Source organism: Olsenella phocaeensis, from assembly GCF_900120385.1.
GTDB classification, from domain to species: Bacteria; Actinomycetota; Coriobacteriia; order Coriobacteriales; family Atopobiaceae; genus Olsenella_I; species Olsenella_I phocaeensis.
This window is the reverse complement of sequence record NZ_LT635494.1, coordinates 542,682-598,395: the sequence shown is the minus strand read 5'-3', so window position 1 is coordinate 598,395 and position 55,714 is coordinate 542,682. Positions and strand designations below refer to the sequence as shown.

The 55,714-nt window shown below is 65.1% G+C and carries 55 protein-coding genes, 4 pseudogenes and 1 riboswitch; of the genes and pseudogenes, 11 read left to right on the top strand and 48 right to left on the bottom strand.

The features are described 5' to 3' along the window. Positions 1–11: 11 nt before the first annotated feature. From BQ7388_RS02820 to BQ7388_RS02800, 5 genes are all read right to left on the bottom strand, one after another. On the bottom strand, positions 12–197 hold the full coding sequence (locus BQ7388_RS02820) for a type Z 30S ribosomal protein S14 (RefSeq protein ID WP_009278448.1): 186 nt from the start codon (positions 195–197) through the stop codon (positions 12–14). 59 nt (positions 198–256) lie between these two features. Next, positions 257–814 (bottom strand): 50S ribosomal protein L5, encoded by a 558-nt coding sequence (gene rplE / locus BQ7388_RS02815; protein WP_072499733.1) that lies wholly within the window; start codon positions 812–814, stop codon positions 257–259. Positions 815–1,416: 602 nt separating this feature from the next. Further along, entirely contained in the window at positions 1,417–1,836 is a 420-nt protein-coding gene (locus BQ7388_RS02810) for a peptide deformylase (protein ID WP_072500434.1), read from the bottom strand. Positions 1,837–2,005: 169 nt separating this feature from the next. Beyond that, entirely contained in the window at positions 2,006–3,205 is a 1,200-nt protein-coding gene (locus BQ7388_RS02805; RefSeq protein WP_234946789.1) for a CobW family GTP-binding protein, read from the bottom strand. A gap of 59 nt (positions 3,206–3,264) precedes the next feature. Then, on the bottom strand, positions 3,265–3,984 hold the full coding sequence (locus BQ7388_RS02800; RefSeq protein WP_159430778.1) for a metal-dependent hydrolase: 720 nt from the start codon (positions 3,982–3,984) through the stop codon (positions 3,265–3,267). A gap of 146 nt (positions 3,985–4,130) precedes the next feature. Further along, positions 4,131–4,216, top strand: a riboswitch (ZMP/ZTP riboswitch). A gap of 80 nt (positions 4,217–4,296) precedes the next feature. On the opposite strand from BQ7388_RS02800, the gene BQ7388_RS02795 reads away from it, so the two are divergent. Both BQ7388_RS02795 and BQ7388_RS02790 read left to right on the top strand, forming a co-directional pair. Further along, a complete protein-coding gene (locus BQ7388_RS02795) occupies positions 4,297–4,941 on the top strand; it encodes an IMP cyclohydrolase (protein WP_072499731.1) in 645 nt (214 codons plus the stop codon). A 102-nt stretch (positions 4,942–5,043) separates the two neighbouring features. Then, positions 5,044–6,222, top strand: coding sequence for a phosphoribosylaminoimidazolecarboxamide formyltransferase (locus BQ7388_RS02790; protein WP_072499730.1), 1,179 nt, complete (start codon positions 5,044–5,046; stop codon positions 6,220–6,222). A gap of 157 nt (positions 6,223–6,379) precedes the next feature. Here the strand turns inward: BQ7388_RS02790 and BQ7388_RS11815 are convergent, their stop codons facing one another. Further along, complete coding sequence (locus tag BQ7388_RS11815) at positions 6,380–6,595, bottom strand: hypothetical protein (RefSeq protein ID WP_200781480.1); 216 nt, start codon at positions 6,593–6,595, stop codon at positions 6,380–6,382. Positions 6,596–6,615: 20 nt separating this feature from the next. On the opposite strand from BQ7388_RS11815, the gene BQ7388_RS02785 reads away from it, so the two are divergent. Continuing rightward, positions 6,616–7,461 carry a phosphoribosylaminoimidazolecarboxamide formyltransferase gene (locus tag BQ7388_RS02785; protein ID WP_234946788.1) on the top strand — a complete coding sequence of 282 codons (846 nt, stop codon included), beginning with the start codon at positions 6,616–6,618 and terminating at the stop codon, positions 7,459–7,461. A 157-nt stretch (positions 7,462–7,618) separates the two neighbouring features. Here the strand turns inward: BQ7388_RS02785 and BQ7388_RS02780 are convergent, their stop codons facing one another. From BQ7388_RS02780 to BQ7388_RS02770, 3 genes are all read right to left on the bottom strand, one after another. Beyond that, positions 7,619–8,809, bottom strand: coding sequence for a DUF389 domain-containing protein (locus tag BQ7388_RS02780; protein WP_234946787.1), 1,191 nt, complete (start codon positions 8,807–8,809; stop codon positions 7,619–7,621). A 101-nt stretch (positions 8,810–8,910) separates the two neighbouring features. Further along, positions 8,911–9,096 carry a hypothetical protein gene (locus BQ7388_RS02775; RefSeq protein WP_072499729.1) on the bottom strand — a complete coding sequence of 62 codons (186 nt, stop codon included), beginning with the start codon at positions 9,094–9,096 and terminating at the stop codon, positions 8,911–8,913. After that, a complete protein-coding gene (locus BQ7388_RS02770) occupies positions 9,093–9,467 on the bottom strand; it encodes an ATP-binding cassette domain-containing protein (RefSeq protein WP_072499728.1) in 375 nt (124 codons plus the stop codon). Before BQ7388_RS02770 ends, BQ7388_RS02775 begins: the two co-directional genes overlap by 4 nt. 14 nt (positions 9,468–9,481) lie before the next feature. On the opposite strand from BQ7388_RS02770, the pseudogene BQ7388_RS12855 reads away from it, so the two are divergent. Beyond that, positions 9,482–9,706: pseudogene (locus BQ7388_RS12855) on the top strand (class I SAM-dependent methyltransferase); the annotation flags it as partial. Here the strand turns inward: BQ7388_RS12855 and feoB are convergent. The 3 genes from feoB to BQ7388_RS02750 form a co-directional block, all read right to left on the bottom strand. Beyond that, positions 9,690–11,684 (bottom strand): ferrous iron transport protein B, encoded by a 1,995-nt coding sequence (gene feoB / locus BQ7388_RS02760; protein WP_234946786.1) that lies wholly within the window; start codon positions 11,682–11,684, stop codon positions 9,690–9,692. The pseudogene BQ7388_RS12855 and the gene feoB sit on opposite strands and share 17 nt — an antisense overlap. Beyond that, positions 11,681–11,911 carry a FeoA family protein gene (locus BQ7388_RS02755; protein WP_234946785.1) on the bottom strand — a complete coding sequence of 77 codons (231 nt, stop codon included), beginning with the start codon at positions 11,909–11,911 and terminating at the stop codon, positions 11,681–11,683. The genes feoB and BQ7388_RS02755 overlap by 4 nt, the downstream gene beginning before the upstream one ends. Before the next feature lie 418 nt (positions 11,912–12,329). Then, on the bottom strand, positions 12,330–13,241 hold the full coding sequence (locus BQ7388_RS02750; RefSeq protein WP_072499726.1) for an EamA family transporter: 912 nt from the start codon (positions 13,239–13,241) through the stop codon (positions 12,330–12,332). 189 nt (positions 13,242–13,430) lie between these two features. On the opposite strand from BQ7388_RS02750, the gene BQ7388_RS02745 reads away from it, so the two are divergent. After that, complete coding sequence (locus tag BQ7388_RS02745; RefSeq protein ID WP_234946784.1) at positions 13,431–14,108, top strand: uracil-DNA glycosylase family protein; 678 nt, start codon at positions 13,431–13,433, stop codon at positions 14,106–14,108. Positions 14,109–14,139: 31 nt separating this feature from the next. Continuing rightward, the gene (locus BQ7388_RS02740; protein ID WP_083558226.1) at positions 14,140–14,622 is read left to right on the top strand and encodes a GFA family protein; all 483 of its coding nucleotides are present in this window, start codon (positions 14,140–14,142) and stop codon (positions 14,620–14,622) included. A gap of 77 nt (positions 14,623–14,699) precedes the next feature. Here the strand turns inward: BQ7388_RS02740 and BQ7388_RS02735 are convergent, their stop codons facing one another. The 10 genes from BQ7388_RS02735 to BQ7388_RS02690 all read right to left on the bottom strand — a co-directional run bounded on the left by BQ7388_RS02735 (position 14,700) and on the right by BQ7388_RS02690 (position 24,015). Further along, the gene (locus BQ7388_RS02735; RefSeq protein WP_072499725.1) at positions 14,700–15,410 is read right to left on the bottom strand and encodes an alpha/beta hydrolase-fold protein; all 711 of its coding nucleotides are present in this window, start codon (positions 15,408–15,410) and stop codon (positions 14,700–14,702) included. A 23-nt stretch (positions 15,411–15,433) separates the two neighbouring features. Next, complete coding sequence (locus BQ7388_RS02730; RefSeq protein ID WP_083558224.1) at positions 15,434–16,591, bottom strand: low temperature requirement protein A; 1,158 nt, start codon at positions 16,589–16,591, stop codon at positions 15,434–15,436. Between the two features lie 9 nt (positions 16,592–16,600). Continuing rightward, positions 16,601–17,128: a GNAT family N-acetyltransferase gene (locus BQ7388_RS02725; protein ID WP_072499724.1), complete on the bottom strand. Its 528-nt coding sequence runs from the start codon at positions 17,126–17,128 to the stop codon at positions 16,601–16,603. A gap of 259 nt (positions 17,129–17,387) precedes the next feature. Further along, complete coding sequence (locus BQ7388_RS02720; RefSeq protein ID WP_009278431.1) at positions 17,388–17,582, bottom strand: helix-turn-helix transcriptional regulator; 195 nt, start codon at positions 17,580–17,582, stop codon at positions 17,388–17,390. Next, positions 17,579–18,094, bottom strand: coding sequence for a hypothetical protein (locus BQ7388_RS02715; protein ID WP_072499723.1), 516 nt, complete (start codon positions 18,092–18,094; stop codon positions 17,579–17,581). Before BQ7388_RS02715 ends, BQ7388_RS02720 begins: the two co-directional genes overlap by 4 nt. Positions 18,095–18,235: 141 nt before the next feature. Next, positions 18,236–19,219 carry an ABC transporter ATP-binding protein gene (locus BQ7388_RS02710; RefSeq protein WP_072499722.1) on the bottom strand — a complete coding sequence of 328 codons (984 nt, stop codon included), beginning with the start codon at positions 19,217–19,219 and terminating at the stop codon, positions 18,236–18,238. Then, positions 19,212–20,318 carry an ABC transporter ATP-binding protein gene (locus BQ7388_RS02705; protein WP_072499721.1) on the bottom strand — a complete coding sequence of 369 codons (1,107 nt, stop codon included), beginning with the start codon at positions 20,316–20,318 and terminating at the stop codon, positions 19,212–19,214. The genes BQ7388_RS02710 and BQ7388_RS02705 overlap by 8 nt, the downstream gene beginning before the upstream one ends. Positions 20,319–20,327: 9 nt before the next feature. After that, the gene (locus BQ7388_RS02700; protein ID WP_129583136.1) at positions 20,328–21,275 is read right to left on the bottom strand and encodes an ABC transporter permease; all 948 of its coding nucleotides are present in this window, start codon (positions 21,273–21,275) and stop codon (positions 20,328–20,330) included. A 13-nt stretch (positions 21,276–21,288) separates the two neighbouring features. Further along, complete coding sequence (locus tag BQ7388_RS02695) at positions 21,289–22,209, bottom strand: ABC transporter permease (RefSeq protein ID WP_009278426.1); 921 nt, start codon at positions 22,207–22,209, stop codon at positions 21,289–21,291. 108 nt (positions 22,210–22,317) lie between these two features. Then, positions 22,318–24,015: an ABC transporter substrate-binding protein gene (locus tag BQ7388_RS02690; protein ID WP_072499720.1), complete on the bottom strand. Its 1,698-nt coding sequence runs from the start codon at positions 24,013–24,015 to the stop codon at positions 22,318–22,320. A gap of 304 nt (positions 24,016–24,319) precedes the next feature. Between BQ7388_RS02690 and BQ7388_RS02685 the strand changes: the two genes are divergently transcribed. The 3 genes from BQ7388_RS02685 (at position 24,320) to BQ7388_RS02675 (ending at position 28,380) form a co-directional block, all read left to right on the top strand. Beyond that, positions 24,320–25,642 carry an alpha-L-fucosidase gene (locus BQ7388_RS02685; RefSeq protein WP_072499719.1) on the top strand — a complete coding sequence of 441 codons (1,323 nt, stop codon included), beginning with the start codon at positions 24,320–24,322 and terminating at the stop codon, positions 25,640–25,642. 103 nt (positions 25,643–25,745) lie between these two features. Next, on the top strand, positions 25,746–27,488 hold the full coding sequence (locus BQ7388_RS02680) for a transglutaminase-like domain-containing protein (RefSeq protein WP_072499718.1): 1,743 nt from the start codon (positions 25,746–25,748) through the stop codon (positions 27,486–27,488). 142 nt (positions 27,489–27,630) lie between these two features. After that, positions 27,631–28,380: a class I SAM-dependent methyltransferase gene (locus BQ7388_RS02675; RefSeq protein WP_072499717.1), complete on the top strand. Its 750-nt coding sequence runs from the start codon at positions 27,631–27,633 to the stop codon at positions 28,378–28,380. A gap of 490 nt (positions 28,381–28,870) precedes the next feature. Here the strand turns inward: BQ7388_RS02675 and rplX are convergent, their stop codons facing one another. From rplX to rpsC (BQ7388_RS02645), 6 genes and pseudogenes are all read right to left on the bottom strand, one after another. Further along, complete coding sequence (gene rplX / locus BQ7388_RS02670) at positions 28,871–29,188, bottom strand: 50S ribosomal protein L24 (RefSeq protein WP_009278421.1); 318 nt, start codon at positions 29,186–29,188, stop codon at positions 28,871–28,873. Between the two features lie 14 nt (positions 29,189–29,202). Beyond that, positions 29,203–29,571, bottom strand: a complete 369-nt coding sequence (gene rplN, locus BQ7388_RS02665) for a 50S ribosomal protein L14 (RefSeq protein WP_009278420.1) — start codon at positions 29,569–29,571, stop codon at positions 29,203–29,205. An 84-nt stretch (positions 29,572–29,655) separates the two neighbouring features. Next, positions 29,656–29,922 (bottom strand): 30S ribosomal protein S17, encoded by a 267-nt coding sequence (gene rpsQ / locus BQ7388_RS02660; RefSeq protein ID WP_062531629.1) that lies wholly within the window; start codon positions 29,920–29,922, stop codon positions 29,656–29,658. Between the two features lie 19 nt (positions 29,923–29,941). After that, the gene (gene rpmC, locus BQ7388_RS02655) at positions 29,942–30,157 is read right to left on the bottom strand and encodes a 50S ribosomal protein L29 (RefSeq protein ID WP_009278418.1); all 216 of its coding nucleotides are present in this window, start codon (positions 30,155–30,157) and stop codon (positions 29,942–29,944) included. Next, the gene (gene rplP / locus BQ7388_RS02650; RefSeq protein ID WP_062531628.1) at positions 30,158–30,586 is read right to left on the bottom strand and encodes a 50S ribosomal protein L16; all 429 of its coding nucleotides are present in this window, start codon (positions 30,584–30,586) and stop codon (positions 30,158–30,160) included. It abuts the gene before it with no gap. Beyond that, a pseudogene (gene rpsC / locus BQ7388_RS02645) lies at positions 30,586–30,894 on the bottom strand (30S ribosomal protein S3); the annotation flags it as partial. The gene rplP and the pseudogene rpsC (BQ7388_RS02645), both read right to left, overlap by 1 nt. Here rpsC (BQ7388_RS02645) and BQ7388_RS02640 point away from each other — a divergent pair. Beyond that, a pseudogene (locus BQ7388_RS02640) lies at positions 30,887–31,279 on the top strand (class I SAM-dependent methyltransferase); the annotation flags it as partial. The pseudogenes rpsC (BQ7388_RS02645) and BQ7388_RS02640 sit on opposite strands and share 8 nt — an antisense overlap. 56 nt (positions 31,280–31,335) lie before the next feature. On the opposite strand, the pseudogene rpsC (BQ7388_RS02635) reads toward BQ7388_RS02640, so the two are convergent. The 14 genes and pseudogenes from rpsC (BQ7388_RS02635) to BQ7388_RS02570 form a co-directional block, all read right to left on the bottom strand. Next, positions 31,336–31,842 (bottom strand): annotated as a pseudogene (gene rpsC, locus BQ7388_RS02635) (30S ribosomal protein S3); the annotation flags it as partial. Positions 31,843–31,849: 7 nt separating this feature from the next. Further along, entirely contained in the window at positions 31,850–32,212 is a 363-nt protein-coding gene (gene rplV, locus BQ7388_RS02630; protein WP_009278415.1) for a 50S ribosomal protein L22, read from the bottom strand. A gap of 18 nt (positions 32,213–32,230) precedes the next feature. After that, positions 32,231–32,488 (bottom strand): 30S ribosomal protein S19, encoded by a 258-nt coding sequence (gene rpsS, locus BQ7388_RS02625; RefSeq protein WP_009278414.1) that lies wholly within the window; start codon positions 32,486–32,488, stop codon positions 32,231–32,233. A gap of 30 nt (positions 32,489–32,518) precedes the next feature. Beyond that, positions 32,519–33,355, bottom strand: a complete 837-nt coding sequence (gene rplB, locus BQ7388_RS02620) for a 50S ribosomal protein L2 (protein WP_040656716.1) — start codon at positions 33,353–33,355, stop codon at positions 32,519–32,521. Positions 33,356–33,487: 132 nt separating this feature from the next. Beyond that, on the bottom strand, positions 33,488–33,793 hold the full coding sequence (rplW, locus tag BQ7388_RS02615) for a 50S ribosomal protein L23 (RefSeq protein WP_009278412.1): 306 nt from the start codon (positions 33,791–33,793) through the stop codon (positions 33,488–33,490). After that, positions 33,793–34,416, bottom strand: a complete 624-nt coding sequence (gene rplD / locus BQ7388_RS02610) for a 50S ribosomal protein L4 (RefSeq protein WP_072499716.1) — start codon at positions 34,414–34,416, stop codon at positions 33,793–33,795. Before rplD ends, rplW begins: the two co-directional genes overlap by 1 nt. A gap of 43 nt (positions 34,417–34,459) precedes the next feature. Beyond that, positions 34,460–35,080, bottom strand: a complete 621-nt coding sequence (gene rplC, locus BQ7388_RS02605; RefSeq protein ID WP_072499715.1) for a 50S ribosomal protein L3 — start codon at positions 35,078–35,080, stop codon at positions 34,460–34,462. 378 nt (positions 35,081–35,458) lie between these two features. Beyond that, positions 35,459–40,195 carry a SpaA isopeptide-forming pilin-related protein gene (locus BQ7388_RS02600; protein WP_072499714.1) on the bottom strand — a complete coding sequence of 1,579 codons (4,737 nt, stop codon included), beginning with the start codon at positions 40,193–40,195 and terminating at the stop codon, positions 35,459–35,461. A 181-nt stretch (positions 40,196–40,376) separates the two neighbouring features. After that, positions 40,377–40,880: a hypothetical protein gene (locus BQ7388_RS12225; RefSeq protein ID WP_234946779.1), complete on the bottom strand. Its 504-nt coding sequence runs from the start codon at positions 40,878–40,880 to the stop codon at positions 40,377–40,379. 82 nt (positions 40,881–40,962) lie between these two features. Continuing rightward, entirely contained in the window at positions 40,963–41,967 is a 1,005-nt protein-coding gene (locus BQ7388_RS02590; protein ID WP_072499712.1) for a Cna B-type domain-containing protein, read from the bottom strand. Beyond that, positions 41,964–42,833 (bottom strand): class C sortase, encoded by an 870-nt coding sequence (locus BQ7388_RS02585; RefSeq protein ID WP_234946776.1) that lies wholly within the window; start codon positions 42,831–42,833, stop codon positions 41,964–41,966. Before BQ7388_RS02585 ends, BQ7388_RS02590 begins: the two co-directional genes overlap by 4 nt. A gap of 104 nt (positions 42,834–42,937) precedes the next feature. Beyond that, complete coding sequence (locus BQ7388_RS02580; RefSeq protein WP_234946773.1) at positions 42,938–44,407, bottom strand: SpaA isopeptide-forming pilin-related protein; 1,470 nt, start codon at positions 44,405–44,407, stop codon at positions 42,938–42,940. A 287-nt stretch (positions 44,408–44,694) separates the two neighbouring features. Beyond that, positions 44,695–45,366: a signal peptidase I gene (gene lepB / locus BQ7388_RS02575; RefSeq protein ID WP_200781417.1), complete on the bottom strand. Its 672-nt coding sequence runs from the start codon at positions 45,364–45,366 to the stop codon at positions 44,695–44,697. After that, entirely contained in the window at positions 45,359–45,664 is a 306-nt protein-coding gene (locus tag BQ7388_RS02570; RefSeq protein ID WP_072499709.1) for a hypothetical protein, read from the bottom strand. Before BQ7388_RS02570 ends, lepB begins: the two co-directional genes overlap by 8 nt. A gap of 1,058 nt (positions 45,665–46,722) precedes the next feature. Here BQ7388_RS02570 and BQ7388_RS02565 point away from each other — a divergent pair. Beyond that, positions 46,723–47,799: a DUF559 domain-containing protein gene (locus tag BQ7388_RS02565; protein ID WP_072499708.1), complete on the top strand. Its 1,077-nt coding sequence runs from the start codon at positions 46,723–46,725 to the stop codon at positions 47,797–47,799. A gap of 410 nt (positions 47,800–48,209) precedes the next feature. Here the strand turns inward: BQ7388_RS02565 and rpsJ are convergent, their stop codons facing one another. The 6 genes from rpsJ to BQ7388_RS02535 form a co-directional block, all read right to left on the bottom strand. Then, entirely contained in the window at positions 48,210–48,518 is a 309-nt protein-coding gene (rpsJ, locus tag BQ7388_RS02560) for a 30S ribosomal protein S10 (RefSeq protein WP_009278409.1), read from the bottom strand. A 60-nt stretch (positions 48,519–48,578) separates the two neighbouring features. Continuing rightward, positions 48,579–50,675 (bottom strand): elongation factor G, encoded by a 2,097-nt coding sequence (gene fusA / locus BQ7388_RS02555; RefSeq protein WP_009278408.1) that lies wholly within the window; start codon positions 50,673–50,675, stop codon positions 48,579–48,581. A gap of 24 nt (positions 50,676–50,699) precedes the next feature. Then, complete coding sequence (gene rpsG / locus BQ7388_RS02550) at positions 50,700–51,170, bottom strand: 30S ribosomal protein S7 (RefSeq protein ID WP_062531617.1); 471 nt, start codon at positions 51,168–51,170, stop codon at positions 50,700–50,702. A gap of 45 nt (positions 51,171–51,215) precedes the next feature. Next, entirely contained in the window at positions 51,216–51,590 is a 375-nt protein-coding gene (gene rpsL / locus BQ7388_RS02545; protein ID WP_009278406.1) for a 30S ribosomal protein S12, read from the bottom strand. Positions 51,591–52,009: 419 nt separating this feature from the next. Then, a complete protein-coding gene (locus tag BQ7388_RS02540) occupies positions 52,010–52,339 on the bottom strand; it encodes an ArsR/SmtB family transcription factor (protein WP_072499707.1) in 330 nt (109 codons plus the stop codon). 118 nt (positions 52,340–52,457) lie between these two features. Next, positions 52,458–55,714 (bottom strand): DNA-directed RNA polymerase subunit beta' (locus tag BQ7388_RS02535; RefSeq protein ID WP_072499706.1); only part of this gene is annotated, 3,257 nt, incomplete at its 5' end.

The following is a 55,714-nucleotide window of genomic DNA, read 5'->3' as shown; positions in this document are numbered from 1 at the left end:
AGAGCCCTGGCCTACCAGCTAGCCTTGCGGACGCCAGGAAGCTCGCCCTTGCTCGCCAGCTCGCGGAAGCAGACGCGGCACAGCCCGAACTTGCGATAGACGGAGTGGGGGCGCCCACAGCGCTGGCAACGGTTCTGGGTGCGCGTCGAGAACTTCGGCTCGCGGTTCGCCTTGACGATCATCGAAGTCTTAGCCACAAATCCTCCTTCAGGAAGAGGCCCCGGGACCCTTCCCGGGGCAACTTACAAGCGATTAGTTAGTCCCTCTTGAACGGGAAGTGGAAGGCGTCGAGAAGCGCCTTGCCCTCCTCGTTGGTGGGGGCGGTGGTGACGATGGTGATGTCCATGCCACGGGTGTGGTCGATCTTGTCGTAGTCGACCTCGGGGAAGATCAGCTGCTCGGTGACGCCCATGGAGAAGTTGCCGTGGCCATCGAAGCTCTTGGCGCTGATGCCGCGGAAGTCGCGGATGCGGGGGATGGCGATGGCGATCAGGCGGTCGAGGAACTCGTACATGCGGTCGCCGCGCAGGGTCACCTTGGCGCCGATGGGCATGCCCGCACGCAGGCGGAAGGTGGCGATGGACTTGCGGGCGCGGGTCACCATGGGCTGCTGGCCGGTGATGGCGCGCAGGTCGGCGACGGCGCCGTCGATGGCCTTGCTGTCGGTAGCGGCCTCGCCGACGCCCATGTTGACGACGATCTTCTCGATCTTGGGGATCTGGTTGACGTTCTTGTACTCGAACTGCTTCTGCAGCTGGTCGCGGACCTCGGAGTAGTAGTGCTCCTTGAGGCGGGGAACGTACTTGTCTGCCATGTGCTCTCCTAACTCATGGGGTTTTACGTGCGGGGATGGGCCTCGCACCTCCCGGATGGCACCCGGGAGCCGGTTGCATCGCAAGCAATATGGGCAGAACTCTCCCTAGCAAGAGACGCAAAGGAAGATGATACGAGTTCGCAGGTCCTAATGCCACCGGCGCAGGGGCTGGCGGGGCCCGACAGCGAAATTTCACATTTGGACGCGCGCGGCAGCCCGGCAGGCACGCCGCTCTCGCCTGCGCGACGCCCTCGCCCCCGACCGTGCGACCGCCTCGGTCGCCCGAGCGGTGTCCTCCGACCGTCCGACGCCCCTCGGACGCACGATGTCCCTCGGCCGCACGATGCCCTTCGGACGCACGATGCCCTTCGGACGCACGATGCCCCTCGGCCGTCTACCGTTCTCTATGCCATTTCCTGACTGCCATGCCGTTCTCTATGCCGTTCTCTGAAATTTAGGCCCTCTAGACCCCCCAAAATTCATGAGAAGGCATAGAGAACGACGGGGGATGTGGTGAATGGCGTGGCGGATGGGGGCGCCTGGTGCGAGGCGACGGGCGAGAGGAGCCTGCCACGGAGCTGCACGTCCCCGCGCGTGCGGAACTAGACCAGCTTGCCTGCGCAGTGGTCGGCGATGTGCTGGATCATCTGGGCCTCCCAGCCCACGAAGTCGCGCTTGCGACGAACCAGCTCCCCGTCCACCAGCTCGTCGAAGCTGAGCTTGATCTTGGCGTAGCGGGTGACCTTGGAGGGCTCGTCGCGCGTGAGACAGCCCTCCTCGACGCGGGCGGCACCCAGGCCGAAGATGACCTTGGGGTTGTACAGCACGTGGGCCTTCCGCTCGTCATCCAGGTAGGCACCCACGGCCACGGCCTGGCCTATCTGGTTCGCCGCCAGGCAGGCCGCGTCTTCGAGGGAGGCCAGGGTGTCCACGACATCCTGGGCGATGGCAGCATCCTCGGCCGTGGCGATGGCGCAGCGCTTGGAGAGGACGGCTTCGTCCTTGACGAGTTCCTTGATCATGCTCTTCCCTTCCTGGTGGGACTCCGACCCCTGGCGGGACTCCGGCCCCGCGCCCTTCCCGTCCGCGCCCATGCGAGTCGCGTCGTGCAAGAGAGTATAGGCGAAGGCCGCCGCACGGCTGGCCTCGTGCAGCCCAGCGCGGAGGGCCCCTCTCCCCCGCCCGTCCCGGCTAGAAGTCGTTGCCATCCCAGTCGACCAGGCAGGCGTCCAGTCCCGCCTCGATGTCGTCGCAGTCCATGTGCCGCCCGATGACCACGACGCGGGTCATGCGGTCGCCCAGCTCCTCGTCCCAGTCCCGCAGCATCTCGGGGTTCTGGGCCAGGATGCGCTCGCGCTCCTCGCCGGGCGCCGTGGCCAGGAAGAGGCCGTTCTCGCTCAGGCTCACCTGGTGGCCCGCCTGCTCGAAGAGGTAGCGCATGGCCGGGTCCTGCGCCACCCACACGCTGCCCTTGGCGCGGATGACGCTCTGGGGCCAGCCGCGCACGTAGTCAGAGAGCGCCTCGACGTCGAAGGGACGGCGGCGCTGGTAGAGGAAGGTCTGGATGCCATATTCCAGCACCTCGGGGTCCTCGTGCTCCTCGGGATGCTCCATGGCGTCCACCCAGGCGGCAGAGCGATAGGCCTCCTCGAAGCTGAAGCGACCGGTGTCGAGGAGCTCGGAGAGGGGCAGCTCCCCGTTTGTCGCCTCGACGACCACGGCGTCACGCTGCAGGCTGCGCACCACGGCACGCAGCTCGTCCAGCTGCTCCGGGCTCACCAGGTCGCACTTGTTGAGCACGAGGGTGCTGCAGAACTCGACCTGCTGCACCAGCAGGGCCTCGACGTCGTCCTCACCGATGTCGTCCGCCACGAGGGCGCGACCGCCGTCGAACTCGTCGAGCATGCGGGCGCTATCCACCACGGCGACGATGTTGTCGAGCTCCATGGGAGCCTGGCCGCCGTCCTTGCCCCGGGCGCAGAAGGCGCTGATGGTGTAGGCGATGGGGATGGGCTCGCAGATGCCCGACGCCTCGATGATCACGTAGTCGAACTTGCCCGAGTCGGCGATGGAGCGGAGCTGGCGCGCGAGGTCGTCCGAGAGCGTGCAGCAGATGCAGCCGTTGGTGAGGGGGATGAGGTCATCCGCCTGGCTGAGGCCACCGTCACGGATGAGGCCGGCGTCCACGTTGACCGAGCCGATGTCGTTGACGATGACGGCGGCGCGGATGCCCTCGCCGTTGGCGAGGATGTGGTTGAGCAGGGTGGTCTTGCCCGCACCCAGGTAGCCGGTGAGGAGGACGATCCCCACCGGCTTGCGGGCGGTGGCGCCGGGGTCGACGGGGCTTGCGACGGTGACGTCGGAGCCGGCGCTGGCGTTTGCTGCTTGCATGTTGCCTGCCTTCCTGCCTGCCGCAGGCGCTGCCGCGGCGGTGGCCTTTCTCCGCGCCATTATGACCAAGTCGGCAGCCCGGGCGGCCACGGGAGGACGATTCCCAGCACGCCACGGGCAAAGGAGCACAGAAGGGCGAGAAGCGCCAGCCCCAGCACGAGACCATCCGCCATGCCCGCAGACGCGAAGGCGCCCAGGCAGACACCGCGACGCAGGGGCCAGAGGAGCCTGAGCGGCGTCTTGTTGAGCAGGTCGAGGGCAAGGTGAGAGGCGTATCCCAGCGCCAGGGGGACGGCGAGGGCGGGAAGGGCCAGGCGCAGCGCCGCATAGGTCGCAACCAGCGCCACGAGCGAGTGGGAGAAGCCCCGGTGCCCCGACGCGCGGCCCACGGCGCAGACGGCGACGAGCGTCATGCACCCCGCGAGCTGGTCGGGACCCAGCCGTCCCGCGTGTTCCCGCAGCCATGCGAGCGGATCCTGCCCCGCAGGGAGCGCGCCCGCCGCGGCGAGGGCCAAGGCCAGGGCGAGAAGTGCCACCAGCGCCGCCCAGGCCCGCCTGAGCTCGCGCGATGCCTCGCTGGTGGCGACGTCCGTGTCGGGCAGCATGCCGCCCGCGGCGCCTGCTGCGGCGAGGGAGAGGAACGCCGCGGGAGAGAGACTCGCGTCACCCATGGATGCCAGCGAGGCCGATGCGACTGACGGGTCGGCGAGCCGCGCTGCCGCAAGCCCCGCGGTGACGGCGACCGCCGCGCCAACCGCCATGTGCGTTCGTCCCGTCACGAGGCTCCTCTCGCCCTGATGCCCTGCGTCCCTCTCGCCGCCTTGCCTTCTTGCCAGCCGTGCCGCTGTCCCCCCGCACGTTGACGTCTTGTGTCGCATCCCATTCTGGCCCCAGCCGTCGCGCCGCGCATGCTACATTTCTGCCAGATACGCGCCGTTACTGACGGATAGACGTGGGTCACCACGGTGGAGCGGCGCGCAAGCCATAGTGCCGACCGTCTGGGCAAGCAGCCTTCGCCGAGGGCCGCTTGCCCTTTGCCTTTGGGCCCGGGGCCATTCGGGGGACGAGGTCCCAGACGGAAGGACGTGCGCATGCAGGAACTCGTGGAGCTGCTTCGGGCAAACCCGTATCCCGGTCGCGGCATCGTGGTGGGCAGGGACTGCGTCTACTACTGGATCATGGGGCGCAGCTCCAACAGCCGAAACCGCGTCTTCTCCCTCACCGAGGACGGAATCCGCACCGAGGCGCATGACCCGGCCCTGCTCGAGGACCCGAGCCTGATCATCTACCACCCCGTGCGCCGGATGGGCGAGAACCTCGTGGTGACCAACGGCGACCAGACCGACACCATCGTGGAGAGGCACGACTTCCGTGCCGGCTGCATGGCCCGCGAGTTCGAGCCCGACGTCCCCAACTACACGCCCCGCATCAGCGCCGTCGTGCGTCCCGACGGCAGCTTCGAGATGTCGGTCCTCAAGCGCCAGGCGGGCGACTCCGGCCGCTGCCTGCGCCAGTTCTTCTGCTACGAGGGGGCCGACGAGGGGGTGGGCTACCTCGTCAGCACCTACCAGGGGGACGGCAGCCCGCTGCCCAGCTTTTCCGGCGAGCCCGTCGAGGTCGCGCTGCCCGCGACGGCGCGGGAGGTCTGGGACGCGCTGGACGATGACAACAAGGTCTCCCTCTATGCCCGCATCGGCGCGAAGGTGACCCTCTTCAACAAGAACCTCGGCGACTAGCGGCGCCTGTCGCGCTGGCAGCGATAGCGCGCTGGTAGCAATGCCTCGCTGCGACGTGCGCGCGACACTCTCGCCTGGAAGATGACCCATGGAAGGAAGACCATGAACGAGCTCGAGCTCAAGTACGGCTGCAACCCCAACCAGAAGCCCGCCCGCATCTTCATGAAGGACGGCTCGAACCTGCCCGTCACCGTGCTCTGCGGCAAGCCGGGATACATCAACTTCCTGGACGCCCTCAACTCCTGGCAGCTCGTGCGCGAGCTGGCCGAGGCGACGGGCATGCCGGCGGCGGCCTCGTTCAAGCACGTCTCGCCCGCTGGCGCCGCCGTGGGCAGGCCGCTGAGCGGGGTGGAGCGCCAGATCTACTTCGTCGAGGACGAGGGAGAGCCCTCCCCCATCGCCTGCGCCTACATCCGCGCGCGCGGCGCCGACCGCATGAGCTCCTACGGCGACTGGGCCGCGCTGAGCGAGACCTGCGACGCCGACGTGGCGCGCTACCTCAAGCGCGAGGTGTCCGACGGCATCATCGCACCCGGCTACACCGAGGAGGCCCTGCAGATCCTGGGCGCCAAGAAGGGCGGACGCTACAACGTGGTGCAGGTCGACCCCAGCTACCGTCCCGCCCCCACCGAGGTCAAGGACGTCTTCGGCATCAGCTTCGAGCAGGGGCACAACGACTTCAGGATCGACCGCGAGGTCCTGGGCAACGTGGTGACCCGGAACCGCGACGTTCCCGAGACGGCGCAGATCGACATGATCGTAAGCCTGATCACGCTGAAGTACACGCAGTCCAACTCGGTCTGCTACGTGAAGGACGGGCAGGCCATCGGCGTGGGCGCCGGACAGCAGAGCCGCATCCACTGCACCAGGCTCGCGGGCGGCAAGGCCGACACCTGGTACCTGCGCCAGCATCCCAAGGTCCTGGGGCTGCGCTTCGTCGAGGGGATCCGCCGCGCCAACCGCGACAACGCGATCGACGTGTATGTCTCGGACGAGCACGACGACGTGCTGGCCGAGGGCGAATGGCAGAAGTGGTTCGCGGAGAGGCCCGAGGTGCTGACCCGCGAGGAGAAGGCGGCGTGGATTGCGACGCAGACCGGCGTCACGCTGGGGTCGGATGCCTTCTTCCCCTTCGGCGACAACGTCGAGCGCGCCCACAAGAGCGGCGTCAGCTACATCGCCGAGCCCGGCGGCTCGATCCGCGACGACAACGTGATCGAGACGGCCGACAAGTACGGCATCGCCATGTGCTTCACGGGAATGCGGCTGTTCCACCACTAGGAACACAAGGGGCGGAGCCGCATCCTCGTGTGCGCGCTGCTGTGAGGACCCCGCCCCCGTGCGCGCCACGCTTGCCTCTCTCCACGCACCCATCTTGTCTTTCGCTACAGAAATGCCTCGAAATGGCGAGAAAAGCGTGGCAAACGACAAGATGGGGCTATCGAGATGACGCGTTCGACTTAGTCGCGGCAGCAGGTGCCGAGCCGTCATCGGATGGCGCAGGCGAGCCATTCTCGCTCGCTGTCGCGTCACCGTCGGCGTCGGCGCCCGTACTCGACAGCTCGAAGCCGACCTCATCGAGGTCCTTCACGTGCACGCGGAGCAGCGCCTCGAGCTCCGACTTGCGCGCGTCGTCCAGCGGCGCCGACGTCACCNGCGCGCGGCGCCGACCGCATGAGCTCCTACGGCGACTGGGCCGCGCTGAGCGAGACCTGCGACGCCGACGTGGCGCGCTACCTCAAGCGCGAGGTGTCCGACGGCATCATCGCACCCGGCTACACCGAGGAGGCCCTGCAGATCCTGGGCGCCAAGAAGGGCGGACGCTACAACGTGGTGCAGGTCGACCCCAGCTACCGTCCCGCCCCCACCGAGGTCAAGGACGTCTTCGGCATCAGCTTCGAGCAGGGGCACAACGACTTCAGGATCGACCGCGAGGTCCTGGGCAACGTGGTGACCCGGAACCGCGACGTTCCCGAGACGGCGCAGATCGACATGATCGTAAGCCTGATCACGCTGAAGTACACGCAGTCCAACTCGGTCTGCTACGTGAAGGACGGGCAGGCCATCGGCGTGGGCGCCGGACAGCAGAGCCGCATCCACTGCACCAGGCTCGCGGGCGGCAAGGCCGACACCTGGTACCTGCGCCAGCATCCCAAGGTCCTGGGGCTGCGCTTCGTCGAGGGGATCCGCCGCGCCAACCGCGACAACGCGATCGACGTGTATGTCTCGGACGAGCACGACGACGTGCTGGCCGAGGGCGAATGGCAGAAGTGGTTCGCGGAGAGGCCCGAGGTGCTGACCCGCGAGGAGAAGGCGGCGTGGATTGCGACGCAGACCGGCGTCACGCTGGGGTCGGATGCCTTCTTCCCCTTCGGCGACAACGTCGAGCGCGCCCACAAGAGCGGCGTCAGCTACATCGCCGAGCCCGGCGGCTCGATCCGCGACGACAACGTGATCGAGACGGCCGACAAGTACGGCATCGCCATGTGCTTCACGGGAATGCGGCTGTTCCACCACTAGGAACACAAGGGGCGGAGCCGCATCCTCGTGTGCGCGCTGCTGTGAGGACCCCGCCCCCGTGCGCGCCACGCTTGCCTCTCTCCACGCACCCATCTTGTCTTTCGCTACAGAAATGCCTCGAAATGGCGAGAAAAGCGTGGCAAACGACAAGATGGGGCTATCGAGATGACGCGTTCGACTTAGTCGCGGCAGCAGGTGCCGAGCCGTCATCGGATGGCGCAGGCGAGCCATTCTCGCTCGCTGTCGCGTCACCGTCGGCGTCGGCGCCCGTACTCGACAGCTCGAAGCCGACCTCATCGAGGTCCTTCACGTGCACGCGGAGCAGCGCCTCGAGCTCCGACTTGCGCGCGTCGTCCAGCGGCGCCGACGTCACCACCCGCGCCACCACCTTGCGCGAGAGCGAGCCCGCCCCGGAGTCGTACGAGTCGAGCGCCCCAACGCGGTACGACACGAAGCCGGGGCACACCGCCTCGAGCTCCTGTGTCGTCGTCCGCGCGTCGTAGCTGTCCTGGATGGTGAAGGTCTCGCCGTCGTTCTTCGCCATGGTGTCCTGCACCAGCCGCGCGGTCATCACCGTGCAGGGAATCGCGAAGACCAGCGTGCCCACCAGCAGCCTGCGGCGAAGGCGGCGGCTCCTCTCCAGCGCCTCCTCGTCCTCCTGCACCGTGACCACGCCGTCCCCGTCGACGTCGCGCTTGAGGGGCGTGCGCAGCAGGACCAGCACGAACTCGGCGGCAAATGCGATGAACACCACGTTGAGCGAGAACTCGTAGAAGGCCCCCGCAAAGTACGCGAGGTCGCTCTGGGCCACGCCGTAGCCCGCCGCGCAGAGCGGCGGCATGAGCGCGGTCGCCACGGCGACGCCCGAGAGCAGCGTGGCGGGCTCCTGGTTGCGCGAGATGCCAATGCCACCGGCGAATCCTCCGGCCAAGGCGATGAGCACGTCCCACACCGTCGGGCTTGAGTTGGTGAGCAGCTCGGAGGTCTCGCTCGAGATGGGCGAGACCACGAAGTAGAGGGTCGAGGTGACCAGGCAGATCGCGACCTGGACCACGAGGCCAATCAGCACCTCGCGCAGGAGGCGCAGGTCGGCGGTGGCGATTGCGTAGGCGAGCGCCATGACCGACCCCATGAGCGGGCAGATGAGCATCGCGCCGACCACGGCCTCGGTGGAGTCGACGTTGAGGCCGACCGACGCGATGAGCATGGCGACGATGAGGATGCAGAGGTGGGTGCCATCTATGCGCGCGCCGGCAAGGATACGGCGGCGGATGGTCTGGTGGCTCGCCCGGCCGTCGCGCACGTTTGCCAGCCGTCGTGCCACGCGCAGCAGGTCCTCCTTGGCCATGCCGTCGCCCCTCCCCTTGCCCCGCCCGTCGCGGACGCCTTGGATTGTAGGCCGAGGAAGGGGCGGCAGGCGAGAGGGGCGCGCCACCGCTGGCCCGTCGGTCAGTCCCTCTCCTCCAGTGCGAGCGCGACGTTTCCTCCCAGGAGGAGGACGATGCCCGCCCACGTGAGCGCGGACGTCGCGGCGGGTCCCAGCAGCTCGCCGGGAAGGTACAGCCCGCCCATGATCAGGAACAGGCTCAGCATGACGCAGAGGAGCGCCAGCATTTTGCGCGCGGTCTCGCTCATCGGCCGACCCCCGTCCTGCCCGCCTCAAGCAGGCGCACGTACGCCCCGTCCTGGGCGAGGAGCTCCTCGTGGGTGCCCTGCTCGACGATGCGGCCGGATTCGAGCACCACAATCTTGTCGGCGTCGCGCACGGTGTTCAGCCCGTGCGCTATGACCAGCGTCGTCTTGTCGCGGCAGAGCTCGCTCATCGCGAGCTGGATGTGGCGCTCGTTGTCTGCGTCCACGCTCGCCGTCGCCTCGTCCAGGATGACTATGGGCGCGTCCTTCAGGATGGCGCGGGCGATGGAGACGCGCTGCGCCTCCCCGCCCCTGACCATCCAGTCGTCCGTGCGCGCGGACAGCGACCACAGGGCCCGGTACTCCTCGCACAAGGAGGGTTCGTGGTAAGAGACTGCAAACGCACCCCCCTGACGCGGAGTCCTTCGACGTCGTCATCTGCTCCATGAGCTTCCACCACTACCCCACGCCGCAGGACTTCTTCGACAGCGTGTTCCGCGTGCTGCGCCCGGGTGGCAGGCTCGTGCTCAACGACAGCACGGGAAACGCGCTCCTGCTGTGGGTGGTGAACCACATCGAGCTGCCCCTCGCGAACCTCACCCACAAGGGCGACGTGCGCATCTACTCGCGCAAGGAGCTCGAGTCGATGTGCTCGAAGGCCGGCCTCGGCATCGAGACCTTCGTGAACGACAAGGTCTGGCACCTGCACATGGTGGCACGCAAGCCGAGGTAGGAAACTCGCGGGGGTACCGGCTCGCCCAAGGGGGCGCCGGCTCGCCCGATCTTGTGGTGCNCGCGAGGCCCGACGCGCTGACGGCGCCCGACGCCTTGGCCGCCGACGCGGCGGCATACAGGCTGCCCGCAGAATCGGCCTGACACAGCGCCGAGAGGACGCCCAGCGAAGCCTCCTTGGCGAACATCGATGCCAGGAACGAGACGAAGGTCTTCCATCCCATCCCGAACACGCGGGTCACGGGCTCTATAGCGTGGCCCATGGCATAGAGCGCCGAGCCCGACACGTCTCCCGTAGGCGACCACGACAGGACCCAGAACAGGGTGGACGAGAGGAACACGATCGTGAGCGCGCGCCTGAACACCCCGACGCCGTGCCTGAGCGACGAGACCAGCAGGGCGCCGATCTTGGGGCGGTGATACGGAGGCAGCTCCATGACCAGGCCGGAGCGCTCGCCCTCGGGGTTGAGGCGATGTCCGTAGGCCTTCGATATGACCAGCATCACCAGCATCATGACGACGAAGATGCCCACCATGACGAGGGCCATGCCCCCCGGCCCGAAGAAGACCATGGCGATGGTGGGGATGATGGAGAAGGTCGCGCCGCAGGGAACGGCCCAGGTGAGCATGGTCGCCAAGAGGCGTTGGCCCCAGGAGTCGACCACGCGGGTGCCCGTGACCCCCGCCATGGTGCAGCCCAGGCTCATCATGAAGGGCATGATGACCTTGCCCTGCAGCCCGAGGGCTCCCATCCAGTCGTCGAAGGCGTAGCTCACCCGGGCAACGACGCCCGCCTCCTCCAGGAGGCCGAAGGCGAAGGTCGCCCCGAAGCAGAAACCCGCCATGGCGATGGAGTAGCCGACGGCGGTGATGAGCCCCTGGGACACGTAGGCGGCTATGAACTCGCTGGCGCCGGCGGAGGTGAGCCCGACGTAGGCCGGGAGCTCCAACGAGCTGACGACAGCCATTCCCGCCAGCATGATGGGCGAGGAGACCAGCATGGCACCCACGAGGCCCAGGAGGATGATGCCCGTAGAGGCGAGCTTTCCCCAACGACGCGAGAGGAGCGCCGCATCGAGGCGCGGGAGTCGTCTGACGGAAGCGCCGTCCGAGGACTGCACGCCCTCCAGCATCGCATCAACCCAGGCGAAGCGCGCCGTGGCGCACGACACGGCACCAGACTCGCTCGCAGAGGCGGCGCGGGCGGCGAGCCACACGGGGCCGAAGCCCAGGGACTCACGCGAGCCAGACGCACGGTCCTCTCCCCCGCTCGCCGTCACGTCCTGGAACGCGCGTACCCACTCGGGAGAATGCCGCCTGTAGAGGTCCTCCATGGCGTCGGGGTCAAGAACCAGGCGGTCCCTGTCCGCGCGGTCGATGGCGTTAATGAGGTCGTCATGGCCTTCCCCGCCGTTGGCCACAAGGGGGACGACGGGGATGCCGAGCCTGCCCTGGAGCAGCGACGCGTCGACCTGCTTCCCCTGGGCGCGGGCCACGTCCATCATGTTGAGCGCAAGCACGCAGGGCAGGGTCGTGCCTACGACGTCCGCCAGCATGTAGAGGCTGCGTGAGAGCTGCGACGCGTCGGCCATGACCACGATGACGTCCGCCGCAGCGGACTCTATGTAGTCCTGGGTCACGCGCTCCTCGTCCGACTGGGCCGAAAGGCTATAGCTACCAGGAAGGTCGCAGACCTCGTAGCTGCGGCCCTTACGCTCGAAGCTACCAAGCTTCTTCTCTACCGTCTTGCCCGGCCAGTTGCCCACGTGCTGGTGAGACCCCGTCAGGCGATTGAAGAGGGTCGACTTGCCCGAGTTGGGCTGGCCGAGCAGTGCCAGGCGCAGCCTGCGGGCGCTCATGCGGACACCTCCTCGACCTGGATGTCATCGCAGCCGCGACGCCCCAGGGCAAGGAGGGTGTCGCGGGAGAAGACCAGGAGGGGCCTGCGCCGGTCGTTCCTGCGCACCTGTAGGACGCTCCCCGGTATGACGCCCACCGACGCGAGTCGGCTAAGCTGCCGCATGTCACCACCCAGGTTCGTAACGCGAACCTGCGAGCCCGCGGCAGCCGTTGATAGGTTCATCATCTGCCTCCTCCGTGATCACAATTGTTTGCCTTTGCTAACAATTTAGTTCACAGTAGCTTACTTTTTGCGAGAGGGAAGCTCCGTGCGGACGCGATGGGCGCACGCCGCTGCCGCCGCCGTCGTCGGCCCGCCTGGGTCGGTGCTTCTCTATGCCGAGGTGTCTGGCCCCGCGCCTCTCCGCCGGCCCAATCTTGTGACTATGGACAGAATTGCCCCCGCAAGACAAGAAAAGTGTCCACGTCTGCAAGATTGGGATCCACGCGTCTGCAAGATTGGAATCCACGCGTTTGCAAGATTGGGCGTCGCGACGGCGGGCAGCTGCGGGCCGGCAGACGCACGTCGGGCTGGCATGGGCATAACGGCCGCCATCCGGTAGTCACGGTCTCGCTGACCAACGGCGCGGCAACCGCAGCCTCAGCTACGCCAGTAGCGTCATGGCCACGGTCCCGGCCACCATGAGCGCCAGCCCCAGTGCCGAGCGACGCGTGAGCGGCTCACGCAGCACTAGCCAGGCAAACGCGATCGAAACCAGGATGGACAGCTTGTCTATCTGGACCACCACGCTCACCACACCGGTCTGGATCGCACGGTAGTAGCAGAGCCACGATGCCCCGGTCGCGACGCCCGAAAGCAGCAAGAAGCCCAGTTCGTGCCGGTCGATCGCGCGCAGTTCGACCAGCTTGCCGCGGAAGAGCACGATGCCCCAGGACATCGGCAGCACCACGCAGGTGCGAAGCGCGGTGCCGAGGTTCGACTCCACGCCCTCGATCCCTATGCGGCCCAGAATCGAGGTGAGGGCCGCAAAGACCGCCGCCAGGATGGCATAGGGCAGCCAGCCCAGCGCACGGGATTTCTCTGACGCGGCGGCGTCCGCGCGACTGCCATCCGAGTCTCCCACGCCTTCCATGCGACGCTCGATCATGAGCAGCGTGCCCACCAGGATGACGGCAGTGCAGGCCAGCTTCGCCGCAAGGTGGTCCGTCTCCCCCAAGAGCACGATGGCCAGCAACGTCGCGAGCACGGCGCTGCCCTTGTCGATGGGCACCACGCGGTTGACGTCCCCCAGCGCGAGCGCGCGGAAGTAGCAGAGCCACGACGCCCCGGTGGCCAGACCCGAAAGCCCCAGGAACGCCCATGAGCGGACGGAGAGCGAGCCCATCGTCGACGCCGAGCCCACGACGGCGACCACAAGCCAGGCGAAGGCCAGCACGACCGTGGTACGGACGGCAGTGACGACGTCGGAATCCGTCTTCTGGATGCCGAGCTTTGCCAGAATCGACACCACGCCCGCAAAGAACGCCGAAAGCGCCGCCATGGCGATCCAACCCATGAGAAGCCCCCTCCCCCTCGCGCCGTGACTTGCGGCTCACACCCACCCTAGTGCTTCGACATGGTCGCAACGGGTAGAAACGAAGACGGAAACGCATGTCGATGACGCGGGGGCAAGGCGATGGACGGCAGCCTGACAAGCGATCGGCCCACGGGCGGCGAGTGCGCAAGTAGTGGCCATACAGGCACGGTGCGCACAAGCGACGGTCGGGCAGGCGCAGAACGCGCAAGGTCCGAGCTCGCGGGAGACGTACCCTCTGGCAAGAGTGGCGCCGCATCCATCGTCCGCCAGGTCGAGCTCATACGCCAGCAGATTCGCGACGACCCGCAGAACGCAAGCTACACGAAACGTGGAATCGACCCGCTCTTCGTAGTGGGACCCGAGGCACGCATCGTAATCGTGGGGCAGGCACCGGGCGTTCGCGCGCAGGACAGCGGCATCCCCTGGAACGACCGCAGCGGCCAGCGACTGCGCGAGTGGATGGGCGTCGACGACGAGACCTTCTACGAGTCGGGCAAGGTCGCCATCATGAACATGGACTTCTACTTTCCCGGCACGGGGCGCTCGGGGGATCTGCCTCCGCGAGCCGGCTTCGCCCAGAAGTGGCACCCGCGCCTGCTTGGACTCATGCCAAGGGCGCAGCTCATGCTCCTAGTCGGCAGTTACGCGACGCGGAAGTACCTTGGCCTCGGCTCGTCCGTGCGCCTGGGAGACGTGGTGCGCGACTTCGACGGCTGCGTGTCCGGACGCTTTCCGCTGGTGCATCCCTCGCCGCGCAATCAGCTGTGGATGAGCAGGAACCCATGGTTCGAGGCGGAGGTCATCCCCGCTCTGCGCGAGCGCGTGGCGGAGGCGCTGCGGGACTAGCGCTCCAGCCCCGGAGGGACGACGGACAGGGATGGAACAGGACGAAGGCGAGAGGAGCGAAAGTGATCGAGGGGAGCTGCCTCTGCGGAGGCGTGCGCTACGAGGCGGAGGCACGAGGAGCAGGCCAGGAGGGGGCTGCGGCCCTACTCGGACGGATGGTGACACCGCTGCCCACGGGCTACAAGCGACCTACTGCCACTGCTCGTACTGCCGCAAGAACGGAGGCGGGGCCTTCTCCGCCAACCTGGGCGTCGCACGTGACGGCTTCCGCGTCACGCACGGGAAGGCACTGCTGGGATCCTATGATTCGTCGCCCGGCAAGACGCGCTACTTCTGCACGCGCTGCGGGAGCCCGCTCTTCCACACAAAGGCGGCGGACCCCAAGACGGTGACCATAAAGATGGGAAGCATCGACCGCTTCGACGAGTATGCCGGGAAACTGCCGACCCGGCACATCTTCGAGGAGTCAGCCGCAGACGCCCCCTGGCTTGAGGGGGCCTGCGAGCGGCAGTGACCCCGAGCGGGGACGGCGGCGGCCACAGAACCAGGGGCGGTGACACCCCGAGGTCATGTCAGGCCGGCGCGGACAGGCTAGCGCAGCAGGAACTCCTCCAGCACGTCCAGCGCGAGGCCCAGACGCTCCGCCTGGTGCTGCAGGTGGTTGCCGGGTCCCATGCGGAGGTCGACCTCGAAGCCCCACCCGCGCAGCAGCTCGGCGCTCTCTTCCATGCACTCCTGCACGCGTCGGACGGCGGGCGGCCCCCACCTGCGCTCCTTGCTCCCCAGCGAGAGGTAGGCCATTCTCCCCCGCCCCTCGGCCGCCTGCCCGCGCAGCCAGTCGACCCAGCCCTCGTACCAGAGGGAGCCCGAGACGCAGGCGCAGGCGCCAAGTGAGGCGCGGGCCGACACGCCGCCACCGGCATCGCCACCGGCACCAACGCCGACAAGCATCGCGTACAACGCGAAGAGCCCGCCCAGGGAGTATCCGCAAATCGCACGCTTGGTAGGCGAGAGGCTCGCACGCGCCTCGACCCCGGGCACGACCTCTCCCAGCAGCTCGCCCACGGTCGCGGGCCCTCCGCCACCAAAGCCGGCATCGCCCTCGCGCAGCCCCGGCGCAGGCCAGGGCGTGAGCGCGTCATCCCAGTTGGCGATGGGCACGCCCACCAGCGTGACGCGTCGCCCGGCAGCAAGCTCCGCCACCCCATGCGGGAACTCCGGGGCGTCCACCAGGTACACCACGGGCGCATCCGCGCCCAGCGAGCCAACGAAGGTCTCGCATGCCCTCGCGTCGATGGCCATTGCCACGCACCGTCCTCCCCGTCCTACTCCCCACCCGCCGTCCGTACCGCGAGTGACCTCAGCCCCAACGGCAGCACCACGCTGCTGGCGCACGCCAACCCAACCACCACGAGCGTGCTCCCGCCCGACACGAGGCTTGCCGCCAACCCCAACGGCATCGCCAGCGACACGCCCGCGACCAATCCGGCGGAGGGGCGCTGCGTCACGCTGTTGTAGCCACAGCCCAAGAGCACCCCCAGCTGGAACAGGGCCAGCCCCGCATACAGCAGGCAGACGGCGAACGGCCGACTCACCAGCCCCTCCGCAAGGTAGCTCAGTGCCACGGTCACGGAGCTGATGCCAAAGAGCACGGGATAGTGCAGGTAGATCATGCCGTTGCCCGTGATCCCGGCACGGTCGCGCCGCGCCAGCCCGTCGAACTCGACCACGTAGGTCACGAAGAGCGTCGCCACCAGGACAAAGACGAGGACGGACGCGAGCGAGAAGGACGCCGCCCCGAAGTATCCGCCGGCGACGTCCACGATCGTCTCTCCGAAGCTGATGATCACCAGGAGCGAGAGCCGCTCGGTCAGGTGCGGGAAGTTGATGGGCACGACACGCATCCTGGACGAGAGCAACCCCGGCAGCACCCAGCCCAGCACCACGCCGACGAGCAGCACCAGGAGGCCGAGCGGATACTCGAGCAGGGCGGCCACCGCGAGGCAGGCGACGCGCAGGCCAAGGACCAGGAAGAAGAGACGGATGTAGGGACGCTCCCCATCGTTCGCGGACTCACGGTAGCGCAGCGCGTACTGCACGAGGAGAAGCAGCGTCCACGCGCCGACCAAAAGTGAGAACGCGCGGATCGAGGTCACGAGGTCGGCGCTCAGGTTGGCCGAGAGCAGAAGCACCAGCACCATGCTCGCCAGCATGAACCCCACGTCGCGGCGAGAGTTGCTGCCAAAGCGGTTGGTGAAGACGGTCTCGACCATCCAGGAGTTGACCAGGACCACGATCACCGTGGCAAACGATAGGACCGCAGCCAGCCGGGGCAGCCCGGACTCGACCTGACGCAGGAGCGCCGTGGAGCACGAGATGGCGTACACGAACACGAGGTCGAAGAAGAGCTCGCTGAGCTCGACCCGCTTTGCCACGACCTTCTCGCCTGACACCACTGCCCCGCCCTCCCTGCCGCGAACCACGCCTGACGGCTATGCCTTGTGGTCGGCGACGAACTTCTCCATGTAGACCATGTCATACCAACGGTCGAACTTGCGTGCGCACTTGTTGAAGCGCCCCACAAGACGGTACCCCATGCGCTCGTGGAAGCGCACGCTCGCCTGGGTGAGGTATTCGTCCTCGGGTTCCACGTAGGCGATGCAGGCGTAGAGGTTGGTGATGCCGCGCACGGCGCAGGTGGCCTCGAGGTCCTGGTAGAGCCTGCGGCCCACGCCTTTGCCGCGCTGGTCGCGCCTCAGGTAGATGGCCGTCTCGGCGCTGCAGGCGTAGGCCTCGCGCGCATGGAACTCGCCCACGTAGGCATACCCCACGGGCTCGCCGTCCGCCTCGGCCACCAGATAGGGGTAGCGCGCGCCTATGTGCACGATGCGCTGGCGAAACTCGGCCAGGATGGGCGGATCGAGCTCGAAGGTGATCGCCGTCTCGCTCACGTACGGCGCGTAGATGGCAAGCAGCGCCTCCGCGTCATCTGGCGTCGCACTGCGAATCGTAATGTCCATGCGCCTCTACCCCAGACGATTGCGTGCGCCCGGGCACGTCTGACGCACCAGATGCGCCCGGTACGTCCGACGCACCGGATTAGTGTACACAAACTCAGCATTTTGCCAGGATAAGCTCGATATGGGTGGTTTTTGAAGCTCTTCTACGAGTCCATGTACACTAATTTGCCGTGAGGAGCATGCGAACGCCGCCATGCAACCGGGAGCGAGGCCGTCGCTCGGGGTCTCGCCACCCAGGTCCCGCCCCACCCAGGTCCCGTCACTCTGGCCAGAACAGCTCGTCCAGGCTCCGCCCCAACCTCTTGCAGATGGCGACGCAGAGCCTGATGGTGGGGTTGTAGTCCCCCCGCTCCACCGCGTTGATGGTCTGGCGCGAGACCCCCACGGCATCCGCGAGCTCCTGCTGCGACAGCCCCGCCTCGGCGCGCGCCTGCCTCATGGAAAGGTTGCTCATCCCTCCACGCCCTCCCGATGCCCCTCTTTCCGCAGGCACCAGACGCGAGCCAACGCGACCAGCGACTCAAACGCCCAGCTCGCGTTGATCAAGAGCGAGCCATCGCCGACGTCGGGCTTGCCCCCGCCGGCAAGCTTTGCCATGAAGTCCGGCAGCTCGATCGCCAGGGCGACTGTCCCCAGGACGAGCAGGAGCACGACCCCCGGCAGGTAGTTCCTACGCATCCCAAAGTAGGCGTCGTGCCAGATGGCATAGGTGGCAAACGCGCAGCAGTCCACGCACAGCACCAGCACCATGAGGAAGCCGGGGTCAAGACGGGCATCCCCCCAGAGCTCCACCGCAAACGCCGCAAGGAGGAGGAGCACGGAGTTGAGGATGAAGCCGACCTTGTATGCCTTCCCCATCACCGCGGTCTGGCGCTCGTCATAGCCCCTCTCGCCCCGCTCGTTGACGACGCACAGCATGACCGCGACCATCGAAACCACAAGAAGGATCATTCCCAGGACGAGCATGCGAGCCTCCCTACCTCAGCTGGAGGAAATGTCGTATATATTTGACTCGATTGTACGACAGCAAGCACATTTGTCAAATAAACACGACATCCCCGAGAAGGGCCAAGTGCCCTCCACGGCAGCTCGGCATGGCCCCGTACCCTACGCCGGAAGCTGGAGCCCGTCGTAATGGCAGCGCAGCCTGTGGCCCGGCGAGACCTCGCGCATCTTGGGGAACTCCTTGACGCAGCGCTCCGTGCAGTGCGGGCAGCGGGTGTGGAAGGGGCAGCCCGTTGGCGGGTTCATGGGGCTGGGCAGGTCTCCCTCGATGAGCACGTGGCGGCGCTTGGACTTGGGGTCGGGCACCGGCACGGCCGAGAGCAGCGCCTGCGTGTAGGGGTGGCACGGCCTCGCGTACAGCTCCTCGTTGGGCGCCATCTCCATGATGGTCCCCAGGTACATGACGGCGATGCGGTCAGAGATCATCTCGACCACCGACAGGTCATGCGAGATGAAGAGGTAGGTGAGCTCGTAGTGCTCCTGCAGGTCGCGCAGGAGGTTGAGCACCTGGGCCTGGATGGACACGTCGAGCGCCGAGACGGGCTCGTCGGCGATGATCAGCTTGGGCTGCACCGAGAGGGCGCGGGCGATGCCGATGCGCTGGCGCTGGCCGCCGCTGAACTCGTGCGGGTAGCGCTCGCCATGGGCGGGCGAGAGGCCCACCGTGCCAAGGAGCTCGTGCACCCTCTTGAGCCGCTCGCCTGCGGACATCCTGGTGTGCACCAAGAGTGGCTCGCCGATGATGTCCTGCACCTTCATGCGGGGGTTGAGCGAGCCGTAGGGGTCCTGGAAGACCATCTGCATCTTGGCGCGCAGGGGGCGCATCTGGCGCTCGCTCAGCGCCGTGACCTCGTCGCCGTCGAAGAATATCCGCCCCTCGTCGGGCGTGATCAGGTGGTCTATCAGGCGGCTCGTGGTGGACTTGCCGCAACCGGATTCGCCCACGAGCGAGAAGGTCTCGCCCGGCATGACGTCGAACGAGACGTCGTTCACGGCATGGACGTAGCCGGTTGGGCGGCCGAGGAGGCTCTTGCCCACCGGGAAGCGCTTCGAGACGTCCTGCACGGAAAGCAGCGGCTCACTCATGCGTGGGAACCCCCTTCGCGTCTTGTGCCGACACATCACCGGTGGCCCCCGACGCAGCGGCGGTGGCATCGGCCGCGCCGGCGCCGTCAGCCAGACCGCCGATCCCGGCCGCGTACTCCACACTGGCACCGGCCGCGGCGTATGGGCAGGCGCAGCGATGGCCCTCCCCCACCTGCACGAGCGCGGGCACCTTGGCCTCGCAGGCCGGGCGCGCCATGGGGCAGCGCGGGGCGAAGCGACAGCCCGCGGGCATGGCCGCGAGGTCGGGAACGCTGCCGGGAATGGACGGCAGGCGGTGCACGCGTCGGCCAAGCCGGGGCACGGAGGCGATGAGCCCCTTGGTGTAGGGGTGGCGCGGGCGCTCGAAGAGCTCCTCGACCGGTGCCTCCTCCACGATGCCGCCGGCGTACATCACGATGACGCGGCTGCAGGTCTCGGCCACGACACCCAGGTCGTGGGTGATCAAGAGGATGCCGGTGTTGCGCTCGGCGCGGATGCGCTCCATCAGCGCCAGGATCTGGGCCTGGATGGTCACGTCGAGCGCCGTGGTGGGCTCGTCGGCGATGAGCAGCTTGGGCTCGCAGGACATGGCCATGGCTATCATGACGCGCTGGCACATGCCGCCCGAGAGCTCGTGCGGGTAGTTGCGCAGCGTCACCTCGGGCTCGGGGATGCCCACCAGGCGCAACGCCTCGACCGAGCGCGCGTGGATCTCCTCGCGGCTCAGGTCGTTGTGCAGCCGCAGGGCCTCGGCGAGCTGGTCTCCCACGCGCATGATGGGGTTGAGCGAGCTCATGGGCTCCTGAAAGATCATCGAGAAGTCGTTGCCGCGTGCGTCTCGCATCTCCCGGTCGCTCAGCTCGAGGATGCTGCGGCCGTCCATGACCACCGAACCCGAGGTACGGCTGGTGGCCTTGCTCAGGAGGCGCATCACGGCCAGCGAGGTGACCGACTTACCACAGCCGGACTCCCCCACCAGGCCCACGATCTCTCCGGCATGGATGGAGAACGACACGCCGCGCACGGCGGTGATCCATGACTTTCGGTCGCGCTTGAACTCGACCTTGAGGTCCCTGACCTCAAGCAGGGCGTCTTGCATCTGCGCCTCCTAGTTGAGCTTGGGATCGAGGGTGTCGCGCAGGCCGTCGCCAAAGAGGTTGAACGCGAGCACGGTGAGGAAGATCAGAAGGCCCGGGAACAGCACCAGGTGAGGCGCCGTGGCCAGGTAGTTGCGGCTCTGCGAGAGCATGGCGCCCCACTCGGGCTGGGTTACGCTGGCGCCGAAGCCAAGGAACGACAGACTCGAGGCCGAGAGGATCGCGCCGCCCACGTTCATGGTGAAGTTGACGATGAGCGCCTGCATGGTGCCGGGCAGGATGTGGACGAACATGATGCGCCTGGACGAGCAGCCCACCGAACGCGCCGCCTCGACGTAGAGCTCGCTCCTCACCTCGAGCACGGCGCCACGGATGATGCGCGCGAACGACGGGACGGTGAACACGGCCACGCCAATCATCACGTTGGTGAGGCCGGGACCGATGATCGCGACGACGGCGATGGCCAGCAGGATGCCGGGAAAGGCGAACATCACGTCGCAGACGCGCATGATGAACGCGTCCACGAGCCCACCGCAGAAGCCCGCGATGAGGCCGAAGACCACGCCTGCGGCAGTGCCGATCACCGACGCCGTGAGGGCCGTCCCCAGCGAGAGCTGGGTGCCCGCGACGAGGCGGCTGAACACATCGCGCCCAAACTCGTCCGTGCCCCAAATGTGGGCGGCCGTGGGGCCCGAGAGCAGGGCCGAGTAGTCGTACTGGTTGGGGTCGTAGGGCACCACGGAGGGGCCGATGACGGCTATGACCAACATGAGCACGATGAAGACGAACCCCGCCACGGCGGTCTTGCGACGCAGGAACTTCTTGAGGAACTGCCTGGCCGGACTCTGCGCGCGGGGGAGCTCCTCACCGCGGGCGAACTCCGAAGCGCCCGCCCCTGCGGTCGCGGCGGTCGCGTCCCCTTCGCCCGGGGCCCCCTTCAGCTTGGTCTTTTCTGCCATGTCGCACGTCCTCCTAGTCGAAGCGGACGCGGGGGTTGATGACCCCGTACAGCACGTCCGCCAAGAGGTTGATGACCATGTACTCGAGCGAGAAGAACATGATGAGCGCCTGCACCACCTGGTAATCGCGGTAGTTGATCGAGTCGACCAGGAGACGCCCCATCCCCGGGATCGAGAAGACGGTCTCGATGACCACGGAGCCCGCGATGAGGGCGCCGATCTGCAGGGCGGCCACCGTGACCACGTCGATGGAGGAGTTCTTGAAGGCATGGCGCATGATGACCTTGGACTCGGGCAGGCCCTTGGCGCGGGCGGTACGGATGTAGTCCTTGCCCAGGTTCTCGATCATCGAGGAGCGGGTGACGCGCGCCAGGATTGCCATGATGCCGGCACCCATGGCAAGCGACGGCATGATGTAGCCGCGCCAATCGTCCACGCCGCCGGTAGGAAGCCATCCCAGGGCGACGGAGAAGAGCTGCATGAGCTCGAGGCCCAGCCAGAAGCTGGGGATGGAGAGGCCCGAGATGGCCACGACCATGCCCACGAGGTCCAGGGCCTTGCCGCGGTTGATGGCGGACACGACGCCCAGGAAGATGCCGATGAGCGCCGACCAGGTGATCGAGCAGATGGTGAGGTAGATGGTTATGGGGAAGCGCGGGACGAGCAGCGACCAGACGGTCTGGCTGTTCTTGTACGACATCCCCAGGTTTCCGGTGAAGAGGCCACCCATGTAGTCCAGGTACTGCCGGAGCAGGGGCTTGTCCAGGCCGAGCTGCTGGCGGATGAGCTCTATGTCCCCGCCCGTCGCGTTCTTGCCGGCGATCATGCGTGCCGCGTCACCCGGGATCAGGTGGATGAACAGGAACACGACGATCGAGATGACGAAGAACAGGGGGATCATCGAAAGCATGCGCTTCAGGAAGTAGCGCCCCATCTTCCGCCTCCTCATTTGCTCCAAAAGGGCTTGCCGGCCTTCGGGGGCCGGCAAGCCCAATCCGTTTCCTGACGTGTGAGCCGGGACGCGCCCGGCCCCGCGCCCGCGCTAACGCTCGAGCGTCGCGTGGGTGGCGTCGATGCCCATGGGGATCATGCGGACGCCCTTGAGGTACTCCTTGTACGAGAAGAGCGAGTCGTCCGTGGCAAGGAAGAGCCAGGGGCAGTTCTCCCAGGCAATCTTCTGGCACTCGCGATAGTACTTGTCCTGCTCGTCCTGGGTCGGTGCGGCGTTGCCCTTCTCCAGGTTGGCGTCGAACTCGTCGTCCTTCCAGAAGGCGGTGTTGTAGCCCGTGGGGGGCACCATGCCGCTGGAGAGCAGCGAGCGCAGGAAGCCGTCGGCGTCGTTCTGGGACCAGTTGACGTACCACATCTGGAGCTCGGTCTCGTCGGCGGGGAGGGCCGTCTTGTCGGCCACGGTGGCGGGCTCCATGGGCTGGACGTCCACGGTGATGCCAATCTGGGCCATCTGCTGCATGACGAAGGTCATGCCCTTGGTCTCCTGCGTGGAGTTGTCGCCCCAGAGGGTGAGCTTGAAGCCGTCGGGGTAGCCGGCCTCCTTGAGGAGGGACTTGGCCTTGTCGAGGTCCACGTCGTAGGGCGTCTGCGCCTCGTAGGAGTGGAGCTTCTCGGGCAGGACGGAGGTCGCGGGGTCCGCGAAGCCGGAATAGAGGACCTCGGCGTACGCCTTCTGGTCGAAGGCGTAGTTCATGGCCTGGCGCACGCGCACGTCAGAGAGCTCCTTCACGTTGGTGTTGAGCGTGACGTAGCGCATGGTGGTGGACTTCTGTGCTTTGAGGTTGATGTCGCCGGCGGACTTGATGGTGGCGATCTGGTCGGACGGGGTGGGGTATACGAAGTCGGCCTCGCCGGTCTGGAGCATGGCGATGCGCGCGCCGGCCTCGGGCACCTCGCGGAAGGTCACGGAGTCGACCGAGGGCCTCTCTCCCCAGTACGTGGGATTGGGCACCACGGTGGTGTGGTCGCCGTTGACCCACTCCTTGAGCGTGAAGGCACCGGTGCCGGCAGACTGTGCCAGGTAGTTGTAGTTGGGGTCCACGGCAGCGGTGGGGTTGATGAGGTAGAACTGCGAGATGCTGTTCATGAAGGGCGAGTACGGGGCGGCAAGGGTGAAGACCACCGTGTTGGCGTCGGGCGCCTCGACCTTGGACACGCGGTAGTTCTCGCTCCCGTCGTCCAGGGTCTGCACGAAGGTGCGGCGGCGACGCCAGCCGTTCTCCTTCTTCACCGCCTCATTGTAGTTGGTGACGACCACCGAGGAGTCGAAGGGCGTGCCGTCGCTGAAAGTGACGCCGCTGCGCAGGTGGAAGGTGTAGGTGAGGGCGTCGTCCGAGACGTCCCAGCTCTCGGCCAGCATGGGAACGAAGTTGTAGTCCTCGTCGTGGGCGACCATGGTCTCGTACATGTAGTAGCAGACGTTGCCCGAGTTGCCGTCCGACCAGTTCATGGGGTGGAGGTTCTGGATGGTGCCCTCGATGGCGATCACGAGGTCGTTGTCCGCGGACTTGCCGTCGGTCTTGGTGGCCTTGACGACGAAGCCGTCAGCGTCGACCTCCGCGGCGGCAGTATCGGAGCCGGACTCGACGGGCGTGGTGGCATCGCTCCCCTTCTTGCCGCAGCCGGCAAGGGAAGCGCCCAGCAGGCCGGCGCCGATGGCGCCATAGCCCAGGAACGAACGACGGCTCATTCCCTTCTCCGAAGCGGAAACCTCGTGATTCTGAAGCATGCGACTTCCTCCTTGTGGACGACGCGCCCGGCCCACCCCGACGGGACGGGCCCCTCCTGACCTGTCCCCGTCCGCGGTCGCGAAGCGGGGCCGTGCAAGATGACCGAGGGGAGACGAACCTCTGCGCGCTCTCCGGGAACTTTCGCCTTCTGGGCGACGGACCCATGCGGCACTGCCCCCTCATGACTCATATAGATTCATACTCGGAACCGGCTTCGCTTGGCAACAGTTCGCCCAACGGCAACCCGCCGGAGGGGAGAGGTTTTCGCCAAGCGTGATGATGCGCGTGACGAGGGGAGCACGGTTGTACGAGTTCGACAGGGAGCGCTACGACAGGCGCATGGCATGGTGGCTCCACGACCGCTTCGGCATGTTCATACACTGGGGCCTCTACGCCATCCCCGCGCGCGGCGAGTGGGTGCGCAGCACGGAGGAGATGGACGACGCCTCCTACCTGCCCTACTTCGACGAGTTTGACCCTCGCGAGCTCGACGCGCGCGCCTGGGCCCGCGCCGCGCGCGAGGCGGGCATGCGCTACGTGGTCATGACCGCAAAACACCACGACGGCTTCTGCCTCTTCGACACGGCACAGACCGACTACAGCTCCGTGCACGCACCGCTCGGCCGCGACGTCGTGGCCGAGTTCGTCGAGGCCGTGCGCGCCGAGGGCCTGAGGGTGGGGCTGTACTTCTCGCTCATAGACTGGCACCACCCGGACTTCCCGCAGTACGGCGACCGCCAGGCACCGCTGCGCAACCATCCCGAATGCGGCAACGAGGGTCGCGACTGGGGGCGCTACCTGCACTTCATGCACGCCCAGGTGAGGGAGCTCTGCAGCAACTACGGCAGGCTCGACCTGCTGTGGTTCGACTTCTCGTACGACGACATGCGCGGCGAGCGCTGGGGCGCCACCGAGCTCATGCGCATGGTGCGCGAGCTCCAGCCCGACGTGATCGTGAACAACCGCCTCGAGGTGAGCGGCGAGGGCATGGGCTCCCTTGCCGAATGCGCGCCCACCCCCTACCACGGCGACTTCGTGACGCCGGAGCGCATCATCCCGCCCTGGCGGCTCACGGACGCCGAGGGTCGCCCCCTGGCCTGGGAGTCCTGCCTGACCATGAACGACAGCTGGGGCTACACCGCCCGCGACGACAACTGGAAGTCACCGCGCACGCTGGTGCGCTCGCTCGTGGAGTGTGTGTCGAAGGGCGGCAACCTCATACTCAACGTGGGTCCCGACGCGCGCGGACGCATCCCCCGCGCGTCGATGGAGCGTCTGCGCGAGCTGGGCCGCTGGATGGGAGAGAACGGCGCGAGCGTCTATGGCTGCGGCAGCGCCGAAGGAGGTGGCGTCGACCTTGCTCGCTTCGACCAGGGACGCGTGACGCGCAGGGGCAACCACTACTACCTGCACCTGCACGAGCCCCACGTGGGCCCCGTGCCGCTTTTGGGCGTGCCCAAGGCGAGCATCCGCAGTGTGAGGATACTCGCGGACGGCAGCGAGGTGCCCCTCTCGTCCAGCTGGACCCACAGCGACTACGCCGACGTCGCGTTTGCGGACCTCGGTGCGGCGACGGAGCTTCCCGACCCGCTGGACACCGTGCTGGAGCTCGTTTTGGACGAGTAGGGTGCGGGATGTCCGCCCACGCAAGGGACGAAGGCGCGTGGGCCGCGTCCACCCAAGGCCTCGCAACCACAAGCCACCGACACACCCAGGCGAGAGGAGCCTCATGCTCGGCAAGGAACTCCAGGACTACGCGCGCGACCGCTTCGAGGGGCGTCTCGCCCTGCTCGACGACGTCACCCGCGCCCGTGCCACCGCGACCGTGGACGCCAGCGCCGACGAGGACGAGGCCTGCCTCCTGCGCTACCTCTTCGGCATGCTGCCCCTCTCCGACGTCCTCGACGTCGAGCCGGGAGTCCTCGTCTCCTACGTGCGTCACTCCCTCATGCTGCGGCGCGGCCTGGGCTGGACCCGCGAGCTGCCCGAGCCCCTCTTCGTGCACTTCGTGCTCTGTCCCCGCGTCAACAACGAGCCCCTCACCGACTGCCGCCCCCCGCTCTGGAGTGAGCTGCACGAGCGCGTCGCGGGGCTCAACGAGCGTGAGGCCGTGCTCGAGATCAACTACTGGTGTGCCCAGATGGCCACTTACCAGGCGTCGGACGGCCGTACCCTGGGGCCGCTCGCCGTGCTGGCAAGCGGGGACGGCCGCTGCGGGGAGGAGTCGACCTTCCTGGTGAGCGCCCTGCGCAGCGTGGGCATCCCCGCGCGCCAGATCTACACCCCCTGGTGGGCGCACTGTGACGACAACCATGCATGGGTCGAGGCCTACGCCGACGGCGGTTGGCACTACCTGGGCGCCTGCGAGCCCGAGGAGGTGCTCGACCGCGGGTGGTTCACCAACGCGGCGGGACGCGCCCTCATGATGGGCACGACGGTCTATTCCGACTATGCCCTCGACCAGCTGGGCGGCGAGGACGCCGGGCGCAACGGCTGCACCCACCTGATCGGCGTGACCCCCTCCTACACGAGGACGGTGCGACTCGCGGTGCACGTCNGCCACCCGGCGCGCGTCAACCCCGAGTCGCTCGCACCCGAGCTCTTCGAGGGCGGCCGCTTCGTGCCCGCGCAGGAGCCCCCTCGCCCCAAGTCCCGCAGGGTGCGCCTGCGTGCCACCGCCGGAGGGACCAAGTCCTGCTTCGTCGACTGGACCCTGGGAAGGCTCCAGGCCTACACCGAGCGAGGAGGGCAGGGGTCCTTGGGCTTCCCCTCGCTCGAGCTTTGGGGCACGAGCGCGGACGAGGGCGGCCTGACACTCGAGCTGCCATTGGGAACCTGGCGCCTAGTGAGCACCACCCGGCTCCCCAACGGGAACCAGCAGGCCTCCGAGGCGATATTCCGCCTCGGAGAAGGCGAGGGCGAACTCGAGCTGCCGCTGCGCACGCGCGTGCCCAAGGCCTCCGACATGCTGCAGGACATTCCCCTGCCCGAGCTTGAGCTGCATGCCGCGGACGGATCTGCCGCCCGCGCGAGCGACGCGCTGCGGCGCGGTGGCACGGGACGAGGCATCATCGCCTTCCTGGAGGAGTCGGAGGAGCCCACCGAGCACCTGCTCAACGAGCTGCGCGAGCAGGCCGGGCAGTTGCACGAGGCGGGCCTGGGCCTGCTCCTCGTGTGCCGGAGCCCGAAGGCCTACGACGACCCCACGCTCATGCGCGCCCTCGACGCGCTGGGGTCCGCGCTGGTGCTCTTCGACGACTTCGACGAGCTGCCCGAACGCCTCGCGCGCCGCATGTACGCCAACCCGGAGAAGCTGCCTCTCATGCTCCTGGTGCAGCCGTGCGACAAGGCCGGTGAGGGCGAGGCGGCAGGCGCAACGGACGGCGACGTCGTCTTCCGCGGGCTCTATGCGGTGGGGGGCTACAACGTGGGCAGTGTGGCCCTTGCCCTGCGCTTGGCGCAGCTAGCCTAGGGACTGGGGACGGATGATGCCACGAGGCGGACAGCGACCGGCAGGCGGAGCACGCGCCCTCTCCGGCCCGTTGCCCACTCCCGCCGCGCTGCCCGCGCAAGCGGCATCATCGCCGGCCAAACCGTCGTCGTCCGCGCCTCCCGTGCACTTTGCGTCCGAGTCCTGTCGCACGGCCGCAGAGGAGGTCGCCTCTCGCCTGGGATCAAGGCTCGTTTTTGGCGCGCCAGGTGACGAAGGCCCGGGCACCAGCCTACTCGTGGACGAGTCGGGCCTCTGGCTCTGTGGGGACGGCCTGAGGACGCAAGGTGACTTCACCCGGCTCATCCCGCGTCTCAGGCCTCGTGCCCTGGCGCGGGAGCTGCTCGTCAAGGCGGCGCGCGTCAAGGGCGTCGAACGCCCGCGCGCCATCGACGCCACCGCCGGCCTGGGAGAGGACTCTCTCCTCCTGGCCGCGACCGGATTCGAGGTCGAGCTCTACGAGCGTGACCCGGTGATCTGCGAGCTACTACGGGACGCGCTGCTCCGCGCGGAGTCGCAGGCAGGGCTCGCGCCCTTCGTGGCGCACATGCACCTGCACGAGGGCGACAGCGCGGCCGCGCTGCGGGCCCTCGCCATGGGTGGCGTGCGTCCGGACGTCGTGTTTCTGGACCCCATGTTCCCCGCACGTCAGAAGAGCGCCCTGGTGAAGAAGAAGTTCCAGCTCATCCATCGAATCGAGGCGCCGGCTTCGGACGAGGACGAGCTGCTTGCGGCGGCCTTGGCGGCGCGTCCCAGAAAGGTCGTCATCAAGCGGCCGCCCAAGGGCCCCTTCCTCGCGGGGAGAAAGCCCGGTCACAGCGTCGTTGGCAAGGCCGTCCGCTACGACGTGATTGTGCCCCCACCCCAAGCCTAGGGGAGGACGGGCACCGGGACCCCGCCACCAGGAGCCCTGCAAGCCCGGAGCGCGGCCTCTCGCTTGTCGGTACTTTTCTCCCGTGGAACCACCGACGATCAGCCACCTCGGGGTGAAGTCGGACCGAACTTCAACGATTGTCGGCACTTCTCGTCTTCCAAACCACCGACAAATGGAGCTTCCGGGCGAGAATGGCGCCGCTGCCTCAGTTTGCTTGTACTTCTCGGCTTCCTGAACACAAGGGAATTGCCCATTTTGGACGAGGTCGGCTCCGACGCATCAAATTGCTTGCACTTCTCTAAGTCAGAAATGCAAGCAAATCGACGGTTCGAAGCAAAAACGCCCCGTGACCCGAATTTGCTTGTACTTCTCGGCATCAGCCGGCGGGAAAACACAAGCAAACGAGCGCCTCCGGACGAGAATGACTTCAAAAAGTCCCCCACCCTGGCGGATGGGGGACCCAACGTTCGCACTGGCGGTGACTCGCTCCCTAGAGCTCGACACCAGACTTCTTGGCGAAGCGGACCTTCTTGCCGTCCTCGTTGAAGCGATAGCCGACGCGGGTGGGCTTATCGGTCTGGGGGTCGACGATCGCGACGTTGGAGACGTCGATGGCCGCCTCCCTCTCCACGATGCCGCCCTGCTGGCCCTGCTGGGTCGGGCGCTGGGCCTTCTTGACCATGGCGACGCCACGGACGACGACCTTGCCCTCGGCGGGCATGGCCTTGATGACCTCGCCTCGCTTGCCCTTGTCCTTGCCGGACAGGACCTCGACCTGGTCGCCCTTCTTAATCTTCATCTTTGCCATCTGCTACTCACTCCCTACAGCGTCTCAGGCGCGAGCGAGACGATCTTCATGTACTTGTGGTCGCGCAGCTCGCGGGCGACGGGCCCGAAAATGCGGGTACCCTTGGGCTCGCCGTCCTTGTTGACCAGGACGCAGGCGTTCTGGTCGAACTTGATGTAGCTGCCGTCCTTGCGGCGGGTCTCCTTGACCGTGCGCACGACGACGCAGCGGACGACGTCACCCTTCTTGACGGATCCGCCAGGGGTGGCCTCCTGGACGGCGCACATGATGACGTCTGCAAGGCCGGCGTAACGACGCTTGGAGCCACCAAGTACCTTGATGCACTTCACACGCTTGGCGCCGCTGTTGTCAGCGACGTTGAGCATGGTCTCCATCTGAATCATTGCTTGTTCCTCCGAACGCTCACCCCTGCCAGAGGTGCGGCCTCGCGTGCGCCGCACATGGCTGGGAATGGGTTGTATAGGTCGTTACTTGGCGCGCTCGACGATCTGGGTCACGCGCCAGCGCTTGGTCTTGGACATGGGACGGGTCTCCATGACAGTGACGGTGTCGCCCAAGCCGCATTCGTTCTTCTCGTCGTGGGCGTGAAGCTTCTTGTGGATCGTCATCATCTTGCCGTACTTGGGGTGGTGCTTGCGGTACGTGACCTGAACGGTGACGGTCTTGTCGCCAGAGATCGAGATGACCTCACCGGTGCGGACCTTGCGCGCGTTCCTGCTTTCGGTATCTGCCATTTCCTGTTTCTCCTGCGATCTAGTTCTGCGCAGCGGCGTTTTCCGCTGCGATCTGGCGTGCGCGAATCTCGGTCTGGACGCGGGCGATGTCGCGCTTGACCGTGGTGACGCGGGCGGTGTTGTCCAGCTGGCTGGTCGCCATCTGGAAGCGGAGGTTGAAGAGCTCGGCCCTGCCGTCCTCGAGCTTCTGGGCAAGCTCCTCGTCGCTGAGCTCACGGATGTCCTTGTACTTCATTTACTTAGCCTCCCCGTCCTGGTCGGCGCGGGCGATGATCTTGGTCTTGATGGGGAGCTTGTGCTGGGCGAGGCGCAGGGCCTCCTTGGCGACGGACTCCTCGACGCCGGCGATCTCGAACATGATGCGGCCGGGCTTGACGACGGCCACCCACTCCTCGGGGTTGCCCTTGCCGGAGCCCATACGGGTCTCGGCGGGCTTCTTGGTGATGGGCTTGTCGGGGAAGATGGTGATCCAGACCTTGCCGCCACGCTTCATCTGACGCGTCATGGCAATACGGGCGGCCTCGATCTGGCGGTTGGTGATCCAGTGGGCCTCGAGCGCCTGCAGGCCCCACTCACCGAAGTAGAGCTTGGTGTTGCCCTTGGCCTGGCCCTTCATGGAGCCACGCTGGACCTTGCGGTGCAGAACGCGCTTGGGTGCGAGCATTAGCGGCCCCTCCTCTCGTTACGCGAACGGCGAGGACGGCTGCTGCCCTCGAGCGCGGGGTTGAGCGCAGGCTGGCCGGGGAGCTGCTCGCCGAGGTAGATCCAGACCTTCACGCCGCAGGCGCCCATGGTGGTGCGGGCGGTCGACTCGCCGAAGGCGATCTTGGCACGCAGGGTGTGCAGGGGCACGCGACCCTCGCGGTACCNAGCACGCGCCCTCTCCGGCCCGTTGCCCACTCCCGCCGCGCTGCCCGCGCAAGCGGCATCATCGCCGGCCAAACCGTCGTCGTCCGCGCCTCCCGTGCACTTTGCGTCCGAGTCCTGTCGCACGGCCGCAGAGGAGGTCGCCTCTCGCCTGGGATCAAGGCTCGTTTTTGGCGCGCCAGGTGACGAAGGCCCGGGCACCAGCCTACTCGTGGACGAGTCGGGCCTCTGGCTCTGTGGGGACGGCCTGAGGACGCAAGGTGACTTCACCCGGCTCATCCCGCGTCTCAGGCCTCGTGCCCTGGCGCGGGAGCTGCTCGTCAAGGCGGCGCGCGTCAAGGGCGTCGAACGCCCGCGCGCCATCGACGCCACCGCCGGCCTGGGAGAGGACTCTCTCCTCCTGGCCGCGACCGGATTCGAGGTCGAGCTCTACGAGCGTGACCCGGTGATCTGCGAGCTACTACGGGACGCGCTGCTCCGCGCGGAGTCGCAGGCAGGGCTCGCGCCCTTCGTGGCGCACATGCACCTGCACGAGGGCGACAGCGCCTCGCGACGGCCCATCTCGGCGCCGTTCAGGCGACCGGAGCACTGGATGCGGATGCCCTTGGCGCCGGCCTTGCGGGCGGACTGGACCGCCTTGCGCATGGCGCGACGGAAGGCGATGCGGCCCTCGAGCTGCTCGGCGATGGACTGGGCGACCAGCTGGGCGTCGAGCTCGGGACGCTTGATCTCGATGACGTCGACGTTGATGTTGCCCTTGGTCACGCCGGCGATCTTCTCGAGCTCGCCACGCAGGGAGTCGATCTCGGCGCCCTTCTTGCCGATGACGATGCCGGGGCGGGCGGAGTAGATGATGACCTTCACCTTGTCGCCGGCACGCTCGATGTCGACGCGTGCGAGGGCGGCGGAGGCAAGACGCTTCTCGAGGAACTTGCGAATCTCGAGGTCGTTGCCAAGGCTCTTGGCGTAGTCCTTCTTATCGGCGTACCAACGGGAACGCCACTCCTCGGTGATGCCGAGGCGGAAGCCGGTAGGCTGAACCTTCTGTCCCATGCTTTCCCTACGCCTCCTTTCCAGGTGCGACGACGACGGTGATGTGGCTCGTGCGCTTGTTGATGCGGGATGCGGAGCCCTTGGCGCGAGGACGGATGCGCTTGAGCGTAGGACCCTCGTCGACGTAGGCGTACTTGATCACGAGGCCGTCGGCGCGCATGCCGTTGTTGTTCTCGGCGTTGGCGACGGCGGAGCGCAGGACCTTGGCGACCGGCTCGGCGGCGGCGCGGGTGCTGAACTGGAGGGTCTCGAGGGCCTTTTCCACGGACTTGCCGCGCACCTGGTCGACGATCATGCGGACCTTGCGAGGGGCCATGCGGACGTACTTCGCAGTAGCCGAGACCTCGTTTGCAGCGTTGTTCTTAGCCATTGTTCTTCATGCCCCCTGTTAAGCCTTGTGGCCGCGGAAGGTGCGGGTGGGCGAGAACTCGCCCAGCTTGTGACCAACCATGGACTCGGTGATGTACACGGGGACGTGCTTGCGGCCGTCGTGGACGGCAATCGTGTGCCCGACCATCTCGGGGAAGATGGTGGAGGAGCGCGACCAGGTCTTCACGACCTCCTTCTTGCCAGCCTCGTTCATAGCGGTGACACGCGCAAGGAGGCGAGTCTCCACAAACGGGCCCTTCTTGAGACTTCTGCTCATTCTTGGAATCTCCTAATACTCGTGTTCCGGCTACTTCGAGCGACGACGACGGATGATGAGGCGGTTCGACGCCTTCTTCGGGTCGCGCGTTTTCTTGCCCTTGGTCGGCTTGCCCCAGGGGGTGACGGAGGGGCGTCCGGAGGTGTGGTTCTTGCCCTCGCCGCCGCCGTGCGGGTGGTCGACGGGGTTCATGACCGTACCGCGGACGGTGGGACGGACGCCGCGCCAACGCTGACGGCCGGCCTTGCCGATGACGATGTTGCCGTGCTCGGCGTTGCCCACCTCGCCGATGGTGGCGCGGCAGGTGAGGAGCACGCGACGGAGCTCGGAGGAGGGCATGCGGAGGACGGCGTAGCCGTTGTCCTTGCCCATCAGCTGCACGGAGGTGCCGGCGGCACGAGCCATCGCGGCGCCCTTGCCGGGCTGGAACTCGACTGCGTGGACCAGGGTGCCGACGGGAATCTGCGAGAGGGGCATGCAGTTGCCGGGCTTGATGTCGACGTCCTTCTCGCCCGAGAGGACGACGTCGCCCACGTGAAGGCCCTCGGGAGCCAGGATGTAGGCCTTGGCGCCGTTCACGTAGTGGAGCAGGGCGATGCGAGAGGAGCGGTTGGGGTCGTACTCGATCGTGGCGACCTTGGCCGGCACGTCGTCCATGCGACGCTTGAAGTCAATCCTGCGGTACAGGCGCTTGTTGCCGCCGCCCTGGTGACGGGTGGTGATGCGGCCGTTGTTGTTGCGACCTGCCTTCTTGGGCAGGGGCTCGAGAAGGGACTTCTCGGGCTTGGTGGCGGTGATCTCCTTGAAGTCAGAGATCGTCTGCCAGCGCCTGCCTGCGCTCGTGGGCTTGAGGTGCTTGACTGCCATTGCTTTCCCTTTCTGTCCGTTGGCCGACCCTCTCGGGAATAAGGGGGCGACACCGGATTACCACGGTACCGCGCGTATCCATCCTGCGCGGCATAACAGCCCGGCCTCCCTGGGGAGGCGCGGGCGAATTACCTACTCCTCGGCAGCGGCCTGCTGGTTGGAGAAGATCTCGATCTGCTCACCATCGGCGATGGTGACGACAGCCTTCTTCCAGGTGCGGGTCTTGCCGGTGACATAGCGGACGCGCTTGTTCTTGGGACGGACCCAAAGCGTGTTCACCTTGAGGACGTGAACGCCGAACAGCTTCTCGACGGCAGCCCTGATCTCCTCCTTGGGAGCGTTGCGGGCAACCTCGAAGGTGTACTTGTTGTTCGACATCAGGTCGAAGGAACGCTCGGAGACGACCGGGCGGATGATGACCTCGTAGGCAGAGTTCATTACGCGAGCACCTCCTCGAGCTGCTTGGCAACCGCACAGGACATCACGAGGGCCGCGTTGTCGAGCAGGTTGCGGGTGTTGGCCTCGCAGGAGGCGATGATGGTGACCTTGGGCAGGTTGCGGAAGGCCAGGTAGGTGTTGACGTCGTCGTCGGGAACGACGATGGTGACGCGCTTGCCCTCGAGGCCCAGGGCGGCCAGGACGGCCTTGGCCTGCTTGGTCTTGGGCTCAAGGGAGAGCTCGTCGATCAGGAACAGCTGGGAGTCGGCAAGCTTGCCAGAGAGCGCGGAGCGCATGGCGAGCTTCTTCTCCTTGTTGTTCGCGCGCAGGGCGTGGGAGTGGGGGGTAGGCCCGAAGACGACGCCGCCGCCGGTGAACTGCGGGGCGCGGATGGTGCCCTGGCGGGCACGGCCGGTGCCCTTCTGGCGGAAGGGCTTGACACCGCCGCCGGAGACGGCGGAGCGGTTCTTGGTGGAGTGGGTGCCCTGGCGCAGGGACGCCTCGTAGGCCACCACGACCTGGTGCATCACGGGGACGTTCGGCTCGATGCCGAACACGTTGTCGGAGAGCTCGACGGTGCCGGCCGCCTTCCCCTCAACGTTCTTGACTTCAATGCTGGACATTTGTCCTCCTTGTTAGCCTTAGGGCTCTTCTTACCTCGGCCCTTTAGGCCATGCGGACCTGGACGAGACCGTTCTTGCCGCCAGGGACGGCGCCCTTAACCAGCAGGAGGTTCTGCTCGGCGTCAACGCGGACGAGCTTGAGGTTCTTGACGGTCACGCGCTCGTTGCCCATGTGGCCAGCCATGTGCAGGCCCTTGCGGACGCGCGCGGGATAGGCGCACTGGCCGATGGAGCCGGGCTTGCGCTGGTTGCGCGAGCCGTGGGCCATGGGTCCGCGGGAGAAGTTCCAGCGCTTGATGGTGCCCTGGAAGCCCTTGCCCTTGGAGGTGCCGATGACGTCGACCGCCTTGACGTCGGCGAAGTCCGCGACGGTGACCTGGTCGCCGCACTTGTGCTCCTCGCCGTTCTCGACGCGGACCTCGCGCAGGTAGCGCATGGGCTCCACGCCGTGGGCCTTGAAGTGGCCGGCCATGGGCTTGTTGACGTGCTTGGGCGTGATGTCTCCGAAGCCGATCTGGACGGCATCGTAGCCGTCGGTCGCCTTCGTCTTCACCTGCGAGACGGTGCAGGGGCCTGCCAGGATGACGGTGACGGGGACGACGTTGTCGTCTTCATCCCACACCTGAGTCATCCCGATCTTGCGGCCAAGGATCGTGCTGACCATGCTCTTTCCTTACCCTCGGTGGTCATGGGACCTGTGGGGGCAAGCCCCCTCATGGCGCATCCGGCGCCACTTCCCCAGCGGACCACAGCTGTCGTCTGCCACCTCAGCTGCGGTTTTGTCCTGTGCGCTATGGACAGAACTCCCCCACAAAATCGGCAGCTTGATAAGTTTACATGCCCGGAGCGCCTTTCACAATCTCTTCGCAGAAGTTTTTGGAGCTTCTAGCTGGCGCTTTGTCTACCACTGCCTCGGGCGTATCCATGACAGGGCGAACCTTGGAACTGCGAGTGAGAGATGACGGCCATCTTTCGGGCCGCGGCTCCGTTGGCCAAGGGCGTCCAACGGAGCCGCGCGCAAAGTCTTCGAAGGAAAGCGCAACTATTTAGCAGCCAGCTTCCGACGGGTGCCAACAAGGACAAGCCCGATGAGCGCAAGGGCTGCCACGGACGCACCGATGAGCCTCACCGCCGTCGTCCCCACCCCACCAGTCTTGGGAAGCACGAAGCCAGACGAGGAGTTCGTCACCGTGATGGTGCCAGTCTTGATGCCACCGTTATTGGAGTACGAGACAGTGTAGCCGTTGGGTGCACCAACCTCCTCAATGGTGTAGTAGTAGGCATGGCCCGTGGAGTCGCCTGGCTCGAGGCCATCCCAGTCGTGGGTCCACTGGTTGTTGGCGTTGAGGGTAACGGGGTCCCCCACCGTCTCCTTGTTGGTAAGGGTGTTGTTGGGCTTCGTGTAGTCGGCTATCTTCGCCACGGGATTGTTCTCGTCATGCGTGTTCTGGACCACCACCTCGGTGTCACTCGTGATGTTATCAATCACAATGGGCGGGCTAATATGGCCGTTTGGATCAACGGTCACGGACCTTGCGAGCGCACCGTTGACGTACACGTCAAGGGTCATGCCATTCCAGACATTCCCCATACCAAGCGTGACAGAAGTGCCCTTCTTGACGGTCTCCTGGAGGTGCGTCTCCGGCTTATAGCCCGGATTCGTCTCGTTGCCCTTACTTACAATGTTGATCGTGCAGCTGTCGCTAGGATCTGCAGTCTGTATCTGCCGATAGAGCTGGACCTGCACGCTCGCACCCTCCGGCGCGCTTACCGGTGCACCGCTCGCGTTTGCCCACACCTTTTTGGCAGTGACACGCGTGTAGGTGTTGGGGATGTACATGATACCGCCAACGTTCCTGAAGATCGTCACCTGACTCTGCTGCACGTTAGCACTGGACGCACCGGAAGCATTGTACGAGGAGTTGGCGTTATTGCCGTTGTCCATCCAGATGAAGTAGTGGGGCGTGGTGTCGAGCTTGTAGCCGGGCAGCGCCTTGGTCTCCGTAAGGCGATAGAGCGTGTTGGTCATGAGTGGCGGCTGCGCAACCGCGAGGTCCCACCTGATCTTACCGTCCTGATCGACTGTCAGGGTTTCGTCCTTGGTTACCCAGCCCCCATTCTGCCAGTACTCCAGCTTGAACTCAGTGCCTGGTAGTACCTTCTTGTAGTTGTCGCTGTCGACCTTGTAGATGCTAATTGCCTTCTTCACGGCCGTGGCAGAGGAGCTGGACTCCTTGAGCACCGTCCTCTGCTCGTCCGACCACTTTCCGTTGAGGGTCGCGTGGTTGTTGATCGTCGTGTTGCCGCCAAAGGTCTGATCGAGGGTGTACTCATACGTGAGCACGCAGGCGAGGCTGTCGGGGACAGACACCGTTATCTTGCTGGTGGCAACGTCGTACTGCAGGGTATAGCGGCTGCTGTCAATCTCTGCCCCCAGATGGTGCTCTGCTGAGCTGTCGTACGCATAGAGCTTGACCTTCGAAATGTCCAGCACGGGGTTGTAGCTTCCGGCGTTGCTCAGCTGGTCGGTGAGCTCCAGCGTGTCAGAGCTGGGGTCAAGGTCATCCGCCTTGGGATTGATGTCAACGTAGTACCTGATGGTGCCCGAGGGTGCGACCGTTGGGTTGCCGGCAGCGTTGGTCTTGACGGGATTGCCGTCCTTGTCCAGCTGCTCGCCCGTCTTGCTGATGTTCTTCACGTCGTGCGTGACCTTGGTGTTGGTCGTGGAGGAGTGCCCATTCCAGTCTGCCGTGTTGGTGTAGGTCTTGCTGGCGTTCTTGGGGTCAGCCCATGTCGGGTCGCCGGCGATGGAGACCTTGTAGGTCACCGCTATCAGCGTCCTGGAGTTGAAGTACTTGTAGTTGGGAATCTTTATCTGGAGGTGGGTGGTGCCATCGGCGTTTGTCGACGTCGTGTATGAAAGCTTCTGGTTGCCGTTGAGGTCGCTCTTCTGGTCACCCCATCCGCCGTTATCCGAGTATTCGCCACCACCGTCGGCACTATCCCTGAAGACCGCCTTGATGGAACTCTCGTCGAGCGTCTGGCCGGACGGCAGGTCATCGTTGATGACGATATTCCCCTCATCCGCCTTGGTGGTGTTGAGCAGGAGCCGGTAGGTGAGGATGCCGTTCACGTCGTCATAGTCCACGTTCGCATCCCCGCTGGCGTACGCGTCGGTCCCGCTCGCCGTCTTGTGCCCCGTGTAGACCTGTTTGTCGAACTTCTTCGGCGTCTTGTGCTCGTGCGTGGCCTCGGAAACCTTGCCCTGGCACTCGCCCTTGTTCTTGATGGCCCAAGTCGAACCCTCCGCCGCACCCGACGCGTCGGTATAGGTGACATAGTTGTCAATCTTGAGGTTTTGGGCCTCGATGCTCTGACCGACAGCAGGCGTGACCGTCACCTTGAAGCGCTTGACATGCGTCGTGGTATCGGTGGCGGGGACCTCACTACCATTCGCGTCGTAGTAGGTGACGGAAATCTTCAACTTGTCGGTGTATCCGCGCTCGTCCTCGTAGTAGGAGTTCCAGTAGGTCTTCTGGTCGGCACCCTTGTAGAGGTAGGAGTTGTACCCGTCCACGTTCAGGGAGAGGTGGTCGACAAGGCTCGCCTCCAGGTCGGCGGCAATGGCGTAGTGGCTGTTGGGCCCCATGTCGTTGCCGTCGCCGTCCTGGGCGTTCTCGATCGTGTCCACGTATTCGAACGTCGAGAGGCTCCCCTCGGGAACCGTCACGGTGGTGTTCCAGGTGTTGCGATAGAGACCGGCGACGTCCTCCTTCTGCGTCTCGCTCCCAAAGGACTTGCTCACGTCCCAGGTGCGGTGCTGGATGTCCACGATGCCCGTGTCGCTCTGGTTCTTGCCGTCGGGCGGGTACAGGTACGCCGTGTTGCTTGTCTCGCCGTCAGTGGACGGCACGTCCGCCCAGAAGCCGATGTAGTAGCTTGCCGTCTTCTGCGCGTCGGTCAGGTTGGACGGGAAAGTGAAGTCGATGTATGTGTCTCCGGCCCCTCCGCCCTCGGCCGTGTAGTCGCTCTCGTCACTCCAAACCGTAAATCCGCCCGTCATAGGATACGGAAGGCTGTCGACAACACGCCATCCCGAAATGTCCTTGTGGTTGGGGTTCACCTTGATGCGCCACTGTACCTTGCCAGTATTCTTGTCGTACGTGGTGGCGTACTTGCTGATATCCTTGGTCCACTCGATGCTGTGCCAGTCCCAGGAGTTGTGTGGTCCGCTCGTGGAGCCCGCGGAGTTGGCGACCTTTCCCGCCTCGCTCGTGGCACCGCCGATGTCGGTCGCATAGGTGATGACGTACTTCTCGCCGGCGCCCAGTGCCGGCAGGTTGGAGACCGTGAACTGTGGGTCGCTCCCGCCAGTCCACGACACGTTGTAGTTGTAGGGGTTCCAGGAGCCCTGGATCAGCGTCGTCTCCCCGCCGTTCGCACTGACCTTCACGACCTTGAGCGAGCTCTGGTCGTACGAGTAGGTGACGCCGGACGTACTGTTCCACTTGTCCCACTTGTCCGTGACGGAGACGGGCTCACCTGTGCCCTTGTTGGTGGTGACGGTGACCGTGTAACTCGCCTTGGTGCGGTCGTTATTGGCGAAGGAGCCCGTCTTCTTGGTGGTGATGTCATGGTTGTCCTGCACGGGCGTGACGATGGTGATGGGAGTGCTCGCACCACCGAAGTCGATGGTGCCAGACGTCCCACCACTCGTGTTTGAGACTGTTCCATGGAAGTTGAGGGTGCCCTGAACGGCACCGCCACCCTGGGCGAAGGCCTGGTCGTACGTGATGGTCACCTTGCCGTCGGTATCGATGGTGTAGTCACCGACCTCCTTGCCGCCAGAGGTGACGCGGCCGCTCTGGACGGAGTCGGGCTTCAGCCCATTGGGCAGCTGGTAGCTGATCGTTCGGTTCGCCTCGGTCACCACGCCGGCCGGAATGTTGTAGCTCAGTGCCACCCTCACGCTGTCACCGTCATTGAACTGGGTGGCGGGCGTCCAGGTGCCGTTCACGAGCTTCTCGACCCTCGTGTCTCCCGTGATGTACGGGGTGAGGTCCGTGCCGAGACCGTTGCCGGAGTCTCGACGGGGTGCCTTGGTCACGCGGCTGGGCGCCGATGTCACGGAATCGGAGTCGCCACCAATCCCGTTGTCTGCAACTGAGGGCGCGACGTCACTTGCAGCCCCCGCCCCTACCACCTGGTCGAGCTGCGTGGTGGGGACAGATGCCTTCTTGACGTCAAGAGAGACGACGTCGTTGAGCCGTACGTGCGCAAGTCCGTCCGCATCTGTCCTGAGCGCGCTGAAGCCAAAGTCGAGGTCCACGAAGGCACCCAGCCTCGCTGCGGTAACAGCAGCCTCCGCATCGGTCGCGTCCCTTCCGACGTTCTTGGTGACACTCGCGGCGTCGAACTCTATCGTCAGAACGCCGTCTTTCACGTTTGCAGAGCCGATGACAACCGCATCCGTCTCGTCCCCCTTCGAGACGGTATCCGCTGCATAGACGGGAATCTTGTCATATGCCGCAGAACTCGTATCAAGCGACACGTTGTCAGGCAGCTTGTACTGGAGCGCGGCACCATCCTTGAGGGCGCCCTCCGGCAACTCGAAAGCAAGACGCAGCCTGAGGTCGGAGTTCCCGTCCAGCGCATCCGACCCGTCCGTCTTGACCCATGCATCCTCGCCCTCGCCGGGATCCCTGAAGAAGAGCGCGGAGTCCTTTGTGATGGCGGACGAAAGGGTCGTGCCGCCCGTCAGGGCCATCGCGGGGTTCATCAGGACAAAGCAGGAAACGGCAACGACAACGGACGCCATCACCCCGACGACCCAGCGCCATGCACGACGCCCACGATTGTCCCTTAGCATGGTCGTCACGTTGTCTAGTAGCGTGCTCATAGTCAGCTCCAACCCATCCAACTGGCTCCACCGCGTGGATTTCTCCGAGACTTCTCCCTCGCTAAGAGGTCTCGGAGCAACCCACCCAATGCCTCTCGCCAAACGCACCCTCGTAGTACACGAGCAAGTCGAAGTCGTCGTCAAAGTCAGACTTCGTCGTGCCCGAGCTTGCCACCTCGTACGTCCTAACAAGACCATCTACCCCGGTAAAGGTAACCGCATCACCATCGCCGAGACCACCTATTCGCCCAATGCCACCTTGATAGGAGGACCCGCAAACGACCAGCTCTCCATCACGACTGCCAACCTGGCATGGCACGAGACTCGCGTCGCTTCCCACCGTACCCACTGGCACGTCAAGCCCTACAGCCCTCGCAGACAGTCGCCCGATGACATCCATTCCCAGCAACTCCCGGGCGGGCAGCTCGTGGTCCTGATCCTTTCCCGTGACTGTCCCGGATGCGTCACCCCCACCTGGCTTTTCAAGCTCACTCAGGATGCCAGAGCATAGTTCTGCGCTCTTCCGTGCTCCGGCCTGCCTTGCCATGAACGACGCGGCTAGCACGGCTCCTGCCAGGGCCAGCAAAGTGACCCCAACGCGCGTCCAGGGAATGTGGCGGCCGCCAGTCCTCCGAACAGGCGCCATATTAGGAACCATCCCCATCACGCCTCTTGTACACACCCACAACGATGCAGGTCAGGCCAACAAGCAGAATCCCCCCGACCAAGGGGAGGTTGTGCGGGTCTCCCGTCTTGGGAAGCTTGCCCGGACCCTTGGGCGTGGTTGGCGTGTGGCTGTTAGTGACCATGAAGGTCGACGTTCTGACGGACCCATCATCACTGCGTGATACCGTTGCCGAGGAGCTGATGGAGCAGGTGTACCCGCCAAGCGTATCGGTGACCTCGCGAACGGACCAATCGCCCTTGCCCTCCCAGGCGTAGGACCAGTCGTTGCTGGAATTGAGCTCCACGGTGTTATAGAGACGTGTTCCATCGAAGATTTGGACAGTGACTGATGACGGACGCGTTCCGCGGGAGTCTCCCTTCCACAGCTTTATTACCTTATTCTCGAAGTGCTCAACTGACACCTTGTCCACCTTGTCAGCTCTGACGGTGCGCGCGTATGCATAAGTGCCATCCGCTTTCATTGCCGGAACGCTTATCAGGTACGGTTTCGAGATATACGTCGTTCCGTCAACTGTCGTGGTGTCAGCAATGATGAGATACATGCCCGGCTTCAGGCCGGTCAAGCTGGCACTGCCGGACGCCGCTACCGCACTTGCGCTCTCGAAGCCAGATGCGCCAGCGACAACATAGCCGCTATATGTCTGGGCAATGGCCTCCAGAGTTGCTGCGCTTGTCCCGTCCGTGAGGTCTGCGGGGTCATAACCTGATGCAGAGACTGCCTCTGCCAATGCGGGAACCGCAGAAAGCTTGCCGTCGGCACCCATGGACGCCACGCGATACGCCGTGAACCTCTGTCCTTCCGCCTTGCAATCGCTCAGCGTGATGGTGCATAACGCATCGGTATCGACCACCCCAGCCGCATATGTCCGCGCAGGCAGCAAGAGCCCCACGACACAGGCCAAAAATAGAAGGGCAAGCGCACGAAGCCCACGCACCTCGTGCCTGCGCATGATGTCGTCCTTCAACTTTCTGCCCTTCCTTTCCTATCTGCCCGCCCCGCGCTCCGAGTACCCCGCGCAAGCGGCCGGTTCCGTACGAGGCCCACGACCAAGACCACCCCGAGCACCGCTACCGCAAATACCGTGGCGACGAGCAGCGGGTCAATGCGCTCTGCGTCAGCGGTGACGTCCGTGACCGACTCATTGGGCACCCTATGCCCACGTACGAGCAGCCGGTGGGTATTGACCCCATAGGGAGTGCATGTAACGAGCGTGCAGTAGTCCTGTCCGTCGTCAATTGCAAGGTCTTCCAGCTGGTCGGGTAGGACAGTCCTGATCTGGTCCACCTGGTAGGTCAACGTCTGATCCACCACGTGCAACGTGAACAGGTCACCCTCCTCGAGTTGGTCTATGTCTGTAAACAAACGCGCCGACGGAAGTCCGCGGTGGCCGGAGATCACGGCGTGCGTGCCCTCCCCACCAACAGGAAGCGAGGAGCCCGGAATGTGTCCTATGGCAACTTGCAGGATGGTGTCACCGGTACCGTGATAGATGGGCAGGTTCACCCCTATCCTGGGAATCTTGATATAGCCCATGATTCCCGTACCGGTGACATCCAGGATGCTCCCGTACTCCTCACGCTCCTCGTCGCTCAGGTTGAAGCGTCCCTCTCCATGAGAGAGGGCTTCGTTGTATGCGACGGCAGCATCCCACAGCTCCTTGTTCCGCTCTGGCGAGTTGTCCTTGACGGCCTCCTCGTATGTCGCAATCGCCTGCGTCTGATGCATGTCGTTCCACCAGTCACTGACGCTGGGGTAGAGCAGCAAGCCGATGCCGACCATAAGCGCCATGACCAGAAGCGCCTCTGGAAGTCTCTTCCTCAGTCCCGACACATCGTCTCGCTCACTGCATCTTCTTTCCCTGTTCCGCAATGCACCCCGCCTCGCGGAGTGAGGCCGGACTGGCCCCACTCCGCGAGCGAGAGAAGCTAAAGGTCCTACGCCTCGAAGCCGTTGGTGCGACGGCGGATGGCCAGGCCTGCGCCAGCGGCGACAACCAGCAGGCCGCCGACTACATAGAGCACGGTGGTGCCCATGCCGCCCGTGGAGGGCAGGGTGGAGCCAGACTTGTTGATGACCGTGGTGGTGATGGTGCCGGCAGTCGTGTCGACATTTGCCTTCTGGCCGCTGGTGCCCAGGTCAATCTCGCCCGTAGTCGCCTGACCGTTGATGCTGGTCAGCTTCTTGCCAGAGTCATCCTTGACGGAAGTGACAGTGAACTTAATCGGAGCGATGGTGTTGTAGCCGGTCGGGGTCTTGGTCTCGGTCAGCGTGTACTCGCCGTCGTCGAGGCCAGTGAAGTTGAACTGCGTCCCGCTCTCGGCGGTGGTGACGGCGATGGTCTTAGAGGAGCCGTCCTTCATCGTCTTCGTCAGGGTGAACTCAGCGCCGGCGAGCGGCTTGCCGGGGGTGGAATCGTCGACCTTGTTAACGACGACCTTGTAGGTGAACACGATGACGGTGTCCTCGGGGGTCTTGCCATGGTGCTGCTCGTTGTTGGAGTCGTTGGAGAACTCGATGTTGCTGGAGTTGACGTTGCCCGCGGAGCCGATGTTGGCACCGGTGAGCAGCTCGGAGGTGTACTCGACCGTCACCGCGGAACCGGCATGAGCGTCGGTCTGCTTGAGGTCGGTAAAGACAACGTCGAACCCGGTGGAGGTAACGTTAACGGAGTACTTGCTGGAATCGACAGTGTTGCCGTCAATCTTCACGACGACGTCCTTGGGGTCACCGAGCTGGCTCTTGTTGTACGTATCATGGAACGCGAAGTAGTAAGGCTTCGTGTAGCTGGCGTAGTCGGAGGCCACGGTGCCGGTCAGCTTGAACGGCACGGCATCGCCGATGTCGTAGTCGGCCGTGTTTTGCCAATCGCTGGTGACACCGGTGGTGTCGTTCGTATCCTTGACTTCCTTCTTGGAGGTCGTAGTGGTGTCCTTAGCGGTCACCGCGGTATCGCCCACAACCTGCAGCATGTACTTGGAGTACGTGTCGTTGGTCAGCGACTCAGTGACGTCCTTGATGAAGTAGTAACCGTCGCCGGTCACGGCAATCTCGCCGTTGTTGGAGGCGACCTTCGTCGTGGACAGGTTAGCCGCGATGACCTTGGCCAGCGCCTCGGCGTCGGCGGACTTGTCGGTGATGCCGCTCATGGCCGCCGCAGCGGTCACGGCATCGGTCGCGCTCGTGAACTTGGAGCCGATGGTAGCGTCGTTCTTAAGGGCGGCCAGCAGTGCGTCGCCGTTGACGCCGGAGCCCCACGTGATGTTCTGAAGCTGCTTGCTACCACTATCGTACGTGCCCGTGAACACCTGGTAGGCCTCGTAGGAGTGTGTGTCGACCTGGCCCGAGGGCTCGCTCACCGTGATGGTGTGCGGAGTTGTCGTATCCGCGAACGCCTTGGCGGGCACCAGGGCCATCACCATGACGAGGGCGGCAAGGGCTACGAGGATGCCCCCCCCGCAAACTTTTTGCTCAGACTGCTCATGTGAACCTTCCTTCTCTCGTGCCGCTTCCCTGCACTTGCCTACCTTGTACGTGCAACCATGGGGTTGCTGAATCGGGTAGTCGTCCTAAGGATCCTGACCCTTTGCTTCGCTCAACGCCACTCTTTCCTTCAGACTTCCTTGAATATGATACCGATACCATACCGTAATTGTGCAAAGATAGTTGCCCGAATCACTTTGCAGGACCTGAGTCATTCCATGGTGCCAAACGACGCAGGAGGCCACACGCGAAGAACGAGCTTGCCCGCCACTTGGTCTGAGGATATGCAGCCCACCTGTGACGTGCGCGAATCCACCGACATGCTTCGATGGTCTCCCATGACGAAGTACTTGCCCTCGGGCACCTGATAGGGAAGCGGGATGTCGCATTGGCCCAGGCTCTTGGTACCGGGTCGAAGGTAGCCCTCATCCAGCTCCTGGCCATTGACGCTCACGATGCCATCTTGGTCGATGTTCACCCAATCCCCCTCTCTGGCAATGACTCGTTTTACGAGAACCTTGTTGTTGTAGCTAAATGCCATGAGGTCCCCGACGTGCAGGTCGCCACCCTTGACCGCAAGGACAACATCGCCTTCCGAGAGCGTGGGTGTCATCGAGTCACCAAAGATTCTGAACAGCGGAAACGCAAGCAGCGACCCCAAGACTGACACCGCAAATACCGTAGCAAGGGCCGCAACCGTATTCTTTGCTACCCTGCCCCTTCCACGCTGACGTTGCACGCGCTCGTACTCGTGCTGAACCTGAGCTATGGTCGGAAGCTTCTTGTCAGAGGAAGCGACATGCAGGTGCATGGCCCGCCCGTGACGGGGGGGACGTGTGGGACGCATGCCTGCGCCGCTACCGCCTGCCACATGCTCATCCATCGCTCCGCCTCCCCCCGGCATCACTTGCCTCCACGACACCGCCTCCCGTTTTGACCGCCCCTCCTGGATGAACAGGCATGCCGATATTCCGTTTGTATATATCTATTGCATGCTGCGCATCCTGAAAAACGCCCGCCAACCTCAACGATGCCTCCGCAAGGGATTCCGAGTCTGCCACGACGATGTCATACTCCCTAAGCCTTTGCTCTGATTCGGCAAGCTGGCAGCGCAAGCGTTCGTTTTCTTCCATGGCGCCCTTGAGCAACTGAAGCAGCTGAAGGCGGTCAAGCCTTCTCAAATCCAACTCCTGCAGGTCGTTGGAGCCATCAAGTTCATGCTCGCCCTTCGGTGCCCCACCAAAAATTCCTCTCAGGATGCTGCGCCGCAAAATGGCCCTACGACCATGCGCTGGCCCACTCGTGGGGCGAGTAACCGATGGGCTCTTGCCACTCATGCCTTCGTTGCTCCGAACGTTCGAAACCACCCCGTGAGCAGGCCCCATCTCGAAGCCCCTTCCGAATGGTTTGGCGGTGCTACCACGTACGATTAAAGTGCGTTTGGCGCCATGCCGAATGACATGCCGATTGATGGCGTTGGAAGCTCATCTTCAGTTACTCTCGGATAACCGATAACAATTTTTTGCCATATTCGACTGCTGTCTTGTGGAATTATACGCGTCAATTCCGTGAGTGGTACCTATTAATCGACAGATGAACCGCTCCCAGCTTTCGCGACGACCCCATCGCATGCAATTGTTTCTTGCCCACCACCGTCTCGGACGTACCCATAGGAGTCGTAGACGGGTGCCTTGGGAGGCGTGCAGGCGTGGGGCACAGCAATCTTGTTCTTTTCTCGCCTACTGCTGGGTATTTGGCGTCATTCTCACCCGATAAAGAACGCGCCAGCCCCCATGGGATCATCCGCCGCGTCCGGGTGACACCCGCATCCAGCCGGCACCCCACTGACCAACAGTCGTGCGGCGTTCTTTACTCTACCCCATCTGCGTCATTTCCCGAACCCATACGACTTCGGAACATCCAGGGGCTTTTTCGCGCATCCGTCGTTCTTTACGCCGCGATATCCACTGCGAGTCACCAAAACACTCCAGTAGAGAACGCCTATTGACGTACCGGACGAGTATATGTTCTTTACTGACCCTGAATGGGCGGATAATGCAACTAATACAGCGTAAAGAACAGCCGAGATCTTTGTGTGACCATCACTACCTGCTAATTTTCGCACATATCAGACTGCCGCAAGTCTGGTGCCAGCTCACTTTTTATTTATATCATTCGCTCGTCGCGCTCCGGGGACAATAACTGGTACGACAGGTCCAGCGAAGGGGAGGGGCGGGGGGTGCGCTACGTCTGCAGTCACGAGGATGCCATATGGTACTGGTACCGCAACCGCAGCAGGGGGCTCGACCGGGCGCCTCGGCTTGCCCGCCCCTCGCTCGATGGCACCACATCGGCCCGCTACAAGCTTCAGCGGCTTGGGCTGGAGAGGCATGGCGTCGTGCCCTGCCCCACGTTCCTGCTGGGTGAGGCGTCGTGCAGCGGAGGTGAGTCGGGCGTCACGCGACAGATTACCGTCTCGCAAGCGGCGAGCAACCACCTGTCACTTGCGTTCTGCCCGCATCGTTGGCACGGGCCTCTCCCCGCTGGATCCCTCGTGCAGATTGGAGACGGACTGTTCGTCTGCACGCCGGAGCTTGCGTTCTTGCAGATGGCGAATTCCTTGGATGAGGTGAGCCTCGTCCGACTGGCATGCGTGCTCTGCGCCAAGTACGCGCTTGATACCCAGGCGGTCGTAGCTAACCAGACGCGCGCGGCCCCCGTTGGCCTCACTCCGTCTCGCACAAGCGAGGGGGCAATCACTTCGACGCCACCATTGACCAGCGTCTCGAAGCTTCGCCAGCTCCTCGATTGCTGCGATTCTCACCATGGGAAGCCTCGAGCGACGAAGGCCCTGGCCCTCTGCGGAGAAAACGCAGCGTCTCCCCGAGAAGTCGAGATGTTCCTGCTGGCGACACTGCCCAGGCGTCTGGGTGGCTTTGGCCTGAGTGGTGCGGTAATGAACGCGCGCGTCACGCCAAGCTCACGCGATGCAGCCCTACTCGACCGTAGTGACAGGCAATATGCAGACATCGACCTCTACTGGCCTGCAGCAAAGGTGGGAATCGAGTATCAGGGCCGATATCACGAGGACACTCTATCCGAGGACCGAAGGAGGCTCAACATGCTTACGAGCATGGGGCTGAGGGTCTTGCAGGTGGACAACCAGCAGCTTCTGAATGTGTCGACGTTCATGGGCACGATGGCACAGGTTCGCCGGATGTGCGGGAAGGCTGACCTGAACACCAGCACGAGCTGGCTTGTGCGGCATGACGAGCTGAGAAGGAGGCTGCTGGGCGCAGGCAAGATGCGCCTATAAGCCGAAGTCGGTGGCGATGGTTCGCACCGGGCTTGGTTGAGGGCTGTTCTCAACTGCCATAGCCCTCGCCCTTCATCGCCGTCGTGCGTTGTAAAGAACATCCGTGGGCGAGGATGGGAAATCGGCTGTTCTTTACGGCGCTCGTTTTGCCGCAGCGTAAGACTGAACTACGAGAAAAGAACATCCAGGCTGCCAGAGAGTCGAAAAACGTTCCTTACCAGGGGGCTGCGGCGACGAAGAGGTGTTCCAAGCGAGAAAAGAACGCACCCAGAAGGTGGTGGGCACCTCGCCCCCCGAGTAGCTGCGGCCACGCGATAACGTCACCGCGACCACGCGACGGCGAGAGACGCAAGAAGGGGCCCGGCCGAAGCCGAGCCCCCTTGCAAGTCATCTTGCGACCGAGCTAAGCCCTAGAGCTTGATCTCGATGTCCACGCCCGCGGGAAGGTCGAGGCGCATGAGCGAATCGACGGTCGAGGAGCTGGGGTCGAGGATGTCGATGAGGCGCTTGTGGGTGCGCATCTCGAACTCCTCGCGCGAGTCCTTGTCCTTGTGGGGCGAGCGGATGACCGTGTAGAGGTTGCGCTCGGTGGGCAGGGGGATGGGGCCGGACACGCGGGCGCCAGTCTTCTGGGCGGTGTCCACGATGAGCTTTGCGGACTGGTCCACTACCTCGTGATCGTAGCCCTTGAGGCGAATCCTGATCTTCTGGCTTGACACTTCAAATACCTCCATCGAATAGCGGCTGCGAGTTGCTCGCGCTGCCATTGGCTACTTTGCTTACGAGGCGCTTCCGCCGTTCTTGCTGACAATCTCCTCGCGGACGTTCTTGGGAACGGGCTCGTAGGAGTCGAACTGCATGGTGTAGGAAGCGCGGCCCTGGGTCTGGGAGCGCAGGTCGGTGGCGTAGCCGAACATCTCGCCCAGGGGCACCTTGGCCCTGATGAGCTTGGTGTTGGCACGGTCCTCCATGCCCTCGATCTTGCCGCGGCGACCGCTCAGGTTGCCCATGACGTCGCCCATGTACTGCTCGGGCGTCTCGACCACGACGGACTCGACGGGCTCGAGGAGCACCGGGTCGGACTTGGCGAGGGCGTTCTTAATCGCCATGGAGCCGGCGATCTTGAAGGCGGCCTCGGAGGAGTCGACCTCGTGGTAGGAGCCGTCGACCAGGGTGACCTTCACGTCCTGGACGGGGTAGCCGGCGATGACGCCGGTCTCCAGAGCCTCCTGGATGCCCTTGTCCACAGAGGGGATGTACTCCTTGGGGATGGAGCCGCCGACGGTGGCGTCGACGAACTCGTAGCCAAAGCCGGCCTCCATGGGCTCCAGGTCGATGATGGCGTCACCGTACTGGCCGCGGCCGCCGGACTGGCGGACGAACTTGCCCTGCACGTGCTGCACGGCCTTGCCAGCGGTCTCGCGGTAGGCGACCTGGGGCTTGCCCACGTTGCACTCGACGTGGAACTCGCGGCGCAGGCGGTCGACGATGATCTCGAGGTGCAGCTCGCCCATGCCGGCGATGATGGTCTGGCCGGTCTCGTGGTCGGTGTGCACCTGGAAGGTCGGGTCCTCCTCGGCGAGCTTGGCCAGGCCCACGGACATCTTGTCCTGCTCGGCCTTGGACTTGGGCTCGACGGCGACGTCGATGACGGGCGCGGCGAACTCGATGGACTCGAGCACGATGGCGTGCTTCTCGTCACAGAGGGTGTCGCCGGTGGAGGTGTTCTTGAGGCCGACGCAGGCGACGATGTCGCCGGCGGAGCACTCCTCGCGGTCGACGCGGTCGTTGGCGTTCATCTCGAGGATGCGACCCAGGCGCTCACGGTTGTCCTTGACCGAGTTGTAGACGTAGCTACCGGACTCGGCCTGGCCGGAGTACACGCGGATGTAGGTGAGCTTGCCGACGAAGGGGTCGGTCATGATCTTGAAGGCGAGGGCGGAGAAGGGCTCCTTGGGGTCCGCGTGACGGACCTCGTCCTCGCCCTTCAGGTTCTTGCCGTCGATCTCGGTGACGTCGAGGGGGCTGGGCAGGTAGTCCACGACGGCGTCGAGGAGCTCCTGGATGCCCTTGTTCTTGTAGGCGGAGCCCACGAAGACGGGGTTCATCTCGCCGGCGAGGACGCCCTTGCGAATGGCGGCCTTGAGCTGGTCGACGGAGATCTCCTCCTCCATGAGGATGGCCTCCATGAGCGCGTCGTCGAAGTTGGCGGCGGCGTCGAGGAGCTCCTCGCGCTTCTCTGCCGCGAGCTCGGCGAACTCGTCGGGGATGGAGTCCATGACCTCGGGATAGATCATCCCCTTGGCGTCCTCCTTGAAGTCCCAGGCCTCCATGGTGACGAGGTCGATGAGGCCCCAGAAGTTGGACTCGGCGCCCATGGGAATCTGGGCGGCTACGGCAGCGGCGCCCAGACGGTCCTTCATGGTCTCGATGGCGTGGAAGAAGTCGGCGCCAACGCGGTCGTACTTGTTGATGAAGGCGATGCGGGGCACGCCGTAGTTGGCAGCCTGGCGCCACACGGTCTCGGACTGGGGCTGGACGCCTGCGACGGCATCGAAGACGGCGACGGCACCGTCGAGGACGCGCAGGCAGCGCTCGACCTCGGCCGTGAAGTCAACGTGGCCCGGGGTGTCGATGATCTGGATGACGTGGTCCTTCCAGAAGCAGGTGGTGGCGGCGGAGGTGATGGTCACGCCGCGCTCCTGCTCCTGAACCATCCAGTCCATGGTGGCGGCACCGTCGTGGACCTCACCGATCTTGTGGGTCTTGCCGGTGTAGTAGAGGATGCGCTCGGTAGTGGTGGTCTTGCCTGCGTCGATGTGGGCCATGATGCCGATGTTTCGCAGGTCTTCGAGCTTGTACTTAACTTTCGCCATTTCGCTACTTCCTCGAGCCTTCGATTAGAAACGGTAGTGCGAGAAGGCGCGGTTGGCCTCTGCCATCTTGAAGAGGTCCTCGCGACGCTTGACGGAGGCGCCGACGCCGTTGGCGGCGTCCATGATCTCGTTGGCGAGGCGCTCGGCCATGGTCTTCTCCTTGCGGGCGCGGGAGAAGTTCACGATCCAGCGGATGGCCAGGGTGGTGGCACGACGGGAGTTGACCTCCATGGGCACCTGGTAGGTGGCGCCGCCGACGCGCTTGGGCTTGACCTCGAGGGTCGGGCGCACGTTGTCCATGGCCTTCTTGAAGACGGAGAGGGCGTCCTGCTCGGTCTTGGCGGCGACCATGTCGAAGGCACCGTAGACGATGCGCTCGGCGGTGGCCTTCTTGCCATCGAGGAGGACCTTGTTGATGAGCTGGGTCACGAGACGGTTGTTGTAGACGGCGTCGGGGATGACCTCACGACGAACTGCTGCTGCACGACGCGGCATGTGTATCTCCTAAGAACTGGAAAGGCTGATTCAGGATTTGGGGTCTTACTCCTTGGGGCGCTTCGCGCCATAGCGGGAGCGGGCCTTCTTGCGGTCCTGAACGGCAGCGCAGTCATAGGCGCCGCGGACGATCTTGTAGCGCACGCCGGGGAGGTCGCGGACGCGGCCGCCACGGATGAGGACGATGGAGTGCTCCTGCAGGTTGTGGCCCTCGCCGGGGATGTAGGCCGTGACCTCGATGCCGTTGACGAGGCGCACGCGGGCGACCTTGCGCAGCGCCGAGTTGGGCTTCTTGGGCGTGGTGGTGAAGACGCGGGTGCAGACGCCGCGCTTCTGGGGGTTGTGCTGCAGGGCTGCGTTCTTGGACTTGGCCTTGTGGGACACGCGGCCCTGGCGGACGAGCTGGTTGATGGTAGGCAAAGCTTTCTCCTTCGTAGAGCGTGCGAGTAGGCGGTGCGCGAGCACCTATGTATCAAGGACGGCGCAGCACCGTCGTCCCGGATTGTCATGCGCATGACAGTCGCGCCGGGAAACATTACGCCCAATAAGGGCAGATGTCAAAATACCACGGGTCCGGGCGTATCCTTGATTCATCCATATTACACAGGCGAGAGACGAGCCGGAACGCCGGCGGAGAAGCAGTGTGCAACGAGGCGGGCGGCGCCCGTCGCACGCAAACGTGCTGCAGATGGCCACCCGCCCCCCACGCGCGACCGTCGTTCTCTATGCCAATCTATGAAACCGAGGATACAAAACCCCAGTTGACGAGCCTCTCGATTCAGGAGAAGGCATAGAGAACGCATGTGGGCGGGGGCGGGGCGGGGGGACTACGCAGAGGCCTAGGAGACGGACTCCTCCGCAGCATGCTTGAGGCCCGTGGCGATGAGGGCGCTCACGTGGTCGTCTGCCAACGAGTAGATGACGCGCTGCCCGTCTCGCCTGGAGCTCACCAGGCCTCGGTCCCTAAGCAGCCTGAGCTGGTGCGATATGGCGGATTGCGTCACATTGCACGCCTCGGTCAGCTCACTCACGCTCCTCTCGCCCATGACCAGGACGCCAAGGATCTGGAAGCGCGTCGAGTCGCTGAGCGCGTCGAAGATCTGCGTGGCACGGTACACGATGTCGTCGCTGGCAAGGCATTCCTCGAGCGTGCACGCCGTCTCTTCCATGGGACTCCCCTCTTCAGGCGCCCGTCCTCCCCCATCGATTCTAGGCAAGAGGGACCTCTCGTACGAGAGGGGCCCGCCACTCTCGTGACGGGCCCCGCGCCAAGCATCCAGACGAGAGCTACTCCTCGTCGCCGTCCTCGCTCTGCTCCACCTGCGAGAGCAGGTCGTGCAGGGAGCCAAGGTCCTCGTTGATGACCTGGTCGCCCTCGTCGTCAGAGGTCTCGCTGCTGCCACCGATGAGCTCGTCGTCGAAGCTGTGCTTCGCGGGAGCCGCGGTGCCCAGCATGATGTCGTTGTCGGCATCAGGCGAGAACACCATGTTGAGCAGTTGCGAGAGGTCCTCGCTGTCCGCCTCGTCCTCGTCGGGCTCGAGGATGTAGAGGAGGTTGCGCGCCTCGAGGCCGTCACGGAGCTCCTCGATCGCCTTGGCGCCGATGCCGTCGATGCGCAGGAGGTCGTCCTCGGTCTTCCCGATGAGGTCACCCACGGTCTCGATGCCGACCTCGCTGAACTTGTTGGTCCAGCGCTGCGACACCCCGAGGTCGTCGAAGAGGTAGAGCTTCGCGTCCTCGCTGGAGAGGGTGCGGCCGTTCTTGGAGTAGACGCCGCCGAAGCCGTAGTCGTCGCCGATCCAGTCGAGCTGCTTGGGCAGCTGGTCCTCGATGCCCTTGAGCCTCTCGGGAGCCCAGTCGGGCAGGCTCTTCGCCATGGGCGAGGTGGGGCCGTCGATGACCTGGCCGTGGTAGGTGAGCTTGACGTCGCCGTACGCCTTGAGGCCGGTGCCTGCGGGAATCTTCTTGCCCACGATGACATTAGACTTGAGGTCCAGCAGGTGGTCGACCTCGCCCTTGATGGCGCTCTCGGTGAGGACGCCGGCGGTGCGGATGAACGACGCGCTCGACAGCCAGGAGTCGATGGAGCTGGCCACCTTGAGGGTGCCCAGGATGACCGGCTCGGCCTCGGGGGGTGTGCCGCCCGCGAGGGCGATGTTGCGCACCGTGTTGGCGAAGACGTAGCGGTCGACGTACTGGCCCAGCAGATAGGTCGAGTCGCCGGGGTTGGTGACCTGGACGCGGCGCAGCATCTGGCGCGCGATGACCTCGATGTGCTTGTCGTTCAGGTCGACGCCCTGGGAGGTGTAGACGTCCTTGACCGACTTGACGAAGGTGTGCATCGTCGATTCGATGTCGGTGAGCTTGCGCAGCTTGCGGAAGTTGACGAAGCCGCGGGTCACCTGGTCGCCAGCGCGGACCTCGGCACCGTCCTCGATGCCCGGCATGAAGCGGACGGACGCGGGGACCCTCCACTCGGCCAGGATGCGGCTGGGGTCCTCGGTGTCGAGGATGCGCAGCTGGTACTCGGTCTGCTCGGGGGTGATCTGGAGCGTGCCGGTGTAGGGCGCCAGGTCGGCCTCGCGGCCCAGGATCTTCTCGTTGACGTTGCCGACGACGTCGAACATGCGGGCGACGGTGGGCAGGCCCTGCGTGATGTCGTCCGCGCCGGCGACGCCGCCGGAGTGGATCGTACGCATCGTGAGCTGCGTGCCGGGCTCGCCGATCGACTGGGCGGCGATGATGCCCACGGAGGTGCCGATGTTGACGGGCCTGCGGGTCGAGAGGTCCCAGCCATAGCACTTCTGGCAGACGCCGTACTTGGACTTGCAGGTCAGCAGGGCGCGGAGCTGGACCTTCTTCAGGCCGGCAGCGACCATGGCCTCGAGGTCCGCCTTGGACTCGACGTAGCCGTCCTTCGCGACGATGACCTCGCCGGTCTGGGGGTTGACGATGTCCTCGAGCGCGCAGCGGCCGATCAGGTCGGTGTCGACGTCCGTCTCGCCCGGCTTGACGAGGTCGTAGGTGACGGCCTCGTCGGTGCCGCAGTCTTCCTCGCGCACGATGACGTCCTGCGCGACGTCGACCAGACGACGGGTCAGGTAGCCGGAGTCGGAGGTGTGGGACGCCGTGTCGACCAGGCCCTTGCGGGCGCCGTAGGTCGAGATGAAGTACTCGAGCGGCTCCAGGCCCTCGCGGAAGTTGGCCTTGATGGGCAGGTCGATGGTGTCACCGGACATGTCGGCCATGAGACCTCGCATGCCCGCGAGCTGCCTGAGCTGCGTCTTGGAGCCTCGGGCGCCGGAGTCGGCCATCATGTAGATGGGGTTGTCCTCGGCGAAGCCCTCGAGCATCTTGGTGCCCAGGGTCTCGGTGCACTCGGTCCAGGCGTTGATGACCTCGGCGTGGCGCTCGCGCTCGGACAGGAAGCCGTCCTCGTAGTACTCGTTGATCTGGTCGACCTTGGCCTGCGCGTCCTCGAGCAGCTCGGGCTTGTCGTCGGGAATCGCGGCGTCCCAGACCGAGATGGTCAGGCCGGCGCGGGTCGCGTAGTGGAAGCCGCTGTGCTTGATGGCGTCCAGGATGGGCTCGACCTCGGCGGTGCTGTAGCGGTCGCAGCAGTCGTTGACGAGCGCCGAGATATCACCCTTGGACATCTTGAAGTTGATGAAGGGGTAGTCCGCGGGCAGGCACTGCCGGTTGAAGATCACGCGGCCGACGGAGGTCTCGATGCGCACGGGACGCTCGGTGACGTCGTAGTCCTGGAACTGGCCACGGCCCTCCATGACGCGGAAGACCCTCCTGTCGCCCTCGACCACGTTGGCGTCCTCCGAGGAGACGCGCACCGTGACCTTGGCCTGGATGTCCACCCTGTCGCGGCAGTCGTAGGCATTCATGGCGTCGTCGAAGTCGGCGAAGACGCGCCCCTCTCCCTCGACGCCGTCCTTCTGGGTGGTGAGGAAGTACACGCCGAAGACCATGTCCTGCGAGGGGACGGTGAGGACCTTGCCCGACGCGGGCGAGCGCAGGTTGTTGCTCGAGAGCATGAGCACGCGGGCCTCGGTCTGCGCCTCGGTGGAGAGGGGCACGTGGACCGACATCTGGTCGCCGTCGAAGTCCGCGTTGAAGGGAGCGCAGACGAGCGGGTGCAGGTGGATGGCCTTGCCCTCGACCAGCACGGGCTCGAAGGCCTGGATGGAGAGGCGGTGCAGGGTCGGCGCGCGGTTGAGCAGCACCAGGCGACCCTTGATGACCTCGTCCAGGACGTCCCAGACGGCCGGGGCGCTGCGGTCGATGGCGCGCTTGGCGCCCTTGATGTTCTCGACCTTGCCCAGCTCGACCAAACGACGCATCACGAAGGGCTTGAAGAGCTCGAGAGCCATGGTGGAGGGCAGGCCGCACTGATGCAGCTTGAGGTGCGGGTCGACGACGATGACCGAGCGGCCGGAGTAGTCGACGCGCTTGCCCAGCAGGTTCTGGCGGAAGCGGCCCTGCTTGCCCTTGAGCGCCTCGGCGAGCGACTTCAGCGGACGCCCGCCACGGC

What these genes read in the sequence shown, in the direction of transcription:
- rplE (WP_072499733.1), bottom strand. Translation starts at nt 814, where the DNA reads ATGGCAGACAAGTACGTTCCCCGCCTCAAGGAGCACTACTACTCCGAG.
- BQ7388_RS02810 (WP_072500434.1), bottom strand. Translation starts at nt 1,836, where the DNA reads ATGATCAAGGAACTCGTCAAGGACGAAGCCGTCCTCTCCAAGCGCTGC.
- BQ7388_RS02805 (WP_234946789.1), bottom strand. Translation starts at nt 3,205, where the DNA reads ATGCAAGCAGCAAACGCCAGCGCCGGCTCCGACGTCACCGTCGCAAGC.
- BQ7388_RS02795 (WP_072499731.1), top strand. Translation starts at nt 4,297, where the DNA reads ATGCAGGAACTCGTGGAGCTGCTTCGGGCAAACCCGTATCCCGGTCGC.
- BQ7388_RS02790 (WP_072499730.1), top strand. Translation starts at nt 5,044, where the DNA reads ATGAACGAGCTCGAGCTCAAGTACGGCTGCAACCCCAACCAGAAGCCC.
- BQ7388_RS02785 (WP_234946788.1), top strand. Translation starts at nt 6,616, where the DNA reads ATGAGCTCCTACGGCGACTGGGCCGCGCTGAGCGAGACCTGCGACGCC.
- BQ7388_RS02780 (WP_234946787.1), bottom strand. Translation starts at nt 8,809, where the DNA reads ATGGCCAAGGAGGACCTGCTGCGCGTGGCACGACGGCTGGCAAACGTG.
- BQ7388_RS02775 (WP_072499729.1), bottom strand. Translation starts at nt 9,096, where the DNA reads ATGAGCGAGACCGCGCGCAAAATGCTGGCGCTCCTCTGCGTCATGCTG.
- BQ7388_RS02755 (WP_234946785.1), bottom strand. Translation starts at nt 11,911, where the DNA reads ATGATGAACCTATCAACGGCTGCCGCGGGCTCGCAGGTTCGCGTTACG.
- BQ7388_RS02750 (WP_072499726.1), bottom strand. Translation starts at nt 13,241, where the DNA reads ATGGGTTGGATCGCCATGGCGGCGCTTTCGGCGTTCTTTGCGGGCGTG.
- BQ7388_RS02740 (WP_083558226.1), top strand. Translation starts at nt 14,140, where the DNA reads ATGGAACAGGACGAAGGCGAGAGGAGCGAAAGTGATCGAGGGGAGCTG.
- BQ7388_RS02735 (WP_072499725.1), bottom strand. Translation starts at nt 15,410, where the DNA reads ATGGCCATCGACGCGAGGGCATGCGAGACCTTCGTTGGCTCGCTGGGC.
- BQ7388_RS02725 (WP_072499724.1), bottom strand. Translation starts at nt 17,128, where the DNA reads ATGGACATTACGATTCGCAGTGCGACGCCAGATGACGCGGAGGCGCTG.
- BQ7388_RS02720 (WP_009278431.1), bottom strand. Translation starts at nt 17,582, where the DNA reads ATGAGCAACCTTTCCATGAGGCAGGCGCGCGCCGAGGCGGGGCTGTCG.
- BQ7388_RS02715 (WP_072499723.1), bottom strand. Translation starts at nt 18,094, where the DNA reads ATGCTCGTCCTGGGAATGATCCTTCTTGTGGTTTCGATGGTCGCGGTC.
- BQ7388_RS02710 (WP_072499722.1), bottom strand. Translation starts at nt 19,219, where the DNA reads ATGAGTGAGCCGCTGCTTTCCGTGCAGGACGTCTCGAAGCGCTTCCCG.
- BQ7388_RS02705 (WP_072499721.1), bottom strand. Translation starts at nt 20,318, where the DNA reads ATGCAAGACGCCCTGCTTGAGGTCAGGGACCTCAAGGTCGAGTTCAAG.
- BQ7388_RS02700 (WP_129583136.1), bottom strand. Translation starts at nt 21,275, where the DNA reads ATGGCAGAAAAGACCAAGCTGAAGGGGGCCCCGGGCGAAGGGGACGCG.
- BQ7388_RS02695 (WP_009278426.1), bottom strand. Translation starts at nt 22,209, where the DNA reads ATGGGGCGCTACTTCCTGAAGCGCATGCTTTCGATGATCCCCCTGTTC.
- BQ7388_RS02690 (WP_072499720.1), bottom strand. Translation starts at nt 24,015, where the DNA reads ATGCTTCAGAATCACGAGGTTTCCGCTTCGGAGAAGGGAATGAGCCGT.
- rplX (WP_009278421.1), bottom strand. Translation starts at nt 29,188, where the DNA reads ATGGCAAAGATGAAGATTAAGAAGGGCGACCAGGTCGAGGTCCTGTCC.
- rplN (WP_009278420.1), bottom strand. Translation starts at nt 29,571, where the DNA reads ATGATTCAGATGGAGACCATGCTCAACGTCGCTGACAACAGCGGCGCC.
- rpsQ (WP_062531629.1), bottom strand. Translation starts at nt 29,922, where the DNA reads ATGGCAGATACCGAAAGCAGGAACGCGCGCAAGGTCCGCACCGGTGAG.
- rpmC (WP_009278418.1), bottom strand. Translation starts at nt 30,157, where the DNA reads ATGAAGTACAAGGACATCCGTGAGCTCAGCGACGAGGAGCTTGCCCAG.
- rplP (WP_062531628.1), bottom strand. Translation starts at nt 30,586, where the DNA reads ATGCTCGCACCCAAGCGCGTTCTGCACCGCAAGGTCCAGCGTGGCTCC.
- rplV (WP_009278415.1), bottom strand. Translation starts at nt 32,212, where the DNA reads ATGGCTAAGAACAACGCTGCAAACGAGGTCTCGGCTACTGCGAAGTAC.
- rpsS (WP_009278414.1), bottom strand. Translation starts at nt 32,488, where the DNA reads ATGAGCAGAAGTCTCAAGAAGGGCCCGTTTGTGGAGACTCGCCTCCTT.
- rplB (WP_040656716.1), bottom strand. Translation starts at nt 33,355, where the DNA reads ATGGCAGTCAAGCACCTCAAGCCCACGAGCGCAGGCAGGCGCTGGCAG.
- rplW (WP_009278412.1), bottom strand. Translation starts at nt 33,793, where the DNA reads ATGAACTCTGCCTACGAGGTCATCATCCGCCCGGTCGTCTCCGAGCGT.
- rplD (WP_072499716.1), bottom strand. Translation starts at nt 34,416, where the DNA reads ATGTCCAGCATTGAAGTCAAGAACGTTGAGGGGAAGGCGGCCGGCACC.
- rplC (WP_072499715.1), bottom strand. Translation starts at nt 35,080, where the DNA reads ATGGTCAGCACGATCCTTGGCCGCAAGATCGGGATGACTCAGGTGTGG.
- BQ7388_RS02600 (WP_072499714.1), bottom strand. Translation starts at nt 40,195, where the DNA reads ATGAACCCCGCGATGGCCCTGACGGGCGGCACGACCCTTTCGTCCGCC.
- lepB (WP_200781417.1), bottom strand. Translation starts at nt 45,366, where the DNA reads ATGGATGAGCATGTGGCAGGCGGTAGCGGCGCAGGCATGCGTCCCACA.
- fusA (WP_009278408.1), bottom strand. Translation starts at nt 50,675, where the DNA reads ATGGCGAAAGTTAAGTACAAGCTCGAAGACCTGCGAAACATCGGCATC.
- rpsG (WP_062531617.1), bottom strand. Translation starts at nt 51,170, where the DNA reads ATGCCGCGTCGTGCAGCAGCAGTTCGTCGTGAGGTCATCCCCGACGCC.
- BQ7388_RS02540 (WP_072499707.1), bottom strand. Translation starts at nt 52,339, where the DNA reads ATGGAAGAGACGGCGTGCACGCTCGAGGAATGCCTTGCCAGCGACGAC.